Source organism: Pseudomonas sp. GW458-11-26-14-LB4 (genome assembly GCF_059423925.1).
In genome coordinates this window covers 1-56328 of the sequence record NZ_JBWKYU010000014.1, presented here as the reverse complement: position 1 = coordinate 56328, position 56328 = coordinate 1, and the positions used below count along the sequence as shown (strand labels likewise).

Here is a 56328-nt window from a genome sequence, read left to right as displayed (position 1 = left end):
ATCCTCATTCGCCCTCGCGGTGAGGCCGAAACCCGCGTAGTGCAGGGCGCGGCGTTGATCAATTCCAGCGGCATCGAATACGACTGGCGCCGGGTCGCGCGACCTTTGCCGCAGCAGTTGCTGGCGCGCGGTCTGGTTCGTCCAGGGCCGCTGGCACTGGGGATCGCGGCAGAGGTGGACGGTGCGGTGCTGGATGTCGAGGGCCGGGTCTCGAACCGCCTGTTTGCCATGGGCCCGCCGTTGCGTGGCATGTGGTGGGAAAGCACCGCCGTCACCGATGTGGCGTTGCAGGCCAAGGCACTGGCCGCGCGACTGGTTCGCTGATGCCCAAATGCAAGAAACCCCGCTTCGGCGGGGTTTCCTGTTTCTGGCAGCTCAAACCGATCACTCAGTAGCGCTGATATTTGGAACCGAATTCCGGGCGATTTTCCGCGACGTACAGTTTGGTCTGTTCGGCGTTCTGTTGCAGTTTGAGGCCTTGGTGTTCGGCGTCGTTGCTGACGGTGTCGACGTTCAGGGTGCCGGACTGGCCGACGGTCGCCGCCGCGACAACCGGGGTGCTGGCGTGTGGGGCGGCGATGGCGGAGGTGGCGCCAATCAGAGAAACAATGAAGCCGAGTGCGATGATGTCTTTCATGATGTTGCTCCAGAGAGTGGGGAGAAGATGGGGCCCACTGTAGTGCTGGAGGGGTTTGATGTGAAAACACCCTTGCGCATAGTTGTTATCGAAGGTGTTGATGCGCGATCAGCGCGGTAGGGTATTGCTCAGCCAGCGCTGGCGCAGTTGCTCCAGACGACCGTCGGCCCGCAATGTATCCAGCGCCTGCTGCCAGCGTGCGACCTGTTCCGGATCGGTCTGCGGCGAAAAGGCAATGTAGGTGTTCTGTTTCATCAACGGGATCTGGTACTGCAAGCGTCCCGGCTCCATGCCTTGTTCGCGGGCGAGGGCGGCTTTGGACCAGGTATCGGAGACCACGAAATCGGTACGCCCCAGGCTGAACAGTCGCATCATCTGCTCCGGGGTTTCCACGCCGTAGAGGTTGTTCAGGTCTTGCCCTTGCAGATAGCTGTAGACCAGCCATTTGCGCGGTACGGTGATCCGGCCCAGGTGATCGGCTTCACGCAGGCTGTGCACGGGAGGCTGGAGATTGTCGCGGGCGTATAGCGCGGTTTCGACTTCGATCAGCGGCCCGACCCATTGATAGCGATCGTCGCGCGCATCGGTACGCAGCACGGTGAATACGCCGGTGTCGGGCGTGTCGCTGGCCATGCGCAGGGCGCGCAGCAGCGGGACTTGTTGCAGATGGATGCGGTCGCCGGTCTGGGTCGCCAGAGCCTGCACCACGTCCACACCGAATCCTGCGAGCTGATTGCCTTGCATGAAATGCAGGGGCGGGTGGTTGTCGGTGAGCAGTTGCAGATCCGCCGCGGTGGCCGTCAGGGCCAGCATGGACAGCAGACAGGCGGCAAATCGTTTCATGGATCGTCCCTGAACAAATCAATCGCGCAGCTTAGTACGAGCCATGGCGGCTGTCGTGGGGAAACAGCGGGCTTTTGTGTCAGAGAACAAGGCTTATCGGTAGTGAACGCTGCGGGGGCAGAGCGCCCCCGGCAGGAATCGACAACGGCGGTACAAACGATCAGTAACGCTGGTACTTGGAGCCGAACTCGGGACGGTTCTCGGCGACCAGTACGCTGCGGGCCGAACGTTCGCGCAGTTCCTGTAAGCGATCGGCACCCCCTTCGGCGACGCGTTCGCGCAGCTCTTGCAAGCGGTCCGCACCGCCCTCGGCGACGCGCTCACGCAGTTCCTGCAAACGATCCGCGCCGCCAGCCACGCGTTCGCGCAGTTCCTGCAAGCGATCCGCGCCGCCTTCAGCCACGCGTTCGCGCAGTTCCTGCAAGCGATCCGCGCCACCTTCGGCTACGCGATCCTTCTGCAGGTTTTCCGAGCCGTATTCGGCAACCAGCGGCTGGGAGCTGGCGGAGGCCAGGTCGGCCAGGGCCAAACCGCTGAACAGGCTGATTGCGAGTACCAGGGATTTCGAGGACTTGAACATGGTGCTTCTCCTTGCGTTTGAGATGAGTGAACCAGTGCTTTCTGGTGGGTTCATTCAAACGCGAGGGTGTATCGCTGATATGTGGTGTTGCGGCCCGAAAACGCGGGTTACGTATCTGCGCGGCGAATTTATACAGAGCGATACAAATCCGTCAGGATTCGGCGAGCATCTCCACGGCGAAGGAGAAAACATAACCCTCGTTGCGCACGGTCTTGATGTAGGTCGGCTCGCGGGAGTCGTCCAGCAGACGCTGGCGCAGGCGGCTGACCAGCAAATCGATGGAGCGGTCGAACAGGTCCGCGTCGCGACCCTGGGTCAAATTCAGCAACTGGTCGCGGCTGAGCACCCGTTGCGGATGATCGAGAAACACCCGGAGCAGGCGATATTCGGCGCCGCTTAGGGCGACCATGGTGTCGTCTTCATCGAGCAGGTGGCGGGCGGTGGTGTCCAGGCGCCAGCGGCCGAACGCGAGCAGGCGTCCGGTTTCGGTGATCAGCAGATTGGGCGGCAGCATTCGCGTGCGGCGCAGCACGGCGTTGATCCGCGCCAGCAGTTCGCGCGCGGCGAAGGGTTTGGTGAGGTAATCGTCGGCGCCCATTTCCAGGCCGAGAATGCGGTCGGTCTGGTCGTCGCGGGCGGTGAGCATCAGGATCGGGATCGCCTTGTGCTTGCCGGCGCGCAGTTCGCGGCACAGCACCAGCCCGTCATCGCCGGGGAGCATGATGTCGAGCACGATCAGGTCGACCGTGTTGGCTTCCAGAAAGCTGCGCATCTGCCGGCCATCGGCGACCACGGTGCTGCGCAGGCCGTTCTTGGTCAGGTAATTGCCGACCAGCTCGCGGATCTCGCGGTCATCGTCGACGATCAGGATGTGGTTGATGTGATCCATGGTTCGCTCTTTTTATAAGGAGTGCCCGAAGCGTTGCGCTTCGGGCACTGGTCGCTTCTAGTCAGGACACCACGCGATAGCACGGCACATACGCCGCGCCGCCCGGCAGTTTCATCCGGTGCTGGGCGACGAAGGCTTTGAGCAGCAGATCGAGGGGCTGCATGATCGCGGCGTCGCCACGGATCTGATACGGCCCGTGTTCCTCAATCAGGCGGATGCCCTTGTCCTTGACGTTGCCGGCGACGATCCCGGAGAACGCGCGGCGCAGGTTGGCCGCCAGTTCATGGGGCGGCTGATCGCGGTGCAGCTTGAGGTTGGCCATGTTTTCGTGGGTCGGATCGAACGGGCGCTGGAAGCCTTCGTCGATCTTCAGCAGCCAGTTGAAGTGGAACGCGTCGGCGCGTTCGCGGCGGAACTGCTTCACGGCCTTGAGGCCCGCGGTCATCTGCCGCGCCACTTCGGCCGGGTTGTCGATGATGATTTCGTAGTGCTTCTTCGCCGCTTCGCCGAGGGTGGCGGTGACGAAGGCGTCCAGTTGTTCCAGGTACGGCGCGGCGTGTTTCGGCCCGGTCAAAATCACCGGGAACGGCAGGCCGGCGTTGTCCGGGTGCATCAGGATGCCCAGCAGGTACAGGAACTCTTCGGCGGTGCCGGCGCCGCCCGGGAAGATGATGATGCCGTGGCCGACGCGGACGAAGGCTTCCAGGCGTTTTTCGATGTCCGGCAGGATCACCAGCTCGTTGACGATCGGGTTCGGCGCTTCGGCGGCGATGATGCCCGGCTCGGTCAGGCCCAGATAGCGGCCGCCATGAATGCGCTGTTTGGCGTGGGCGATGGTCGCGCCTTTCATCGGGCCTTTCATCACGCCCGGGCCGCAGCCGGTGCAGATATCGAGGCTGCGCAGGCCCAGTTCGTGGCCGACTTTCTTGGTGTATTTGTATTCTTCGGTGTTGATCGAGTGGCCGCCCCAGCACACGACGATTTTCGGCTCGACGCCCGGACGCAGGGTGCGCGCGTTGCGCAGCAGGTGGAAGACGTAGTCGCTGATGCCCTGGGAGGTGCTGAGGTCGATGCTCAAGGCGTCGAGTTCGTTCTCGGTGTAGACGATGTCGCGCAGGGCGCTGAACAGCATTTCCCGGGTGCTGGCGATCATTTCGCCGTCGACGAAGGCGTCGGCCGGGGCGTTCAACAGTTCGAGGCGCACACCGCGATCCTGCTGGTGGATGCGGATTTCGAAGTCCTTGTAGGCTTCAAGAATGGTTTTTGCGTTGTCGACATGGGCGCCAGTATTGAGGATGGCCAGGGCGCACTGGCGAAAGAGGGTGTAGGTGCTGCCGGTTCCGGCCTGGCTCAGTTGCTGAACTTCACGTTGGGAAAGGGTTTCGAGGCTGCCTTTTGGGCTGACCGAGGCATTGATTACGTGTCGTTGGGTCATGCAGTGATCCTTAAAACGATGTCATTGCCGGCATGGCCAATGGCATCCGAATAGTGTGTATCCATGAATGAAGATGGCACGATCTGCGTGGTATCGCCATGTCCCCGCTGGACTTTGAAAAGATGAAAAGGCGCTCCAGCATAGCTAAATCCGCCTCAGAGGCGATAATGCGCCGGCCTCTTTTTATTTCAAGCCATGGAAGCCTGTCGCGATGTTCGAGATTCAACCGATCGATGCCATCACTTATCGCCAGCAGACCCGGCGCAGCACGCTGATCATCGCGGTGCTGTTTCTGGTGCTGGCGATGGCGTTTTCGACGGCGGCGGTGGCGCTGTTCGGCGAGCCGGGCGGGGATAACCTGCGGTTCAATGTCGGCGGGGTGTTTGGCGCATTTCTGCTGACAGCGGCGTTGCTGCGCGGGCGTTTCTGGAACCAGACCTGGATGGCCCCGGCGGTGTACGGCTGGCGGCTCAAGCGCAGCCTGATGAGCGTCACCAATGTGATGCATCAGGTGGCGGCGGCTGTGGAGAAGGGTGATCCGGTGGCGATGAAGGTGCTGCGTTTCTATCACCTGGGACTGACCCAGATGCATGAACTGGACGGTAACTCCAGCGATCACGCGCAATTGCACCGGGAAGTCGAAACACACAAGACGCGGATGGAGGCGCTCGGTCTGGATACCGATCAGACGCGCCTCGATCCGGCCTGGCTGGAAACCTTGAAAGCGCGTTAAAACGGAATGCGCGCGGCGCGCCGCAGTTTCCAGCGGCGAATCAGGCGCCCGTATACCAGCAGGTTGACCACCAGCACCACGCTGCCCAGCACCAACTGAATCTGCGGGGTCAGCCCCGCCGGGTAGATGATCGGCCAGATGTAATGTTCGATGAATCCGCCGGCGTATTCGGTCTGCCCGGCGGCGTGGCGCATCAGGTTTTCCCAATAGGTCAGCGGACAGGTCAGGTGCAACACCTCGACCGCCACGCCCCAGGCCGCCGCCGGTAAATGCAGCCACATCAGCCGCGGCCACTTGAGCACCAGCAGCCCGCCGAACAGCACGAACAGAATGAACAGCAAATGAAACAGCACCAGCCCGTCGGCGGCTATTCGATACAGCATGTCGTCTCCCTGACGCGTGTGTGAATGGTTGCCATGTTACGCCGGTAAATGACTGACGGAAGGAAGGATTTGCGCCAACTGCGCAAGATTGTTCAAGCCACCCACGGGCATTTGCTGGCAGAGTCCGGGGTCTTGTCTCACGGTTGAAGCGTGTTATGTCTGACTCATTAATGCCGCGCAGTGCCTTTCTTCGCGGAGCCGCGGCGATCATGCCGTTATCGCTGGCGACGGCGCCGTGGGGGCTGTTGGCCGGCTCCATGGCGATCGAAGCCAACCTCACACCGCTGCAAGGGCAGGGCCTGTCGAGCATCGTGTTCGCCGGCGCTGCGCAATTGGTGGCGATCGGCATGCTCAAGGGCGGCGCGGGGATTTTCTCGATTCTGCTGACCACGCTGCTGCTGACTTCGCAGCATCTGCTTTATGGAATGAGCATGCGCCACGTGATTTCGCCGTTGCCGGGGCGCTGGCGTATCGGTCTGGGCTTTTTGCTCACTGATGAACTGTTCGCTCTGACCAGTCAGCATGATCGTCAGCAGTTCAACCGCTGGTACGCCTTGGGCGTGGGTCTGACGTTTTACATCGCCTGGAACCTCTTCACCCTGGCCGGCATCGTGCTCGGCAGCAGCATTCCGGGGCTTGAGCATTTGGGGCTGGACTTCTCGATTGCCGCGACCTTCATTGCCCTGATCACCCCGGTGGTGCGCAATGTGCCGACGGTGGTCTGCGTGGCGGTGTCGCTGTTCTGCTCGGTGCTGTTCAGCTACTGGCAATGGGGTTCGGCGCTCGTGCTGTCGGGCCTGGCCGGCATGACCGCCGGGTTTATCTGCAACAAGCTGTATCGGGAGCGCACATGATGGTCTGGGCAGTGATTTTCGGCATGGGGATTCTGGTGTTCCTCAACCGTTACGTGTTTCTCGAACCGCGCCTGCCGGTGCGTTTGAGCAGTAACGCGCGGCAGTTTCTCGGGTTTGCCGTGCCGGGCATGTTGACCGCGATTTGCGGACCGATTGTGTTCATGCCGGACAAACAACTGAATCTGCAGTGGGATAACCCTTATCTGCTGAGTTCATTAGTGGCAATCGGCCTGGTGATCTACACGCGTAATACATTGCTTAGCATGCTATTGAGCATGGCGTTCTTCTTTCTATTGCGCTGGTGGCTTTAAGTTCTACGCTTAATGGATGAATTCCATTAGCGAGGTGAACATGGCAACCGAGCAGAAACGTCCCGAAAAAGATGACGAGCCGAGCGAAGAAGAGATCGAGCGGGAGAAACACAAGGAGCAGACCTGGAAGCATGACGACAGCCGCGAGTTGTCCGACCGTGATCAGGAACGCCCGCTGAAACCCTGAACGCCACAACGAAAAAGCCCCGCGATTGCGGGGCTTTTTCGTTTCATCAAAGATCGTCCAGCTGCGTGAAATCGGGGTGGGAGGCCCGATAACCCAAGGTCTTGTCGATCCAGGCATTCAGCTCGTTGACCATCACCGGCGGGTGGCAGGGATAGTTTTCGAGGGTGGCGCGCAGGATGCGGTCGATATCGGGTACGTCACGCAGGTTTCGAGTCTTTATGTAGTGGCCGATAAAACAGTCGAGTTGAAAGCGTTCTGTCGTGGACAGATGAATACACTCCAGGCCTGTGACCTGTTTGATTGCAAAATCGTCGCGCAACTTAGTTCTCTGCAAGGCTTGTTAAGTTTGTGGGGGTATTCCTGGTTTTGCTGACTCTTTGGTCAACTGGTATGCCAAAAGGAAATGCGGCGCGCATGCTATCCGTAGTGTTTGTAAATGTATGTATGACGGTTGAAATGTCAGACAGGCGGTTAGTTCAATCAAACGACTGTTTATGTTGAATGTTTCGCGTTTGAAACACCGGGTGTAACGCGCAGGATTCAATTCGTGAATTCCTGCTCTTGATAACGCACCGCATCGGCATTTATTTACGTCACCGCTTCAATCAATTCAGACCCCTGATTGCGGGAGTTGCCCACCGCTTTGCCGACTTTGTGCCATTGGAACGCTTCGCTGGGTTCGGCTTCAAACAGCAGCATCTGCTCGGCGCGCTCGGTGGGCGTGGCGGGATCGAGCCATTCCTGTACCCGATCGGCGTGCAGCACAATCGGGCGACGGTCATGCACATCGAGCAAGCCACCTTCGCTGTCGGCGGTGATGATGACGAAGCCGTCGTCTTCCCGTGGAGGTTCGCCGGGTATCGGAAACTGGCCGATGGCGGCGCAGAAAACCGGTTGATGGTCGGCGCGACGAATCAGCCACGGCTGTCGGCTCTTGTCGGGTGCATCGACCCACTCGAACCAGTTGTCGACCGGCACGATCAGTCGATGGCGCCAGATCGCTCGAAAGAACGGCCCGTGGGCGACTTTTTCCACCCGCGCGTTGATTGGCGCAGCGCGATCCTTGGCCCAGTGCGGGCGCCAGCCCCAGCGCAGATTGTCGGCGTATAGCCGTTGTCGGTGCTGATGGAGGATCGCTAGTGACGTGGTGGGCGCAGCGTTGTAATGCGCCAGCGGTGCGTCGCCGACGTGATTGATCAGCGCATCGGGAATGCTCAGCACCGCGACGAAATCGTGGATGCCACGGTATTGCGACAGTCTTCCGCACATCGGCCGATCCTCCGGCGAACCAGCTGCCTGAAGGCTTCAGTTTAGTTGCACGGTTCAATCCTTGCTGCCCTGGCCGGTGAAGGCGTCGCGCCAGACCAGCCAGCGGCGTTCCAATATGGCCAGCAGGCCATCGCTGAGTTTGCCGAGCAGTGCCAGGACGATGATCGCGGCCAGCACGATGTCCGGTCGCGAAGTCTCGCGACCGTCACTGAGCAGGTAACCCAGCCCTTTGGTCGCCGCGATCAGTTCGGCCGCCACCAGAAACATCCACGACAGGCTCATGCCGCTGCGCAATCCGGTAAACAGACCGGGCAGGGCAGCTGGCAACAGAATCCGTCGCACCAGTTGCAGCGGACTGAAACCGTAGATATGCCCGACCTCCACCAGTTTGCGGTCGATGTTGCGAATCGCCGCGACCACGTTGACGTAAACCGGGAAGAACGCGCCGATGGCGATCAGGACGATTTTCGAGGTCTCGTCGATCCCCAGCCACAGCAACAACAGCGGCACCCAGGCCAGGCTGGGAATCGAACGCAGCGCGGCGAAGGTCGGTTCCAGATAGGCCTCGGCTTCGCGGCTGAGGCCGACCCATGCGGCGAACACCAGCGCCAGACTCGCGCCGATGGCAAACCCCAGCAGCACGCGAATCAGGCTGGCGCCGATGTGTTTCCACAAGGCGCCTTCGGCCAGATCTGTAAGGGTCAGGGCAATCTCGCTCGGCGCCGGCATCTGGTAGGACGGCAGCCAGCCGATGCGTACGATAAATTCCAAGGCGATCACGATCAGCAATGGCAGGGCCAGGCCCTTAAGGCGCCGGCGCCAGAGCGGATTCAGCAGTGGGAGTTTTCGCCGTGGTGCCGACAAGGCGAGGCGGGCGGGCAAGTCGTTGCTCATGGACGGTTCTCCGCTCACGACAAATCCGCGACGGGCGCGGACTTGTCATGAGCCTGATCGGTTACTGGGCGGCGGCGACTTGCTGGAAACCGGTGTCGATCAACTGATCGATGACCTGGTCGACATTCACTCCACGGCGCACCAGTTCTTCGGAGACCAGAATCGGCGCGGCGGCTTTCGAGGCCAGCACGTCCCTGGCGGTCAGTTGCGGGCTGCTCAGGTCGGTGCGCGACAGTTGCAGTTTGGCCACGTCCAGCGGCAGGCCGGATTCGCTGGCGAGCAACTTTGCCAATTCGTCGGGGTTCTTCACCGACCATTCGCGGGCCTGCTCATAGGCCTTGATCACGGTGTCGATGGTTTGCGGGTGTTGCTTGGCGTATTGCTCGGTAACGCTGACCACGCCGTAGCTGTTGAAGTCGCGATTGCGGTACAGCAGGCGCGAACCGGCCTGCACCTGGCTGGCGGCCATGTGCGGATCGAGGCCGGCCCAGGCGTCGACATCGCCTTTCTCCAGCGCGGTGCGGCCGTCCGGGTGTTGCAGGTGCACCAGTTCCACATCGTCCTTTTTCAGCCCGGCCTGTTGCAGGGTGCGCAAGGTGAACAGGTACGGATCGGTGCCTTTGGTAGCGGCGATTTTCTTGCCCTTGAGGTCGGCGACGGACTGGATCGGCGAGTCCTTGCGCACCACCAGCGCGGTCCATTCGGCGCGGCTGTAGACGTAGACCGATTTGATCGGGCTGCCATTGGCACGGCTGAGTACCGCGGCGAGGCTGGCCGACGAGGCGAAATCCACGCCGCCGCTGTTGAGGTACTCCAGCGAGCGGTTGCTGCCCTGGCTCAGCACCCAGCTGACTTTGCTCTGGGGCAAGGCTTTTTCCAGGTAGCCCAGATGTTTGAGCGCCAGGCTGACCGGCGAGTAATAGGCGTAATCCAGATGCACTTCGGCCGGCGGCGCTTCGGCAGCGTGGGCGAAAGGGTGCAGGCTCAGGGCGACTGCGCAGGCCGCGAGCAGCGTTTTGACGCGGGAAAACGGTAAGAGGGATTTCATGGGCACGCTCCGGCAAGGCAACAGATTCTTATGTCCAAAAAGATATTTTTATCGAATGCTTCCTGCATGAATGGAATATTGCAGGCTCTGTGCCATGTGCGCGTTGTCCCGTATTTACGGGGTTTGACGCCGGTTTTTCAGGTCGGAAGTGTTGCAGGGAAAACACTGTGCCGAGCCACTGTTGCTCGGCCAACAGTGCGGCGGGAAGGTGCTGAGCTTATGCGAAAATCGAATTTAAAATCTGATTTGTAAGAGCGTTATGGTCTATAAAAATCCCTTTGCAGGACTCGCCATGAAGCTCTCACGTTTCCTACGCGCCGCGTTGACCAGCGCACTGTTTGCCACGCCATTGACCTACGCTGCGGAACCCTTGGTCCTGCACGTCGGCGACCAGAATTACTACAACATCCGCGCGTCCATAGAGGCGTCCGGCGTGTTGAAGGACGCGCCTTACACGGTCGACTGGAAACACTTCCAGGCTGCCGCGCCATTGGCCGAGGCGTTGCAGACCGGATCCCTGGATCTGGGTTTCCTGGGGGATTCGGGGTTTCTGTTTCTGGCTGCCAAACAGGCGCCGGTGAAACTGATCGGGGTGTCGCGACAGAACCCGGACACCATCGCCCTGTTGGTGCCCAAGGATTCTCCGGTGAAAACCATCGAGGACCTGAAGGGCAAAAAAGTCGCCTACTGGCCGGGTGCCTGGAGTCAGCAATTGACCTTGCGGGCACTGGAGCAGGGCGGTTTGCCGGAGAACTACGTCGACTTCGTCAAGCTGATGCCGATCGATGCAGCGGCGGCGCTACCGCAAGGCAGCATCGATGCGTTCCCGGTCTGGGAACCCTACATTTCCCAGCAGATCGTGTTCTCCGGTGCGCGGCCGATTCTCACCGCGAAAAACCTGATGCCGGGTTTGAGCGCCATCGCCGCGTCTGCGCCGTCCATCGACAGCAAGCGCGAAGCGATCGCCGATTTCCTCGGGCGCCTGAAGCAGGCCCGGGCCTGGGTCGACAGCCACACCGACGAATACGCCGACCTGTGGGCGAAGAAAGCCAACCTCGATCAGCAGGTTTCGCGGCACTGGTTGCGCCAGGCGCACATGACGGTCGGCCCGGTGGATCAGCAGGCCGCCGCCGATCTGCAAAGCACCGCCGACTTCCTGTTCAAGGTCAAGGCGCTGCCGGCTCCGCTGGCCACGGCGGGGATCATCGACAGCTCGTTTCAACAGGCACTGGCACGCTGAGCGAGCGCCGGAACCAAACCCTGTGTATCTTTATCCAACCTCGGCCCATCTCAATGGGTCGCAGGGAGGCAGCAGCGGCGAAGGAGTTTTGCCAATCGACAACATGACCGCAACGGTCGGGCTCAAGGCAAAACATGACACAGTGGTTCAAGCTTTTCTGCGCGATGGCGGTGGCCGTCGGGCTGGCCGGGTGCATCGCCGCTCCCATTGAAATGACCGCGCAGACAGAAGCCCGGCTCAAAGAGCAGGCGCCTGTGCGCTTTCTGTTGACCTTCGATGACGGGCCCAGCGCTTCCAGTTTTTTCAATCCCACCGACACCGTGCTCGACAGCCTCAAGGACAACCCGCTGCAACCGGGGATCAAAGCGGTGTTTTTCGTCCAGACCCGCGCGCCGCGAGCGGGCAACAGTGAGATCGGCCGGCAGGTGATGCGCCGCGAGCACGCTGAAGGGCACATTCTGGGCTTTCACACTGCAACCCATTGGCACACCAATCATCGATTGCTCGACCCGGATGAGCTCGAAACCACGTTGACCAACGGCTCGGCGGACATCGCGGCGATCACCGGCGCGCCGCCAACATTGCTGCGTCCGCCGTTCTGGAACTACGACAAACGCACCTTCGCCGCCTATCAGCAGCACCACATGCAGGTTTTGCTGACTGACCTGAGCGCCAACGACGGCAAGATCTGGGGCTTCAACGCCAGCCCCCGGCGGCGGGCGAACATGCTGCGTCAGCTGTCGGAAGTCCGCGAACGGATTGCCCTCGGTGAATTGCCAACGGTGGACGGGGTGATTCCGGTGGTGGTGACCTTCCACGATCTCAACCGCTACACCGCCCGCCATACCCGCGAGTACTTGCAGATTCTGCTCGAAAGCGCCGCCGCCACCGGCGTGCGACTGGCGGACAAACCGTTCTATGAGGATCGCGCAGCACTGGAAAAAGCCGCGCTGGCGCGCACGGTGGGTGAGTCGTCGAAGCCGGTGAATCTGCCGGGGATCTGGAACTGGATTTGGGACCATGACGCGCATTGAGAGTGGCGACTTGAAGATGTGAAGCGGTTGGCAAATTTTGCGGGTGTCGGTGAGAGCAAGGCGACAAAAGCTCATCTATGCTGATCGGGTCGCCCGAGCCTGCGCCTGTGAGGCGTGCCCCCATGATTGCCATTACCGACATTTGCCGCATCGTCGAATCCGGCTTTTCGCCGCTGTATTGCGATTGCACCGAAACGGCGCAGGGCCTCTTGCAGATCAAGGTTTACGAACCCGACAGCGGGCGTGTCAACCTGTTGCTCAACGGGGTGTCCCCGGAGCATCTGGTCACCATTCGTGACATCTCCAATTTCATCGGTGAATTGCGCACTGAGATGAGCGCCGGACGCCGGGCCTTCGCCGGCTGAGGGTCAAAGACGTCGCTGAAAGGCGCGGACGATGCTCAGCGTGGCGTCGCTGACGTTCAGATTCTGCACCGCATCGAGCGGATGCCAGAGACAGTCGACGATTTCATTCAGCGGGCGAACCTGATCGATGTTCAGCACCGATGCCTCGTAGACGTGGTGGCGGGTGCTGCCGTTCTGCAATTCCATCAGATAAAGCATGTCATTGCTGTCCAGCCCGGTTTCCTCCTTGAGTTCTCGGACGGCGGCTTGCGCGCGGGTTTCTCCCGGTTCGACGGTGCCCCCCGGAAGCGTCCAGCGGCACCTGGGTTTGCGCACCAGGAGAATGTGTCGATCCTGTTCGCAGATGACGGTTGCTCGTACTTTCATGTGTTACCCGATTGCCGGTTGTCATAAATCTGTCATGAATTAGCAATATTTGGGCCGCTACCGGTTTAGAGCTTCTGAGTGCCTGGAAGCGGCAAAAGTGCCGGAGACTTGACGCGGCCACGGTGCGACGTCCGGTCGGCACGACTGCGTGTTGCGGGTGTAAGGTGCAAAAGTTCGTTAGAAGACAGGAGGTGCCTATGAGCATGGCGATGCTGAACAAAATGCACATGAATGGCTACGACGTACTCAGCGTGAACAACGGCCCGTGGCGGGTCTGCACGCAGGGTGACCGGCTCGCTTCGTTTGCCAGTCGCGAAGAAGCGCTGGCCTACGCCGCTGCGCTGCCGGGGTACAAAAGCCGTGTACGCGGTCGCAAGACAGGCTGAAGGCCTGTGGAGAAAAAGCCCCGGATGTCCGGGGCTTTTTGTTGTGGACCGGGTGGGTTTCAGTGGACTTTGGTTCGGCTGATGGCGCGGGCTTTCACTTCCCGGGCATACAGTTGCAGGCGTTCTTCATCGCTTTGCAGCACTTCGCAGGATCGCAGTACCGCCTGGGCGTCCGCCTCGTTGCCCGACTGACGCAGTTGCTCGGCGATGCGCTTGAGGTCCACCGCCGACCATCTCAGGTCCGATGCCACGCTTTGCAGGTCACGCTGAAGTTCGTGTTCGTATTCATTGAGCCGCATGATCACCTCCGGAACATTCTCGGTAAAACAGAGTAGCCGCATTTTTCCGGTGTGGGGCAAGGTCTTCTGTCGGTGAGCTGAATGGCCCGGTTTTCGGGGAGTACCGGCAGAGCGCTACGATGGATGTCCGAACAGTTACAGGGTACATTTGCGTTTTTTCAGATGAAGGAATCACTATGCGGATGTTGATCGGAGGGATGCTGATGGCGGCATTGGCCGGTTGTTCGTTGCCTGCGTCACTGGTGCCGGGCGAGCCGAATGTCAGCAAGACCAGCGACAAGACTCCCAAGGACTACGCCGCATGTGTATTGCCGCTATGGCAGCAGGACGTTGCCAAGACGTCCCAGACAGCGATTTCCAATGGCTACCGGATCACCGCGCCGAGCATCGTCACCGCCGACGAGATTCTCGATGTGGTCAAGTACAAGGACGGCAGCCGCGTTTCCCTGTACCAGGGGCCGCCGTGGGCGAAGTCCGGGTCGTTGCGCAAAGCGGTGCGCGACTGCCTGTAATGGCGAAATAAAAAAAGCAGAAACCGGAGATCGGTTTCTGCTTTTTTTTGCCTGCTGATCGGGCTCAGTCCGAGATGTCGGTGAGCGGAATGCCGGCGCCGCCAGTCTTTTTTTCCCGACGATCCTGCATCCAGTCTTCCACTTGGCTATTGAAGCCCGCCGGCGCCTTGCGCCCGACCTTTCTGGCGATGTCGAGGATGGTCTGTTGGGCGAGGGCTTCTTCCATACGCTTTTGCGCGGTCATCATCGCGGCGTGAATCGAGCAGGTGCCGTCCAGTGCCCAGTCCGGCGGGGAGCCGTCGAACAGCGCGCAGCGTCCGCGAATGTCCCGGCATTCGAAAATGTTCTTGGGACCATCGATGGCATTGACGATATCGAGCAGGGTGATTTCATCCGCCGGACGCGCCAGGGTGAAGCCGCCGCGCACACCGCCGGTGGATTCCACCAGTTTGCCTTTGGCCAGTTTGGTGAAGATCTTCGCCAGGTAATCCAGCGGCACCCCTTGCAGCTCTGCCAGGTCACGCACGCTGGCTTCACGACTGTCACCGCCGCTGCCCACCAGAAAGGCCAGGCAGTGAATGCCGTACTCGACCCCCGCACTGTAAAGGGACATAACTATCTCCGACTGTATTTGTCGCCGATGTTATCAGGGTTGTTCGTGGCAAACAATTCGGGAACGCTTTGGTTTTTTGGCTATGAGGATCCCGTTTTTCTTGGTTTTCAGCTAAATCAACGAGTTAAATAGGGTGGTTCAGTTCAATCTGAGCCATCGAAGTTTTCGATGCTAATCATCAAAAAATCTGACTTGTTGGATTTAAAGGCGACCAATACAGTCGCCGTTATCCGGTAAGCAGCCTTCCGCGTTCTTGAAAAATACAGCCGAGTCCGCTCCCGATGATGTGAATCCTTCAACCTCATTCAGTGACTTGGCTTCGTGCCTGGAGAGAACAATGAAACAGCACATTCTGGTAATCGGCGCAGGTTTCGGTGGCATGTGGACGGCGTTGAGCGCCACGCGTCTGGTCGACATTCACAATCGGGACAACATCGACGTGACCGTGTTGGCGCCGCAAGCCGAGCTGCGCGTTCGTCCGCGTTTCTACGAGCCGAATGCCCACACGCTGGCGGCGCCGCTGGGCGATCTGTTCGACGCGGTCGGCGTCAACTTCATCAAAGGCGCCGCGAACACCATCGACGTACAGGCGAAAACCGTGGGCTACACCGACGCAGCCGGTGCGCAGCAGGTGTTCAACTACGACAAACTGGTACTGGCCTCCGGCAGCGGCCTGGCCCTGCCGGACACCCCGGGCGTGGCGCAATACGCGTTTGACGTCGACCAGATCGAAGCTGCGATTCGCCTGGAAAATCACCTTGATTCGCTGATTGGCCTGCCTGAAAGCCAGGCGCGCAACACCGTGGTCGTCGCCGGCGGTGGTTTCACCGGCATCGAAACCGCCACTGAAATGCCGGCGCGTCTGCGGGCTGTGCTGGGCGCTGATGCCAAGGTTCAAGTGATCATCGTTGACCGTGGGCAGAAAGTCGGCGCTTCCATGGGCGAAGCCATCAGCGTGTCGATTGCCGAAGCGAGCAAAGAACTGGGCGTTGAATGGCGATTGGGTGTGTCGGTGCTGTCGGTCGATGAAAACGGCGTGACCCTGTCGGACGGCCAGCGCATCGAGGCAAAAACCGTCGTCTGGACCACCGGTGTGCGCGCGAGCTCCCTGACCGAACAGATTCCTGCCGAGCATGATCGTCAGGGCCGTCTGCACGTTGATGCCAACCTGAAAGTCATCGGCCAGGACGACATCTTCGCCACCGGCGACGTGGCTTATGCCGCCACCGACGATATCGGCAACTTCGCCCTGATGACCTGCCAGCACGCGATTTCCCTCGGTCGTCACGCCGGCAACAACGTCGCGGCGCAGATTCTGGGTGTCGACCCGACGCCGTACAGCCAGCCGAAATACGTGACCTGCCTCGACCTCGGCGCCTGGGGCGCGGTGTACACCGAAGGCTGGGATCGTCAGGTGAAACTGGTCAAGGAAGAGGGCAAGTCGCTCAAGACCCAGATCAACACCCAGTGGATTTACCCACCAGCTGCTGACCGTGCCATCGCGCTGGCGGCTGCGGATCCGATGATCCCCGTCGTCGCGTAAAACGGCGTGTCACAGAAAATCCCGCCCGGTTGACGCCGTGCGGGATTTTTTTTGTTCAGATTCCGCAGACCTCTCCGGTAAGTACCACCCGACCGAACTCGGCGTTGGTCTCCTGAGGTGTGATGGCGAGCAGTTGGTCGAGGCGAATTTCCTGTTGCGCGCCTTGTTGCTCGATCACCAGGAATTCTTCTTTGTCACTGCTGGTTCGCGTGGTCACGGCCCGGGCCACCAGCCGCTGACCGTCGATCAACTCGATGTCCAGCTGATAGCCGCGCAGGCAGGCGATTTCCAGGTAGTCGTGCAGATCACAGTTCAACGGCTGATAACGGGTCATGGCGTTACTCCTCGAAACCTTGCAGGGTGATGATGAAATAGCCGTCTTCGGCGATGGCCTTGGCGACCTGCGGATTGGCCGGCTCGCTGTGGCAGAACAGACACTGGCTCTGGGAAATGTCTTCGTCCTGCAAGCCGTTGTCCATCAGGAACTGCCGGGCGTAGGCCTTTGCCGCTTCGGTTTCGCGATCGGTCAACACGTCGAAATGAAGATAGCGGCCATCTTTGGTGCGCACGTGGGTATCGAATACTTTGACGAACATTATTGGCTCTCCTGCATTTTCCAGGTGCCGGGCAGCGAGAGGTTGCCCGAGGCGATGTCGTAGACGCTGCTGACACACAGCAGCGGGTTGTGCAGGTCGGCATTGACCTTCAGCGCTGCGGTGACGCCGTCATAGTTGAAGCTTTGCGGGAAACCGACGGCAGCCAGCGGCACGCGGATCTGCGCGGCGTTCTGTTTCACACTCAGGTCGTAGCCGGGGGAGTCGATGTAAATCGGCGCGCCGGGCCAGGTCGCGGGCAGTTTCGGTTTGGCGTCCTTGGGGATGTCGCGCACTTTCAGGCCACCGGGGCCGCAGCTTTCATCCTTGCTCAGAACCACCCAGTGCGAGTGCCAGAGGCCACCATCGTTGTCCTTCTTGCCATCCTTGTTTTCATCCAGCTGCGGGGTGTCATCGAAGTCCGGGTGCGAGGTCAGGGCGAGGGCGAGAATGCCGGAGTTCGCTTCAAAACCGACGGCGCCGCTGTCGAGGCTGGTGGGCCAGACGTAGCTGTAAACCTCGGCACCGGCGAAAGAACCTTTTGCGGTCGGTACGCGGCTGCCGGCATTGCCATCGACCAATTGTTCGAAGACCAGTGTGTTGCCGTCCTTGAAAACACGGGTGTGAACCAGGTCGAAAGCGGCCTCTGTTTTACCGGGTTCGCTGTGAATGCCTTCAGGTTCGTGGGCCCAGGCTTGTGTTGCCAGAAGCGTGCTGATGGTCAATGCCAATGCGCTTTTCATGGAATGCCTCGATGTGCGTTTAAGTTTCGAATCGACACCGCAATCCTAAGGTGGCACTGTTTTTTGTCAATAAGGTTTTTAAACGATACTATTATCGATCCCATTGAAACAGGCGATGACCGTGTTGTTTGACCTGCTGGAAAGATTGTCCAGCCTGACCCGGGTGTGGTTTCGCGAGCACCCGCTGCTGGCCGAACTGCAACCGATTCAACTCAGCGCGCTGCTGTATCTGGCGCGTTGCAACCGCTATTCGAATACGCCGCTGGCGGTTACCGATTATCTGGGCCTGACCAAGGGCACCGTGTCGCAGTCGCTCAAGGCGCTGGAGACCCATGGTTTTCTGACCAAGGTTCCGGACGCCCGAGACAAACGCAGCGTGCATCTGGAATTGACGACCACTGCACGCGAGCTGATCGACGCAGTGATGCCGCCGGATTTCCTGAGCAATGCCGCGCAACGCATGGGCGCGCGTGCCGGCGATCTGGAAGGCTTGTTGCTGGAGTTGCTGCGCAACATTCAACACAGCGAAAACGTACCCAGTTACGGGCTTTGCCGGACTTGTCGCTTCCACCAGACATCGACTGCCGGCGCCGTCTGCGGATTGACCGGCGAAGCGTTGGCCCCGCCGGAAATCGAACTGATCTGTCGCGAGCATCGGTTACCTGAAGAAATCCCTGTTTGATCTTCTTTGTGCCACGGCTGTGACTAATCCTCACGGCTCCCTGTTTTCTCTACGATGCGTAATGCCCCGTGACACTTGATCGCAAGCGTCTTTCCAGCGTGCACTAGGCTTTAAATGCCGGCCCATTACGGGCCGGCATTGCTGTTTCTGGAGGATTGTTTTTGATTCAAGGAGCGACCGATCATGGATGATCTGGTGAAAGAAGTGATTCCGCTGTTGCAGTACCTGATCCCGGGGTTTGTCTCGGCCTGGATTTTCTACACCCTGACGGCGTTCAAACGGCCGGATACGTTCGGGCAGATTGTGCAGGCGTTGATTTTCACGTTTGTGATTCACTGGATGGTGTTGGGGGTTGGAGCGGTTTGTGTGTGGGTGGGGGAGAAGGGGTTTTCTGTAGGGAAGTGGGATGCGAAGGCTGAAGCGTTGTGGGCATTTTTTGCATCGCTGGTACTCGGGTTGTTGGCCTGTTGCCTGTCAGCGAATGGCAAGTTACATGGTTGGTTGCGCAGCAGAAACGTCACGAAACAATCTTCCTACCCCAGTCAATGGTTCAGCGCATTTGCGAAATATGATCGCGTTATCACCCTGCATTTGGATGATGAAAGGCGCGTTCTAGGGTGGCCGGTGGACTGGCCACCCGAGTCAACCAGCGGGCAGTTTGTGATGCAGTATCCCTGCTGGATCAACGAGGATGGAACGGAGGTGCCTATTAGTGCGGAATTTTTGTTGATAGATTCCACAAGGGTTAAATGGGTTGAATTCAGCCCTGTATCAGAGGGTTCATCATGACCGCCAGAGCATCACAACCAATACCGCCACATATAAAGCGTCTTTTTGTAGGGCCGGACGGAAAGCGGCTGGAGAAACCATTGATCGAGGCATCAAAGGCACCTCCTCCGCCGAAGTACCCTCCATATCCTCATACCCATTCCTAGCCCCATCCATCCTTCACCGCCCGGCGAATGCCCTCCAGCAACATCGCAAACGCCGGGTTGTCGTTGTTCTCCCGCCAGATCAGATGCAGCTCGCTCTGAACCCCTTCGCCCAGATCGATCTCGCGAAACACCACACTCCTGAACACCACACTGGTCGCGCAACGCGGCACCAGCGCCAGGCCCATGCCCGCATTGACCAGCGCCAGAATCGTCAGCGAAGACCCCAGCCATTGCACGTAATCCGGAGCGACCCGGGCGGAGCGCAGCATGCCGGTGAGCAATTCGTTGAACGGCGGATAGGCCGCGTGGGAATACATCAGGAAGGGTTGCCCATCCAGATCCTTCACTGAAACGTCGTCTGCCTCCGCCAGTCGATGGCCGCTCGGCACCGCCAGCACAAACGGCTCGCGCACCAGACATTCGGTGGCGTAACCCGGCTCGAGCAATGGCGCGCGGACGATGCCCAGGTCGATGCGACGGGCACGCAGGGCTTCGTGTTGCTGATAGGTGTTCATTTCAGTCAGGTCGATCTTCACCTGCGGCTGCTTGAGGCGCGCCTCGGCGATGACCTTGGGCAGAAACTCGTACACCGCGCTGCCGACAAAACTGATGTTCACCGAACCGATATCGCCCTCGGCAAAGCGCCGGGCGGTGACGGCAGCCTGTTGCGCGCGTTCGAGCAGATTCTGCGCTTCGATGAAAAACGCCCGGCCGGCAGCGGTGAGCGCCACGCTGCGAGTGCTGCGGGTAAACAGTTCGACACCCAGGTGATGCTCCAGCAACTGGATCTGCCGGCTCAATGGCGGCTGGGTCATGTTCAACCGCTCGGCAGCGCGACGAAAGTTGAGTTCGGTGGCGACAGTGGTAAAGCAGCGCAGTTGGGTGAGTTCGAACATTGATCTAATCCAGGTATCAATCGAATGCCAAGTTAGATTAGACGGGATCAATTGCCCCGTCCATGATCGCTCTACGCCTCAAAGGCCACCGCTATCCCTACAAAAACAAAGATCGGGAGTCGCCCCTTGAATACCCTCCAGAGTCCGCCGGACATCACGGTACTCGCCCGCGCCGCTGCCAAGGTCAAGCGCCATGTGCTGCCGTTGTTCGTGGTGATGTTCATCGTCAATTACATCGACCGGGTCAACATCGGTTTCGTGCGCAGTCATCTGGAAACCGATCTGGGTATTGGCGCCGCTGCTTATGGCCTTGGCGCCGGTTTGTTTTTCATCGGTTACGCCTTGTTTGAAGTGCCGTCCAACATGCTTCTGCAACGCTACGGCGCCCGCGCCTGGCTGACGCGGATCATGTTCACCTGGGGCGCAGCGGCGATGGCCATGGCGTTCGTCAAAGGCGAAACCAGTTTCTACGTGCTGCGCTTCATCCTGGGCGCTGCCGAGGCTGGGTTCTTCCCTGGAATCATCTATTACTTCACCCAATGGCTGCCGGCCTCGGAGCGCGGCAAGACCATGGCGGTGTTTCTCAGCGGTTCGGCGATTGCTTCGGTGATATCCGGCCCGGTGTCCGGCGCGCTGTTGCATATCAGCGGTCTGGGCCTGCACGGCTGGCAATGGATGTTCCTGATCGAAGGCGCCGCGTCGGTGGTGCTCTGCGGGTTTGTCTGGTTCTGGCTGCAATCCCATCCGCGCCAGGCCAAGTGGCTGAGCGAAGAGGAGCGCGAGGCGCTGGTGGCCGCGATCGCCGAGGAGCAGCGTGCCCGCGAAGCAACCCACGTCGCCAAACCTTCGATGTTCAAACTGTTGGCTGACCGGCAGATCGCGCTGTTCTGCTTCATCTACTTCTCTATCGCCCTGACGATCTACGGTGCCACCTTCTGGCTGCCGAGCATGATCAAGAAAATGGGCAACCTCGGCGATTTCCAGGTCGGACTTCTCAACTCGGTGCCGTGGATCATTTCCATCGTCGCGATGTACGGCTTTGCGGCGCTGGCCGGCAAGTGGAAATTCCAGCAGGCGTGGGTCGCGCTGACTCTGGTGATCGCCGCGTTCGGCATGTTCATGTCCACCACCGGAGGGCCGATTTTCGCCTTCGTCGCGATCTGTTTTGCGGCCATCGGTTTCAAGGCGGCTTCGGCGCTGTTCTGGCCGATTCCGCAAAGCTATCTGGATGCGCGCATCGCGGCGGCGGTGATCGCGCTGATCAACTCCATCGGCAATCTGGGTGGCTTCGTTGCGCCGACCGCGTTCGGTTTTCTGGAGCAGACCACCGGCTCCATCGAGGGCGGCCTGTATGGTCTGGCCGCAACTTCGCTGGTGGCAGCAGTGGTGATTTTCTTCGCCCGCATGGCGCCCGGCACCAAAGGCAAAACCCCGGCAAAGCCTGAACCCGAGACCGCCGTTGCGCCGACGGCCAATCCGGTGGCGAGCCACTGATTCCGACTCAACAGGAGCGTCATTTTGAAAATTACTCGTGTCACCGTCACTCCGATCGCTTTCCGTGATCCGCCGCTGCTCAACGCCAGTGGCATCCACGAACCGTTTGCCCTGCGCTCGATCATCGAGATCGAAAGCGACAACGGCTATATCGGTCTCGGCGAAAGCTACGGCGATGCCCCGGCACTGGCGATCCAGCAACAGTTGCAATCGCAGTTGATCGGCCTCGATCCGTTCAACCTCAATCAGTTGCGTCGGATCGTTCAGGCCACGGTCGCTGCCCACAAACCGGCCAGTCTGGCGGGTGCCGAACTGGCGCCCGGTTCCCACGCCAGCAAGGCCGTCAGTAACGCGTATTCGGCATTCGAAGTGGCGTTTCTCGACTTGCAGGCGCGCTATTTGAATGTGCCGTTGGTGGACCTGTTGGGCGGGGCGGTGCGTGATGAAGTGCCGTTCAGCGCCTACCTGTTTTTCAAGTATGCGCAGCACGTTGATTCACCGTACAAACCGGACAACTGGGGCGAGGCGCTGAATGAACAGCAGATCGTCGCCCAGGCCGCGCGAATGATCGAGGCTTATGGCTTCAAGAGCATCAAACTCAAGGCCGGCACGTTGCCGCCGGAACACGAAGTGGCGTGCATCAAGGCGCTGAAAAAGGCCTTTCCCGGTTATCCGCTGCGCATCGATCCCAACGGCAACTGGTCGCTGGAAACCTCCATCCGCATGGCCGAGTTGCTGGGTGATGACCTGCAGTATTACGAAGACCCGACCCCGGGCCTCGAAGGGATGGCCGAACTGCACAAACGCACCGGGCTGCCGCTGGCGACCAACATGGTGGTCACCGATTTCGACGAATTCCGCCGTAGCGTCGCGTTGAACAGCGTGCAGATTGTCCTCGCCGATCACCATTACTGGGGCGGCCTGCGCGACACCCAGACCCTGGCGAAAATGTGCGACACCTTCGGCCTCGGCGTGTCGATGCATTCCAACTCACACCTGGGCATCAGCCTGATGGCGATGGCTCACGTGGCGGCCGCCGTGCCGAATCTGGACTACGCCTGCGACACCCATTACCCGTGGCAGGAGCCGGATGAAGAAGTGATCAAGGGCGGCAAACTGCCGATCGTCGACGGCTGCGTGAAGATCACTCGTGCACCGGGCCTGGGGCTGGAACTGGATCACGATCAACTGGGCAAGCTGCATGACCAGTATCTGACCTGCGGCATTCGTCAGCGCGATGATGTGCGGCAGATGCAGCGCTACAAACCTGACTGGAAAGCGCTGAAGCCGCGATTCTGATCGAGCAAAACCAGAGGGCGCCAAACGGCGCCCTCAGTTGTTTCAGAGCGTGCGTATCAGCCAGTCGCGAAACGCCTTCAGCGACGCCAGCGACTCATTACGCGCCGGGTACACCAGGTAATAGCTGCGCCGGCTGCTGATCGGTTCACCCAGTTGCAGCAGCTCGCCGTTGTGCAACTCATCCTCCACCAGAATCCTCGGCACCAGCCCGATGCCGATATTGGCGCGCACCGCCTGGATCAGGTGCGAGGTCATCTCGAAACTCGGGCCGATGCGCATGCTGCGATGGGGCAGGGCGTGATGGCTGAACCACTCGGACCAGGCCTGAGCGTTGCTGCTGACGTTGAGCAGCAGTTGCCCGGCGATATCCTTGTCGGCAGTGAGACGTTCGGCATCGGACAACTGCGTGCTGGCGATCACCACCAATTCTTCAGTGTGCAGGCGGTGGGCGGTCAGCCCCGGCCAGTCACCGCCGCCGACGCAAATCGCCGCGTCGATTTCGCTGGTGTCGAAGTCGATCGTTTCGATGCGTGAATGCAGGTGCACTGTCATGCCCGGGTGCGCGGTGTAGAAATCCTTCAAGCGCGGCAGCAGCCATTTGGAGCCGAAGGTCGGCAGGGTCGCCAGGCGCAAACTGTGGATGCCCGAGCCAAACGCCATGGCCTTCAACGTCGCGCTGCGAATCTGGCCGAGGGCTTCGGACAGTTCGCGTTGGTACATGCGCCCGACGTCGGTAAGGATCACCCGCCGGCCTTCGCGACTGAACAGGCGCATGCCGAGCATCTTTTCCAGTATCTGCACCTGACGGCTGACCGCACTCTGAGTCAGCGACAGTTCGTGAGCGGCGCGGGTGTAGCTTTCATGGCGTGCGGCGGCTTCAAATGCCAGCAGCAACGACATCGAGGGAGTGAGGGTTCGCGGATTCATTCGTTTTAGTCATGGATTGCGGGTCGATTTTACGGTTGTCCCGGCGTCACTCTGCAATGAACATAAGGCCTATGAGATGGCGGGAGCGTGACGCAATCATTCATTGCGCACAACTGTTCACCGCCACACGGCCCGTTTTTGACCGAGATTGCCCTTCCGATGATTGCCCAGCTGTCGCCTTCCACCGCGCTGAACACCGATTACCAACAGTTTCTCAAAGCCCTTGAAACCGGCGGTTTTCGCGGCGAAATCAGTGCCGACTACGCCAGCCGCGTTGTGCTGGCTACCGACAACTCGATCTATCAGCGCTTGCCGCAAGCGGCGGTGTTCCCGCGCGACGCCGACGACGTGGCGCTACTGGCGCGCCTGATCGCCGAGCCGGCTTACCAGAAAGTGGTAATCACCCCTCGCGGCGGCGGCACCGGCACCAACGGCCAGTCGTTGACCGACGGCATCGTCGTTGACTTGTCGCGACACATGAACCGCATCCTCGAAATCAACGTTGAACAGCGTTGGGTACGGGTGCAGGCCGGTGTGGTGAAGGATCAACTCAACGCCGCCCTGAAATCCGCCGGGCTGTTTTTCGCCCCGGAACTGTCGACCTCGAACCGTGCCACCGTCGGCGGCATGATCAACACCGACGCCAGCGGCCAGGGCAGCTGCACTTACGGCAAGACCCGCGACCACGTGCTGGAGTTGAACATGGTCCTGCGCGGTGGCGAGCGCTTGCACGGCCGCCCGCTGGAAGAAAGCGAACTGGCAGCGGAATGCGCCCGCGAGGGCCGGGCCGGCGAGGTGTATCGCTGCGCGCGGCAGATCATCGATGAGCAGCGCGAGCTGATCCGGGAAACCTTCCCCGACCTCAACCGCTGCCTGACCGGCTACGATCTGGCGCACCTGCGCGAAGCCGACAACCGTTTCAACCTCAACAGCGTGCTGTGCGGTGCTGAAGGTTCGCTGGGGTTTGTGGTCGAGGCCAAGCTCAACGTGTTGCCGATCCCCAAGCACACGATGCTGGTGAACATTCGCTACGCCGGCTTCATGGATGCCTTGCGCGATGCCCGCGCGTTGATGGCGCTCAAGCCATTGTCGATCGAAACCGTCGACTCCAAAGTGCTGTTGCTGGCGATGCAGGACATCGTCTGGCACGGCGTCGCCGAATACTTCCCGGAAAGCGCCGAGCGGCCGACGCTGGGGATCAACCTGGTGGAGTTCTGCGGCGACGATCCCGAGGAGTTGCAACGCCGGGTCGAAGCCTTCGTCCAGCACTTGGGCAACGACGCCACGGTCGAGCGTCTGGGCCACACGCTGGCCGTCGGGCATGCGGCGGTGAATCGCGTCTACGGCATGCGCAAACGCGCGGTGGGGTTGCTCGGCAACGTCGCCGGTGAAGCGCGGCCACAGCCGTTTGTCGAAGACACCGCCGTGCCGCCACAGCACCTGGCCGAGTACATCGCCGAGTTGCGCGACCTGCTCGACAGCCACCAATTGCAGTACGGCATGTTTGGTCACGTCGATGCCGGCGTGCTGCACGTACGGCCGATTCTCGACATGAAGGATCCGCAACAAGCTGCACTGGTGCGCCCGGTGTCGGACGGCGTCGCCGCGTTGACCCAGCGTTACGGCGGCCTGCTGTGGGGTGAGCACGGCAAGGGCCTGCGTTCGGAATATGCGCCGGCGTTCTTCGGTGAGTTGTACCCGGCGTTGCAAGCCTTGAAGGCGGCGTTCGATCCGTTCAACCAGTTCAACCCCGGCAAGATCGCCACGCCGAACATTCCCGGCGCTGTATTGTTGAAGATTGACGAAGTGACCCTGCGCGGCGAACTCGATCGGCAGATCGACGAAAAAGTCTGGCAGGACTACGGCGCGGCGATGCACTGCAACGGCAACGGCGCCTGCTACAACTTCGATCCCGACGACGCCATGTGCCCGTCGTGGAAAGCCACCCGCCAGCGCGCGCAATCGCCCAAGGGCCGCGCTTCGCTGATTCGCGAATGGCTGCGTTTGCAGGGCGAGGCGGGTGTTGATGTGTTGGCCGATGCCAGCCGCCGTCCGCCGTTTTTCAGCACATTGCTGCAGCGCTGGCGCAACAGTCGTGCGCAGGAACAGGACTTCTCCCACGAGGTGTACGACGCCATGGCCGGCTGCCTGGCGTGCAAGTCCTGCGCGGGGCAGTGCCCGGTGAAAGTGAACGTGCCGGACTTCCGCTCGCGGTTTCTCGAGCTGTACCACACCCGTTATCTGCGGCCGGCGCGGGATTATCTGATCGCCTCGCTGGAGTACACGATTCCGTACATGGCGCGGATTCCGTTGCTCTACAACGGCGTGATGGGCGCCTCGTTCAGCCGGCGCTTGATCGAGCGCCTTGGCGGCATGGTCGATGTGCCGTTGCTCAGCCGTTTCGATTTTTATGCGGCGATGCGTCGCTGGCAGGTTCAGCCGGCGTCGGTCGAGGTACTTTCGGCGCTGACCCAGGAGCAACGTGAACGCAGCGTGGTGCTGGTGCAGGACGCGTTCACGCGGTATTTCGAGGCGCCGCTGCTGGCGGATCTGATCGAGCTGATTTCGCGTCTCGGTTATCAGGTTTATCTGGCGCCGTTCAGTGCCAACGGCAAGCCGCTGCACGTGCAGGGTTTCCTGTCGGCGTTCAATCGCGCGGCGTTGCGCAATGCCGGGCAGTTGCGCGCGCTGGCCGAGATCGGGGTGCCGTTGGTGGGGCTCGATCCGGCGATGACTCTGGTCTATCGCCAGGAATATCTGAAAGTCCCTGGGATGGAGCAATGCCCGGAGGTGGCGCTGGTGCAGGAGTGGTTGCTCAAGGTCATGCCGGAGCAGGCCGATCAGCGCCGCGAGGACACCTTCCGCCTGCTGGCGCATTGCACCGAGAAAACCAACGCCCCGGCCGCCACCCGGCAATGGGAGCAGGTGTTCGAACGTGTCGGCCTGAAGCTGGCGACCCAGGCCACCGGGTGCTGTGGGATGTCCGGTACTTACGGACACGAAGCGCGCAATCGCGAGACCTCGGCGGTGATTTACGAGCAGTCCTGGGCGAAGCAGATCGAGGCGCCGGCGGAGAAGGGCGAGGCGCTGGCCACCGGGTATTCCTGCCGTAGTCAGGTCAAGCGCCAAGCCGATCGACAGTTACGCCATCCGTTGCAGGTCGTGCTGGAAACCCTGCGTACCGCGTGATCGCTGCTTGAGAACCACTGGCGATTGGATCGGTTTTTCATGTTATAAGGTAACGCAAATTATGCGGCCGCTTTCGGGCGGCTGCATCGATCAACCTTTCGATTGCGATACTTCCATGACGATTGCGGTTCCCCGTTCTGCCCCCTCGGCCACTGGCCGGTTGCTGTCCATTGATGCGCTGCGTGGCCTGGTGATTCTGTTCATGTTGCTGGACCACGTGCGCGAAACCTTTCTGCTGCATCGACAGGTCAGCGACCCGATGGACATCGCCAGCACGGAACCGGCGCTGTTCTTCAGCCGCACCCTGGCACATCTGTGCGCGCCGGTGTTCGTGCTGCTGACCGGGTTGTCGGCGTGGCTGTTCGGCGAGAAGTACGACGGCAAGGCTGACGTCAGTGCCTTCCTGTTCAAGCGCGGTTTGTTTCTGGTGGCGCTCGAATTCACCCTGGTGAATTTCGCCTGGACGTTCCAGCTGCCGCCGACCGTGATCTACCTGCAAGTGATATGGGCGATCGGCCTGAGCATGATCGCGCTGTCGCTGCTGGTCTGGCTGCCACGCTGGCTGCTGCTGACGTTGAGCGTTGCGATCATCGCCGGGCACAACCTGCTCGACGGACTGCACTTCCCGACCGAGTCGGCACTGCACGTGCCATGGGCAATCCTGCATGACCGCGGTTGGATCGAGGCCGGCGAGACTTTGCGTCTGCGCACCTCGTACCCGTTGTTGCCGTGGATCGGCGTGATCGGGCTGGGTTACGCGCTGGGGCCGTGGTTCGCTCGCGCAGCCGATGCCGGCGTGCGCCAGCGCCGTTTGTTGATCGGTGGTGTCGCCGGGCTGCTGGGCTTTGTGGCACTGCGGCTGGTCAACGGTTACGGCGAGAAACCCTGGGCTTTCGGTGACAGCGGTGTGCAAACCCTGATGAGCTTTTTCAATATCACCAAATACCCGCCGTCGCTGTTGTTCAGCACGTTGACGTTGAGTGTCGGGCTACTGCTGTTGCTGGTGTTCGAACGCGCGCAGGATCGACGCTGGATTCGCTGGCTGACGGTGTTCGGCTCGGCGCCGATGTTTTTCTACCTGCTGCACCTGTATGCGCTGAAGGTGCTGTACCTGATTGGCGTGGCGCTGTTCGGGCTCAATCAGGGCACCTATTTCGGTTTCTCGTCGGTGACGGCGGTGTGGCTGGCGGCGATGGTGCTGGCGGTCGCTTTGTTCCCGGCCGTGCGCTGGTTTTCGGCACTGAAGGCCCGACGCCGTGACATCGCCTGGTTGAAGTATCTGTAGAACGGCTCAGCTCGTTTTGCCCTCGCGGGCATTGCGGGCGAAGTCGATAAACGCCTTGAGCGGCGCCGGTATATGGCGTCGGCTCGGGTAGTACAGGTGCAGGCCGGGATAGTACGGACACCAGTCCGCCAGCACCTGCACCAGCCGTCCGCTCGCCAAGTGCTCGCGAGCCATGTCCTCGAACACATAGGCCAGTCCCAAGCCCTTCAACGCCGGGCCGATCATCAGGCTGACATCGCCCAGGGTCAGGGGGCCGTTGACCTCGATTTCCTGTTCAATGCCACCGCGTTCGAATTCCCAACGGTACATCGAACCGCTCGGGAACCGATGTCGGATGCAGGGAAGGGCATGCAAATCTTCAGGTTTCTGTGGCGCGGGATGTCGTTCGAAAAAACCGGGCGAGCCGACCACCACTGAACGCAGATTCGGTCCGATGGGCATCGACACCATGTCAGCTTCCAGCCGGTTGCCGAAGCGTACACCTGCATCGAATCCTGAGGCGACGATATCCAGCAGCGCATCGCTCTCGACTACTTCCAGACGAATATCCGGGTAAATCTTCAGAAACTCGCTGGCTATAGGCAGCAGCACCAGCTCGCACGCCTGGCGCCCGGAGGTAATGCGCAGATTGCCCGAGGGCTTGTCGCGAAAGTGATTGAGGTCTTCAAGCGCATCTTCGATATCGCGAAACGCCGGTTTCAGCCGCGCATACAACCGTTCGCCCGCCTCGGTCAGAGCCACGCTGCGGGTGGTGCGATTGAACAGGCGCACGCCGAGGCGATTTTCCAGCGCTCGCAATGAATGGCTCAGCGCCGACGGCGTCAGGCCCAGATCCACCGCTGCACGGCTGAAGTTCAAGTGCTGGGCAATGCAGAGAAAGATCGACAGATCCGTCGTGGACGGGTTTTTCATTTGTGAGTGCCTTTCACAAAGTCATGCAAATTTGTTGGGATTATCACATCAGTAGCACGGCTTTAAAGTCGACTCAACTCATCAAGAAGGCCCGGCAATCTCGCCAGGGTCACCGACAGGAGGAGTTGATATGCGTACCTGGCTGATTACCGGAGCTTCCCGTGGTTTTGGCACCCTTATCGCTGAACAGGCCCTGCGTGCCGGTGACGCGGTGATTGCCACCGCCCGCAACCCGCAAGACATCACCGACCGCCTCGGCGATCACCCGAACCTGCTGGCCGTAAGGCTGGACGTCACCCGCGAAGAGGAAGCCCACCAAGCGGTGGCAGCAGGCATCAAGCGCTTCGGCCGCATCGACGTGCTGATCAACAATGCCGGCTTCGGCGTGTTGGGCGCCGTCGAAGAAACCAGCGCCAGCGAAACCGAGCGCCTGTTCGCCACCAACGTGTTCGGCCTGCTCAACGTCACCCGCGCCGTCCTGCCACACATGCGCGCCCAGCGCAGTGGACGGGTCATCAACATCTCGTCGATTGGCGGTTATCAGGCCTACGTGGGCTGGGGTGTCTACGGCTCGACCAAGTTCGCAGTGGAAGGCATCAGCGAAGCGCTGCATCAGGAACTGGCGCCGCTGGGCATTCATGCCACGGTGGTCGAACCGGGCTTCTTCCGCACCGACTTCCTCGACGAACAATCGCTGATCAAGACCGCGCTGGTGCTGCCGGACTACGACGAAACCGTCGGCAAGATGCGCACCTTTGCCGAAGCGGCCAACCATGCACAACCGGGTGATCCGCTGAAGTTTGCCGAAGCGATGCTGGCGCTGGTCAACGCGCCGAACCCGCCGCAGCGGCTGGCGCTGGGCAGCGACACGATCGCGCGGATCGAAGCGAAGAACCGTTTGGTGGCGCAGGAGTTGGCCGAGTGGAATGAGCTGGCGCTGTCCACGGATTTCAAGGACTGACCTAGCCCCTCGTTGAAGCTATCGCAGGCTGCGCTCTATTGATCGCAGCCTGATTTTCTTTTCATTGGATGAAATCATGACAAACGTCTCCCAACACCAAGGCACGCGCGACAAGCTGCTGATCCTCGCGGCCATTTGCCTGTCGGCGCTGGTCCTTCCGTTAAGTTTTACCGGTGGCGCGGTGGCGACGCCGGCCATCGGCCGTGACCTGGGCGGCAGCCCTGTGGCGCTGACCTGGATCACCAATGCGTTCATGTTGTCGTTCGGCAGTCTGCTGATGGCGGCGGGGGCGTTGGCCGATGTCTATGGACGCAAGCGCCTGTTCACCGCCGGCATGCTGTTGTTCACCGCAGCGTCGATTGCCCAGAGCCTGGCGCCTTCGGTGTTCTGGCTGGATGTGTTGCGGGCGATTCAGGGCGTGGCCGGTGCGGCGGCGCTGGCCAGTGGTTCGGCGGCGTTGGCGCAGGAATTCGAAGGCCATGCGCGCACCCGTGCGTACAGCATGCTCGGCACCACGTTTGGTATCGGTCTCGCGTTCGGCCCGTTGGTGGCCGGAGCGTTGATCGAGGCGTTCAACTGGCGCGCGATCTTTGTGTTCACCGCGCTGATTGGTGTGATCGCGATGGTCTTCGGCCTGCCGCGCATGCGTGAAACCCGCGACCCCGACGCCAGCGGTCTCGACTGGGCGGGTACCGTGACGTTCAGCTCGATGCTGGCGCTGTTCACGTTCGGAGTGATCCAGGCGCCCGAAAGCGGTTGGGGCAGTCCGTTAGTGGTCGGTCTGTTGGGTGCTTCGGCGTTGTTGCTGGCGCTGTTCGTCTTCATCGAAATGCGCGTCAAACGTCCAATGCTCGATCTGACGCTGTTCCGCTTTCCGCGCTTCGTCGGCGTGCAGATGCTGCCGATCGGCACCTGCTTTTGCTACATCGTGCTGGTGGTCATGCTGCCGCTGCGCTTTATCGGTGTTGAAGGCTTGAGTGAAATCGATGCCGGCCTGCTGTTGCTGGCGCTGTCGGCGCCGATGCTGGTGGTGCCGATGCTGGCGGCGTCTATGACCCGGTTTGTCTCGGCCGGCATCCTGTCGGGCGTGGGCTTCCTGATTGCCGCCGTGGGGCTGCACTGGCTGAGCCTTTACAACATCGGCGAGCCGAAATTCGCGCTGGTGGTGCCGATGGTATTGATCGGAATTGGCGCGGGTCTGCCGTGGGGCTTGATGGATGGACTGTCGGTCAGCGTGGTGCCGAAAGAGCGCGCCGGCATGGCGGCCGGGATCTTCAACACGGTGCGGGTGGCGGGTGAGGGGATTGCGCTGGCCAGTGTCGCGGCGATTCTTGCTTCGCTGCTACACACGAATCTACAAGCAGTGGCCGGCGGTGCAGACGCAGCGCTGATTGCCGAGACCGCGCACCGGGTGACCACAGGTGATATGGCCCATGCGATCAACGCAGTTCCGGGGTTGGCTAACGAACGGCTGGTGCAGGGTTACGCCTCGGCGTTCCAGTATCTGCTGCACATCCTGACGATCATCACCCTGGTGTCGGCGGCTGTGGTGCTGGGGCTATTAAGCAAAGATCGGACGGTGCCGGAACCCCAACAGGCTGCGGCATAAATGAAAAAGCCCGGAAGCGCAAAACGCTTCCGGGCTTTTTTCATTGGATCAGCGGCGATCCAGCCACACCGTCTGCGCATTGCAGAACTCGCGCACGCCGAAGTGCGACAGCTCACGGCCGAAACCGCTTTTCTTCACGCCGCCGAAGGTCACGCGCGGGTCGCTGGCGGAGTAACCGTTGATGAACACGCCGCCGGTTTCCAGTTCGCTGGTCAGTTGCTGGGCCAGGGCGACGTTGGCGGTGTAGATCGTGGCAGTCAGGCCGAACTCGCTGTCATTGGCCAGCGCTACAGCGTGGGCGCAGTCGCGAGCGGTAATGATCGAGGCTACCGGGCCGAACAGTTCCTGTTTGAACGAAGTCATGCGGTCGGTGACGTCGGCCAGTACGGTCGGCTCGTAGTAGTTGCCCGAACCCTCTACTTTGCCGCCGCCGAGCAGCAGGGTGGCGCCTTCTTCCAGGGTGTCGCGCACTTGTTGATCCAGTTCGTCGCGCAGATCGAAGCGGGCCATCGGGCCGATGTAGTTGTCGGCGGACAACGGATCACCCATCTTCAGCTGGCGGGTGGCTTCGACGAATTTGCGGGTGAATTCTTCAACCACACCTTCTTCGATGATCAGGCGTTTGGCGGCGGCGCAGACCTGGCCGGAGTTCTGATAACGACCGATGACTGCGGCTTGCACGGCTTCGTCGATATCGGCGTCGTTGAGCACGATGAACGGGTCGGAACCGCCCAGCTCCAGCACGCATTTCTTCAGCGCGGCACCGGCCTGTGCGCCGATGGCCATGCCGGCACGGACGCTGCCGGTCAGGGTTACAGCGGCAATGCGCGGGTCAGCAATGGCGGTGGACACGCCTTCCGGGGTGACGTTGATCACTTCGAACACGCCATCGGCAAAACCGGCGCGGGTGAAGGCGTCGCGCAGCAGATAGGCGCTGCCCATCACGTTCGGCGCATGCTTGAGCACGTAGGTGTTGCCAGCGATCAGTGCCGGGACGGCACCGCGCAGCACTTGCCAGATCGGGAAGTTCCACGGCATCACGGCGAGGATCGGGCCGAGCGGACGGTATTCGATGCGCGCCTTGCTGCCTTCGACCAGCGTCGCTTCGGCGTTGAGCATGGCCGGGCCGTGTTCGGCGTACCACTCGCAGAGCTTGGCGCATTTCTCGATTTCGCCACGGGCCTGGGCGATCGGCTTGCCCATTTCCTGGGTGATCATGGTCGCCATGGCTTCGCTGCTGTCACGCAGCGCACCGGCCAGCGCGGTCAGCGCGCGGGAGCGATCCTGCAGCGGTTTGCGTTTCCACTTGTTGAAGCCGAAGGCGGCGCGGGTCAGCGCAGCGTCGAGGGCTTCGGCGGATTCGAAGGCGTAGTGACCGATCTGCTCGCCGGTGGCGGGGTTGATCGAGATGGCGTGGGTCTGGCTGGAAATCGGGCTCATGGCATCGTCCTGCGAGGTCAGTGGATGCGCTCAGAGTAGGGTGGCGTTTGGTTTCTGGAAACTGAATAATAAAGAGTGTTTCTTTCACGATTGGAGAATGACTGTGGATCTGGTGCAACTGGAAATCTTCAAGGCCGTTGCCGAGCACGGCAGCATCAGCGCGGCGGCGGCGCAGATCCATCGCGTGCCGTCGAACCTGACGACCCGCATCAAGCAGTTGGAGGAAGACCTGGGTGTCGACCTGTTCATCCGCGAGAAAAGCCGCTTGCGCCTGTCGCCTGCCGGCTGGAGTTTTCTCGAGTACGCACGTCGGATTCTCGATCTGGTGCAGGAAGCGCGCGCCACGGTGGCCGGCGAGGAACCGCAAGGGGCGTTTCCGCTGGGCTCGCTGGAAAGTACGGCAGCGGTGCGGATTCCCGGTTTGCTGGCGACCTACAACCAGCAACATCCCAAGGTTGATCTGGACCTGTCGACCGGGCCGTCCGGGACGATGATCGACGGTGTGCTCTCCGGACGCCTGGCGGCTGCGTTCGTCGACGGCCCGGTTCTGCATCCGGCGCTGGAGGGCATCCCGGCGTTCGAAGAAGAAATGGTCATCATCTCGCCGCTCCATCACGGGCCGATCCAGCGCGCGGCGGACGTGAACGGCGAGAACATCTATGCGTTTCGCTCGAACTGCTCCTATCGCCATCACTTCGAAAAATGGTTCAGCACTGACGCTGCGGTACCGGGCAAGATTTTCGAAATGGAGTCCTATCACGGCATGCTCGCCTGCGTCAGTGCTGGCGCCGGCCTGGCCCTGATGCCGCGCAGCATGCTGCAAAGCATGCCCGGCTGCGCGACGGTCAGCGTATGGCCGCTGGCGTCGGATTTTCGCTATCTGACGACGTGGCTGGTATGGCGGCGGGGTACGGTTTCGCGCAGTCTGAGCATGTTTGTGCGCTTGCTGGAAGAGCGCGGTGTGGTGCGCGCAGAAGAGAATTGACACGTTGTGTCATGGTTGTATCTTAGGCGTCCTGTTTCGCAATATAAAAAACTATACAGCGCAAGCGATTAGCCAGAAGGAATCAGCGATGACCACAGCCCTGAGCGGAAAAGAAGCGGTAGGTGAGCGTTTTGTGCTGGATACCATGCGCCACGCCCAGCAGTTGACCTGGAAGGCCGTGGACGAGATTGCCAAGGTGATCAAACCGGGGATGCGCGAGTCGGAAGCCCATGCACGGGGCAAGAGAATTCTCGTTGAACTGGGCATGGACCGGATCTGGCATCCGCTGTTGATCCGCTTCGGCGCCAACACGCTGAAGACCTTCAAGGCGCGTTCCGACGGCGATCCGATTCTGGGTGAGAACGACATTTTCTTCATCGACATGGGCGTGGTCTGGGAAGGCCATGAAGGCGATGCCGGGGCGACGTTCGTCACCGGTTCCGATCCGCAAATGATCGCTTGTGCGGCGGCCTCCAAAGAACTCTTCGACAAGGTCGAAGCCTTCTGGCGTCAGGGCGTGACCGGTGTCGGGCTGTACCGTTACGCCACCGATCAGGCCGAGGCGATGGGCTGGAAACTGAACCTGGACATCAAGGGCCACCGGGTCAGCGATTTCCCTCACGCGATCTATCGCGGCGGCAATCTTGGTGACTTCGACCAGGCTCCGAATGCCGGTGTGTGGATTCTGGAAATCCAGATCGAACACCCTGAGCTTCCGTACGGTGCTTTCTATGAAGACCTGCTCATTTGATTGAAAAGCTTGCCCGGTTCGGTGATTCGCCGAACCGGGCATTTTTTATTGTCCGTCTATGCTGCGGGGCAGGTCGAGCGGATTACCGTCGCGCAACACCTCCGGCAGCAATGCATCGGGAAAGCCCTGATACGCCACCGGCCGCAAAAAGCGTTCGATCGAGGTCATGCCGACCGAGGTGAAGCGACTGTCCGAGGTGGCCGGGAACGGCCCGCCGTGTACGGTGGCGAAAGTCACTTCCTGCGGATGGGCGAAGGCGTTGACCACGATGCGTCCGGTGCGGCGCTCGAGGATCGGCAGCAGACGCCGGGCCAGATCCAGATCGCGGTCTTCAAGGTGAATGGCTGCGCTCAGTTGACCCTTGAACGAACGGGCGACCGCCAGCAACTCTTCATCATCCCTGACCGTTACCAACAGCGCCGCCGGACCGAACACTTCATGGGCCAGCGCCGGTTCGCTGAGCAGGCGTTGACCGTCAACTTCCAGCAGCGCCGAGCGCCCTTCAAACTGGCCATCCGCCGGAGCGCCGACCGCTACCAGATTCGCTCCCACGCTTTCCATCGCCACCAGGCCTTTGACGTATGAACCGTGAATCCCCGGCGTCAGCATCGTACGCGCTGGCGCTTCGCTGACCCGTTTGATCATCGCATTGCGCAGCGCTTGCAGACCTTCGCCTTCAATCGCGATCAGAATCGACGGACACAGACAGGCCTGCCCGACATTCACCAGCATCCGCTCGATAAAGCCATCGCCGATTTCGCCGCCACGTGCGGACAGCGCTGCGGGCAAAATGAACGTCGGGTTGACGCTGGTCATTTCGGTAAACACCGGAATCGGATCAGGCCGCAACTGCGCGCGACGATAAAGCGCCATGCCGCCCACCTCTGAACCGGTGAACGTCACCGCTTTAATCAAAGGATGATCGACCAGCGCCTCACCGATGGCATTGCCGCCACCGCGCACCATCGAAAAAACACCCTCGTGCAAGCCATGCTTCTGCACCGCTTTACGGATGGCGCGAGCCTGGATTTCCGAGGCTCCAGGATGCGCGTTATGCGCCTTGAGAATCACCGTCGCACCGGCTGCAAGTGCCGACGCGGTGTCGCCGCCGGCCACCGAATAGGAGATCGGAAAATTGCTCGCACCGAAGATCGCCACCGGGCCGATGGCAACTTTCTGCAGGCGATGATCCATCCGTGGTCGCGGCTGTCGATCAGGTTGAGCCGGGTCGATCGCCAGTTGCAGAAAGCGCCCCTTGCGCACCACCTCGGCGAACTGACGGAACTGGGTCGCAGCTTTGGCGGCTTCGCCTTCCAGTTGTGCCTGAGGCAGCCCGGTTTCCAGCGCGGCCCGGGCAGCCATTTCTTCGCGCACGGCGTCGAGGTTGTCGGCGATGCTTTCCAGAAACGCCGCACGTTCGGTCAGCGAGGTGTGGCTATAGCTATCGAATGCCGCGTCGGCGAGGGTTGCAGCCTGATCGACTTGCGCCGCGCCGCCGAAGGCAAAATCCGGCTCGATCAGCGTGTTGGTCGCTGGATTCAGCGCCTTCATCGTGCCCTCGGTGGCGGCGACGTCAGTGGCGCCGATCAGCATGTGGCCGGTCAGAGTCATTTTGCGTCACCTTGCGACTGAAGGTTGGCGATCAGTTCGTTTGTAGTGGTGATGACATGGGCGAACGTCGGGCCGTTGAGTTCATGGGCGGCGTGCATCATTTCCTCTTTGAACGCGGCGGTGGCATCGCGCACCAGCGTGACGTGATAGCCGAGTTCGGACGCATAGCGGGCGGTGGCTTCGATGCAGGTATTGGCCAGCAAGCCGACGATGATCACGTGGGTGATGCCTTGCTGTTTCAGGCGAAAATCCAGGTCGGTGTTGGCGAAACCGCTGGAGCCCCAGTGTTCCTGGACCACGATGTCGCCGTCCTTCGGCGCGAAATCCGGGTGCCATTCGCCACCCCATTCGCCGCGCGCGAAGTGGTGCATGTGCATGATCTTTTGTTGGGTCGGGGTTGGATGATCCCAGTTCTCGTAGTCGCCTTTTACCCAGCGGTGATGCGGTACGATGACGACCGGAATCGGCAGGGCCCGCACGGCGCGATCGAGTTTGCGCAGGTTGTCGAGCAGGCCGTTCTGCTCGGCCATCGGTTTGAGCAGCGGAAAGATCTTGCCGCCGTCCGAGAGAAAATCGTTGTACGGATCGACCAGCAGGTAGGCGGTTCTGTCGAGCGGATAGAGAGGTTTCGACATGACGATGTACTCCGGCAATGAGAGTGATCGATGCTCAGGGCTTGTTCCCGCATCGTGTTGATATGATAATCATAGTAACTATGAAAGAGGCAAGCCCTGATGGCTGTAAACGATAGTCTTCCCGACACGCTGTGCCCGATTTCCCGGGCCGAGGCGATCGTCGGCGACCGCTGGACGGTGCTGGTTTTGCGCGAATTGTTCATGGGCAGCCATCGCTACGACGAGATCCTGGCCCAGACGGGCGGTACGCCGCAGATGGTCGCCGCGCGTCTGAAAAGCCTGGAGGCGGACGGGCTGGTCGAGCGCCGCTTGTACAACGAGCGGCCGAAACGCTACGAGTACCACCTCACCGCGAAGGGCGAGGCGTTTTACCCGGTGGTGAATGCGTTACGTGCCTGGGGCGAGACCTGGTGCAAGTCGCCGGAGGAAGGGCTGGCGGTGAACATGACCCACAAGAACTGCAACCACAGCGCCGGCCTCGGGCCGCTGTGCGATCACTGCGGTGAAGTGCTGCGCCGTGAGGATCTGATCAGCCAGCCGCAAGAGGCGTACGCCGCCGAACGGCAGGCGCGGCGTGAGGCGTTCAAGGCGAAATAGATGGCTCCATCCAAAACAAAAAAGGCCCTCATTTGCGAGGGCCTTCGTGTGTCAGCGCAGAACGAATGGCTTACAGACTGCCCGCCAGTTTTCCGGAAGTCAGCCGCCGACGATAAGCACTGTCACGAGTCGCCAGCCAGAAATACAGCGGCGAGGTCACCAGCAAGCCAACCACCCACGACAGGTCCGCACCGTTGATGTGCGCCGACACCGGCCCGACGTACAGCGGCGTGTTCATGAATGGAATCTGCACCGCGATACCGATCGCATACGCCAGCAAGGCCTGCGGGTTGTAGCGGCCGTAGATGCCGCCATCGACCTGGAAGATCGAGCCGATGTCGTACTGGCCTTTGTGAATGGCGTAGAAGTCGATCAGGTTGATCGCGGTCCACGGCACCAACACCACCAGCAGCACCAGCACCATGTCGACAAAGTGGCCGATGAAGTCTGCCGACGCGCCGACCGCAGCGAAGCAGCAGGCCAGCAGCACGATGATCGAAATCACTGCGCGGCTCTTGGCGGTCGGAATCCAGCGGTAGGCGAAGGTCTGCACAAGGGTGATCAACGACAGCACCGCGCCGTAGAGGTTGAGGGCGTTGTGGCTGATGACGCTGAGCAGGAACAGCACCAGCATCAACGGGCCGATGGTGCCGGTGGCGAGTTTCACCGCGTCCATGGTGTCCATGCCCACCGGTGTTGCCAGCACGGCAACGGCGCCGAACACGAACGACAGGCTCGAGCCCAGCGCCGATCCCAGATAGGTCGTCCAGAAGGTCGCCGCCACCGGCACATTCGCCGGCAGGTAACGCGAGTAGTCCGACACGTAAGGCGCAAACGCGATCTGCCACAGCGCCGCCAGCGACACCGTCGCAAGCCAGCCCGAAAGGTTGAAGCTGCCGCGCGTGAGGAAATCATCGGTCTGGATGTGGGTGAGGATGTAGCCGAAGCCGACCACGATGCCGATCCCCAAGACCCAGGTGCCGATGCGGTTGAGCACGTGGATGAAGCGGTAACCGATGATCCCGATGATCCCCGAACCCAGCGCACCGATGACGATGCCGACCGGCACTGGAACGCTGTCGACCACGCCATGCAGGGACTTGCCGGCCAGCACGATGTTGGAGGCGAAGAAGCCGATGTACATGACGCCGGCAATCAGCACCACCAGCAATGCGCCGAGGGAGCCGAACTGCGCGCGGCTCTGGATCATCTGCGGAATGCCCATCTGCGGGCCTTGCGCCGAGTGCAGCGCCATCAGCACACCGCCGACCAGATGGCCGACCAGAATGGCGACGATGCCCCATACCAGATTCAGGTGAAACAGCTGCACGCCGAGGGCGCCGGTGACGATGGGCAACGGCGCAATGTTGCCGCCGAACCAGAGGGTGAACAGATCCCTGACCTTTCCGTGGCGATCTTCGGGCGGCACGTAGCCGATCGTGTGTTTCTCAATGAGCGGTGCGGACGTTGTTGCAGAGGTGGCCATGACGAACTCCAAGGCAAGGACGAGTACGTGGACGTACTTCAGTGAGCGCCGGCACGGACGGCGCATTTCTTGTTGGGGTTGATCATGGGCAAGGAAAGGGGAGAGATAAATTAGTAGTTTTGTTGCTTCAGGCGTTAAAAAAACGAGGCTCTCCGGTCAGCTGAAAACGCTCTGTCTCGGGTGTTTCAGCGATATGAACGACAACGCAGCTGACCTCCATTGGAGCAGCTGTCTGTCGGTGTTATTGCGGCTCGGCTGCGGATTTGAATCCGGCAGCCAGACCGGTCTTTCAAAGGCGAATAGACGCCAACATTCGATGCAACATTTCATCGCAAGCCGTGAGCTGATCGACGCTGACGAACTCGTCCGGCTTGTGCCCCTGATCCATGCTGCCGGGGCCGCACACCACTGTGGGAATCCCCACCGCATCGAACAATCCGCCTTCAGTGCCAAACGCCACGGTGCCGAAATCGTCCGAGCCACAGAACTTGGCGATCAATTGCGCAGCCTGGCTTCGGGCATCCGTCGCCAGACCCGGATACGCCGACAATTCGCTGAAACGGATATCGCTCTGCTCGCTGACGGCTCGCATTCGCGGCAGCATTTGCTGTTCGGCATAGGTCTTGAGTTGCTGGGCGACAAACGCCGGATCCTGCGAGGGCAGGGCGCGGATTTCGAAGTCGAAACGACAGTCGGCGGGGACGATGTTCAACGCCTTGCCACCGTTGATCACGCCGGTTTGCACCGTGGAGTACGGCGGGTCGAAACGCGGATCGAGGTGCTCGTCCTTGAGTTGCCGGCCGATGCGTCCCAGCTCGCCGATCAGCTCGGCGGCGCATTCGATGGCGTTGACCCCAAGTGGCGCGTAAGCCGAGTGACAGGCATGACCCTGGACATCGCAACGCATTGCCAATTTGCCCTTGTGCCCGAGCACCGGTTTGAGTTCGGTCGGCTCGCCGATGATGCACAGCAGCGGTTTGACCGGACGCTGCTCCAGCACCTTGAGCAACGAGCGCACGCCGAGGCAGCCGACTTCTTCGTCATAGGACAAAGCAATGTGCACCGGCAGTCGCAACGGTGCTTCGAGCAACGACGGCACCAGCGCCAGCACGCAGGCGATGTAGCCCTTCATGTCCGCCGTGCCGCGACCGTAAAGCTTGCCGTCACGCTCGCTGAGTTCGAACGGCGGCAGCGTCCACGGCTGGCCATCGACGGGCACCACATCGGTGTGCCCCGACAACACGATGCCCGGCTGATCGGCCGGGCCAATCGTGGCGAACAGATTGGCCTTGCTGCGCTCATCGTTGTAGATCAGCTCGCATGGCACGTCGAAACTTTCGAGGTAGCTGCGCACGAAGTCGATCAATTGCAGGTTGGACTCGCGGCTGGTGGTGTCGAACCCCACCAGCGTCTTGAGCAACGCGACGCTGTCGCTCATCGGTCGTCTCCGGCAACCCCGTAGCCCGGCGCCTTGGCCGGATCGAGGGCGCGGTCGATGTAGTCCTGCAACTGCGGGCGATAGGCGTCCCACAGTTTTTGCAGTTGGCCGATCGGGTCTTCATCGGCCCAGTCCACCCGCAGGTTGACGATGGGCCAGGTCAGTTCACCCACCACGACCACGGCTGCCGAATGCACCGGACCTGCTTCACCACCCAAGGCCTGGGCGGCGTGCAGGGCTTTGATCAGGCGATCGGCCAATTGACCTTCGCCTTCTTCGAACGCGCTGACCATGGCTTCGATCACCGAGCGCCCGGCGAGCATGTTGCCCGCCGCCACGCATTGCTCTCCCGACACGGCGTTGTGCACGCCCAAGGTTTGCGCGCCGCTGAAATGCGCGGTCTGGCCGAGGTGGTTAATGGCCGTGATCTGCCGGTACTGACTGTAGCCGTTGCGGGTCAGCACCTTGTCCAGCGCCGCCTCGGGCGCCAGACCTTGCTCCATCAGGGCGAGCACTTCCGGGCCGAGCGACGGCAGAGTGATGTTCTGGCTCGACACCGCACCAACCCCCGGCAACAGCCACGGGCAGCGGGCGCCGACGGCGATGCTGGAGGAGCTGATGGCGATGCCGAACTGACCGGTTTCGGGGCAGCGGGCGGCGATGGAAAATGTCATGTGTGGCCTCCTTTCGCTAAGGTCGAATTACTCGGGAATCACCGCAACCACATCAATTTCCATCAGCCACTGCGGCTGACCCAAAGCCGACACCACCAGCCCGGTGGAGATCGGGAACACGCCCTTCAGCCATTTGCCGACTTCCTGGTACACCGGCTCGCGGTAGCGCGGGTCGATCAGGTAAGTGGTGGTCTTGACGATGTGGCTCAGGTCGCTGCCGGCCTCTTCGAGCAGTTGCTTGACGTTGCGCATCGCCTGTTCGGTCTGCGCGCGCGGGTCGCCGAGGCCGACCAGTTCGCCATCGAAATTGGTCCCGACCTGACCACGGACATACACGGTGTTGCCGGCGCGCACGGCCTGGCACAGGTCGTTGTCCAGGGTCTGGTTCGGGTAGGTGTCCTTGGTGTTGAACATGCGGATGCGGGTGTGGGTTGGCTGACTCATGTGAGGCTCCTGACGAATTCGGACCCGGCGCGACGGGCGCCGGGATTGAAGAGGGAAATCAAGCGTCGACGGTGTCGACAGCGTTGTTGTGCAGCGCGGCTTCGCGTTGTTCGGCATCGCGATAGGCCAGGTATTTGCGCTGGGTGGCGATGTGGTCGGCCACGTGTTTGGCGTCGTGCCACACGCCCCAGATGAACGACGAACCGCGTCGCGACTGCCACGGCAAGCCGAGGAAATACACGCCCGATTCGCTGGACACACCGCGCTGGTGTTGCGGCTTGCCGTTGTCGTCGAAAGCCGCGACTTTCAGCCACGAATAGTCCACCGCAAACCCGGTGGCCCAGATGATCGAGGTGATACCGGCGGCGGCCAGATCGAGATCGGCCAGCGGGTTTTTCACGCATTCAGGATCCGGATAAGTCTCGCGGGCTTCCGGTTCCAGCGGCAGATCGAGGCCGTTGCGTTCGATGTAGGCGTCGGCGGCATCCAGCAGCGCGAGGTAGTTCTCGTCGCCACGCTTGAGGTTGTCGCGCAGGTCCTGTTTGAAGGTCACCACGCCGTCGCTGAACGATTCGGTGACGCCGACCAGGGTCATGCCTCGATGGGCCAGACCACGGAAGTCGATGGTGCGGCCACCGTGGGCACCGCTGACGGCGATGGTCACGTGCTCGCGTCCGGGTTTCATCGCAGCCTGATCCCACTCGCCGAGTACGCCCAGCCACCAGCAGAAATCACGGTTGCGGTAAGCGCGAGGAGGGCGGTCATGGGCGCCAACCGAGAGGTAAACCTGCTTGCCCGAGCGCTGCAATTCGTCGGCGATCTGCACGCCCGATGAACCGGCACCGACCACCAGCACGGCACCGGCCGGTAGTTGCTGCGGGTTGCGATAATCAGCCGAGTGAATCTGCAGCAGGCGCTCATCTTTCGGCGCAATCGCCGGGATCACCGGACGCTGGAACGGGCCGGTGGCGGCGACGACGCGGGCCGCTTCGATCACGCCCTCGGAGGTCTCGACGGTGAAGCCCGGACGCCCGACATTGCGCACCACGCTTTTCACATCGACGCCGGTGCGGATCGGCGCGTTGAATTTCTTTGCATACGCTTCGAAGTAATCGGCGACACGCTCCTTGTGGGCGAAACCGTCCGGATCGACATCATCGAATTCCATCCCCGGAAACCGGTCGTGCCACGCCGGACCGTTGGCCACCAGCGAGTCCCAGCGGCCGGTGCGCCAGCGTTCGGCAACGCGGTTGCGCTCCAGCACCAGGTGCGGCACGCCGAGTTTGCTCAGGTGTTCACTCATGGCCACACCCGCTTGACCGGCGCCGACAACAAGCGTGTCTGTTTTTATTATTTCAGTGGTCATCTCTGATCCCTTCTCACGAGGCCGTTGGATTCAGGTCGCTGTCGACCCTGTTCTCTGTGCTTGGGATCAGACTAGGGAGGGGGTGGTTATCGGTAAAATATTATTAAGCTGGCATGTGAAGATAAAAACGTGATGCAGAGGCCTGAAAGCTCTGTAAATACGGGACCTCGCCATTGCGCCGGAGTTCTGGACACAGAAAAAAAGGGCCATCGACAGGTGTGTCGACGGCCCTTTTCAGATGGCGCTCGATTTACATCGAACTCAACGATTGAGGAACGCCAGCAGGTCTTCGTTCAGTGCCTGCGCATGGGTCACGGCAAAACCGTGCGGCGCACCGGCATAAACCTTGAGCTCGGCACCCTTGATTTGTTCGGCGGCGCGTTTGCCGGTGGTTTCGAATGGCACGATGACGTCGCCGTCACCATGGATTACCAGAGTCGGTACATCGATTTTCGCCATGTCAGGGCGGAAATCGGTTTCCGAGAACGCGGTGACGCAGTCCACGGTGCCTTTCAAGGAAGCCAGCAGGGCGATGTTCAGGGTTTGTGTCAGCACGCCGTCCGAGACTTTCTGACCTTTATCGAGGCCATAGAACGGAGTGTTGAAATCAGCGATGAACTGCGCGCGATCCTTCAAAAGCCCCGCCTTGATCCCGTCGAATACCGACGTGTCCACGCCCTCTGCGAAGTCCGGTTTCTTGCCGAACAGCGGTGTCACCGCGCCTAGCAACACCAGTCCGGCAACGCGCTCGCTGCCGTGGCGTGCGATGTAGCGGCTGACATCGCCGCCGCCCATGGAGAAGCCGACCAGGGTCACGTCACGCAGATCCAGGTGCTCGATCAGTTGCGCGATGTCATCGGCGAAGGTGTCGTAGTCGTAGCCGGTCCACGGCTGGTCGGAACGGCCGAAACCACGACGGTCAAAGGCGATGGTGCGATAGCCGCGGCTGCTCAGGTATTCCATCTGGTATTCCCACATGTCGGCATCCAGCGGCCAGCCGTGACTGAACAGCACGGGCTTGCCGCTGCCCCAGTCCTTGAAATAGATCTCGGTGCCGTCTTGGGTCGTGAACGTGCTCATGAAAACTCCTTGGGTGAGGGCCTGCGTGGATGCCGTGATGGCAGCGTTCACTATCGCGACAAAGGGCATTGGCCACTTGTACGCAGGTGCTAAGTTTCGAGCCGCACGCGTTAACGGTTTGGCGGCATGAGTTGTAAGATGCAACCGCATCGAACCTGCCGTTTTGCCGGAGACACCCGAAATGAAGCGCAAAAGCCTTGCGGGCAATGCCTGCCCGATCGCCCGGACACTCGACCTGATCGGCGACTGGTGGTCGTTGCTGATCATCCGCGATGCGCTGGATGGCATTTGTCGTTTCGGCGACTTCGAGAAGAGCCTGGAGATCGCCAAGAACATGTTGAGTGTCCGGCTCAAAGGGCTGGTGGAGCGCGACATCCTTCGCATGGTGCCGGCGTCCGATGGCAGCGCTTACAAGGAATACGTGCTGACCGAAAAGGGCCGGGCGCTGCAAACCGTGATAGTTGCGTTGTCGCAGTGGGGTGGGGAGTTCATGTTCGAGCCTGGCGAGCCCGGGTCTGTGATGGTAGATGCGCAAAAGCGTCAGCCGATCAGGAAGCTTCAGTTGCTGTCTGCCGATGGTCGGGTGCTGGCGCCGGAAGATGTGGCGACGAAACTGGCGGTTGAGCATTGAGATGATGTGATTCACCGATTCCGGAAGACTTTTACTGATGCCGCTGGTCGGCAATACATATTTAGTAATGACAAAAATTGACGTCAGAATAGTGGCTCATTACTATCGCGCCACTATTCTGATATCAGTTTCCGTCTCGAGGGATCGAACATGTCCTCACCCGCCCTCGTGGCGAGGTTGTGCCTGGCTTTGCTATGCCTTTCTCCACTCCAAACCGCACTTGCAGCACCCACCCCCGGTGAAACCGACCTGATCCGCGAACGCCAGAATCGTCTGCTCGAAGAGCAGCAGCGGCGGCTCGAAGAGCTCAAGGATCTGCCCGGTAAAGAGGCCAAGCCGGCGCAGCCGGAAGCCCCCGCCGACACGCGTTGCTTTCAGATCAACGACATCGAGCTCAAAGGCGCCGACAGCCTGTCGGAGAACGACAAGAGCCGTTTGCTCAAGCCCTACATCGGCCAGTGTCTCGGTGTGCCTCAGCTGAATGAAGTGCTGAAGGTCATCACCGATCACTACATCGAGAAGGGTTGGGTGACCAGCCGTGCTTATCTGCCACAGCAGGATCTGTCCGGTGGACACCTGAAAGTGCTGGTGGTCGAAGGCAAACTCGAGGGCTTGAAAGGCGCCGATAACAGCAAGCTCTCGGAGCGTGAGTTGTCGATGGCGTTTCCCGGCAAGGCCGGCGAGTTGGTGAATCTGCGCGAGATCGAGCAAATGGTCGATCAGCTCAATCGCCTCCCTTCCAACCAGGCCAAGATGGAGCTGTCGCCAGGCAAGAACGTCGGCGGCAGTGAGGTGCTGGTCACCAACACCCCGCAGAAACCATGGCGCGCCGGGCTGTCGCGAAGCAACGACGGCCAGCGCAGCACCGGTGAGCAGCAGTGGGGCACGACATTCGACTGGGACAGCCCGCTGGGTCTGGCTGATCAGTTGAGTCTGCGCGGCGGTCACGATGCGATGACCGATCACCAGCACACCTCCAACAACGCCATGCTCAACTACAACCTGCCGTGGGGCTGGTGGAACTTCAGCTACACCTACAGCCAGAGTGAGTACCGCTCGCAAATCGCGGCCAACGGCTACAACTTCAAGCAGACTGGCGACAGCGAAAACCATCAGCTGCGCGCCGAGCGGGTGATCCACCGCGACTCGGTCAGCAAGACCTCCCTCAACGCCGGCCTGTCGTATCTGCGCACCAACAACTTCATCGAAGACAGCAAGCTCAAGCTGAGCAGCAACCGCATCAGCGAAGCGCAGTTCGGCTTCAACCACGGGCGGCGTATCGGCAGCGCCTTCGTCAACTTCGACGCCGGCATGCAGGAAGGCATCGGTGCATTCGACGCTCAGGGCAGCCACGACCCGGGCCCCGGCGAGCCGGATGCGCGTTACCGCAAATACACCGCAACCCTGAGCTATCTGCAGCCATTCAAAGTGTGGGGCGAGTCCTTCACCTTCAGCAGCCTGATGACCGGCCAGCGCAGTGAAGACGTGTTGTTCAGCCCGCAACGCACCAGCCTCGGCGGGTCGTCTTCGATCCGTGGCTACAAGGATCAATCGCTGTCTGGTGACAGCGGTGGCTACTGGCGCAATGACCTGCGCTGGTCGCGCCCGATCAACGCCGAATGGCTGCGCCCGGTGTTCGCGGAATACGGCACCAGCCTCGGTTACGATCAGGGCGTGATCCGTGGTGACCGCTACAACGGTGACCAGCATGGGCGCATGTCGAGCAACTCGCTGGAACTGTTTGCCCGGGGCGAACACGTTGCGGCCAGCGTGACCTTTGCCCACTCCCTGGAACGCCCTGACGTGCTGACCGAGCGCGAAGCGCCGATCTATTTCCGCGTGGATTTCTTCCTCTAGTTTTTGCCCTTTCCGAGATTCTGATATGGACTTCCGCCAACTGGCCTTTCTGGCCAGTCAGACTTCTGCTGCCGTAAAAACCGTGAACACTTCTGGGGCATGCCCAAACGCGGACTGGCGTTCCTGCTGGCCAACGTCATGTTCTGGCAGCCGATGTGGGCGCAGGCAGACGGAATCGTGGTCAGTGCGCCCGGCACCACGCTCGACCGGGCAGGCAATGGCGTGCCGATCATCAACATCGCCACGCCCAACGGTGCGGGTCTTTCGCACAACCAGTTCCACGATTACAACGTGGATGCTCAAGGCGTCATCCTCAACAACGCTACGAGCCGCACGCAGCTGACGCAGATCGGCGGAATCATTCTCGGCAACCCGAACCTGCGCGGTGCGGCGGCGCAAACCATCCTTAACGAAGTCAACGGTGGCAGTCCGAGTCAACTGCGCGGTTACACCGAAGTGGCGGGGCAGTCGGCGCGGGTGATCGTGGCCAACCCGTATGGCATCAGTTGCAACGGCTGCGGCTTCATCAATACGCCGCGTGTGACATTGACCACCGGCAAACCTGTGCTCGATGGCGCGGGTCGACTGGACCGTTTTCAAGTCGATCAGGGCAGCGTCTCCATCGATGGCAAAGGTCTGGATGCCAGCGCTGTCGACAGCTTTGAAATCCTCACCCGCAGTGCGCAGATCAACGCGCAGATCCACGCCAAACGCCTGAACATCACCACCGGTCGCAACGATGTAAACGCCGAAACGCTCAACGCCACCGCGCGTGCCGATGACGGCAGCGCCAGACCGCAACTGGCGATCGACTCTTCGGCGCTGGGCGGGATGTACGCCGGGGCGATCAAACTGGTGGGCACCGAGGCCGGTGTCGGCGTGAAACTGGCAGGCGAACTGGCGGCCAGCGCCGGGGATATCCAGATCGACGCCAATGGCCAACTGACGTTGGCGAAGGCCACGGCCAGCAATGCGGTCGACATCAAGGCCAACAGTCTTGAGGCGCAGCAGGCCGTTTACGCGGGCACGCAATTGACCGTGCAAACCGCTAAGGATCTGGTCAACCAGCAAAGCCTTGCCGCCAGGGACAGCGTTCGCCTGACCAACGGCGGCACATTGACCAACGCCGGCGTGATTGAAGCCGGAGTGAATGCGGATAACAGCCGTAACAGCAATGGCGATGTTTCCATCAACAGCGGCTCGGTGAGCAACCGTGGCAGCGTATTGGCCAGTCGCTCGCTGAGCGCGAGTGCCGCAGGTGTGCTCGATAACCAGAACGGTATCGTCCAGGCCAAAGACGTCGCGCTAAGCGCCACTCGCCTGGTCAATCAAGGCGCTGACGCTCGGATTTACGGCGAGACCAGCCTGGCCTTCAGCGTCCCGGCTATCGTCAACCTCAGTGGCTTGATCCGCTTCGCCGACGGCCAGGCGGCAACGCTCTCCGTCGACAGTCTGGACAACCGCAAAGGTCGTATCGAAATCGCCGGCGGCAGTCTGAAACTCAATGCGCGGGCGCTGCAAAACGATGACGGCAAAATCATCGCCGGACGTCTGGATATCGATACCCGGCTACTCGACAACGCTGGCGGCCTGATTGCTGCCAGCCAGGGCGAAACCAAGGTCGTCGCCCACGAACGTCTGAACAATGGCAAAGGCAAGATCCAGGCAAAGACCGACCTCGTTGTGTCGGGCGCCGAGTTGCTCAATCAGGGCGGCACATTGGCCGCCGATTCGATTCGGATCACCGGCACCCGACTGGATAACAGCAGCAAGGGTGTCATCAGTGCCGAAAACGGCAATCTTGATCTGGCACTGGATCAGGACTTCGATAACCACGCTGGCAAGGTTCAAGCCTCGGATCGATTGAGCGTCGCTGCCCAGAGCATAGACAACCGTAATGCCAGCCTGACCGGCAAAACCCTTGAGGTCACCAGTCGCGGCAAACTCGACAACTCCCAAGGCACGATTTCATCGGATGACAGCGTGCTGGCCAGCGAAGACCTGGACAACACACAGGGCCTGATTCAGGGCAACACGACACTGAACCTGACCGCACGCGATCTGGACAACACCAACGGCCAACTGCTCGGCGGTGTTGTCGATGCGACGCTGGACAATCTCACCAGCAATGACAAAGGCGCGATCAGTGCCGAGACCGGCAAGCTCACGCTGGTCGTCAACAAGCACCTGAACAATGCCTTGGGTCGACTGCAAGCCAGCCAGGGGGACGTGGATGTTCACGCCGGCAGTATCGACAACCGTAAAGGTGTGGTGGCCGCGCAACAGCTGCTGTTGGTCGCTCGCAACGGTCACATCGATAACCGTGGCGGGCGGGTGATCGGCGATCGCCTCAACCTGCAAGCGGCCAGCCTCGATAATGGCGAGGGTGGTCTGCTGGCGGCGGGTGTTGATGGCGCTCGCCTGATTCTCAAGCAAACCGTCGCCGGTCAGTCGCAACTGCTCAATCAAAAGGGCCGGATCCAGAGCGATGCCGACCTGTACATCGAAAGCGATACGGTCGACAACAGTGCCGGTGTGTTGCTGGGCAAAACCATCGAAGTCAACGCCACGCAGCTGAACAACAGCGACAAGGGCGGCATCGTCGGCACGGGCGGCGACATTGCGCTGAAAATCGCCGGGGTCTTCAAAAACGTCACGGGCGTGGTCGACGCCGCCGAGCAACACCTGCTGCTCGAACAACTGGTCGAACTCGACAATCGCGGCGGCACATTGCGCGGGCAGCGCCTGGACATCACCAGTACGTCCATCGACAACCGTGATGCGGGCCAGATTGTTGCAGGTAGCGATGGTCTGAAAATCGTCGGCAGCACCGTGCTGAATCAGCAGGGTGCGATCCTCGCCAATGGCAGCCACGCAGAACTCGCGCTAGGCACCGGCAACCTGCAAAACCAGGGTGGCACGCTACAGGCTGACACGCTCGACATCACCAATGCCGACCTCGACAACAGCGCAGTCAACGGCAAGGCCGGCTTGATCTCCAGCCTGCTGGGCGATTTGCAGTTGACCGTGACACGCCTGATCAACCATGGCGGCAAGCTCTTCGGCAAAGGTCAGGTCACTTTCGATGGCACCCGTCTGGATAACGCGGGTGGTGAGATCAGCGGCAATCGGCTGGGTCTCGAAGCGGTCGGCCAGATTCTCAATCAGGGCGGACTGATCGAGTCGGCGGCGGATCTGCAACTGAGCGGCGTCCAGCTGGACAACAGCGCTGGCGGGCAGATTCGTGCCCTGGGCGGCACCTCCAGCAAGATCAAACTGAACGGCAACCTGAATAACCAGAACGGCGTCATCGAGATTGGCAGTCAGGATCTGGAACTCGCCGGCACCCAGCTCAACAACCTCAGCGGCAGCGTGCGTCACGCCGCGCAAGGGTTGTTTGACCTGGATCTGAATAACCTGACCGGCACGCAGGGCAGCCTCACCGGTCTGGGCAAAGGCGTCTGGGATGTCGCGGCGGTTAATGGTGTGGGCACCTGGCAACTCAATGGTGGGCTGACTTACACCAGTTCGCAGGATTTGAACCTTAATGTCGGGGATCGCATCGCCAGTGCTTCGGCGCTGAACCTGAATGTCGCCAATCTGAATAACGCCGGGCAACTGCTCAGCGATGGCGATCTGACGCTGACCCTTGGCGGCAACCTGATCAACAGCGGTCGAGTGTCGGCTCAGCAGAAACTCACCATCAACGCCAGCGACGTGATTCAACAGGACGGGCGGCTGGTCAGCGGTGGCGATACCGTGATGACCTTGCGTGGCACGCTGGACAACCTCGGTCGGCTGATCGCCAACCAGAACCTTACGGTGACGGCTGCCCGGATCGACAACAAAGGCACCCTGGGCGCCCAGGGCAATCTCGAATTCAACGCCGCCAACGGCATCTCCAACGGAGCCGATACGCTGCTGTTCAGCGGCGGCACGATGAAGTTGCATGGCAACAGCCTGAACAACTATTACGGCGATATCTACAGCCGGGGCAATCTCACGGTCGACGCCGTGGGTGGTGGTCGTGCTGCGTTGTTCAGCAACTTGTCGGGGACGGTCGAGGGCGAGGGGGATATCGACATCAATGCGATGTCGGTGGAAAACGCCAAGTCGGTTTTCGAAATGTCGCAGGGCGGCAGTTCCGGCTCCATCAGATGGATTTGCGGGCAGCATTGCGGTGGCCACGATGGCTGGAAAAAAGGCACGATCATTATTGATCGGACCTATAACGATGTGGTTCTCAAAGACTCGACCGCATCACGCTTCGTCGCGGGCAAAAACCTGACGATTCATGCCGGCAATGTCGAAAACCGCTACAGCATGATGGCTGCGAACGGCAGCCTAACGGTAACCGCCGACCGCTTGTTAAACCTCGGCGCGGAATCGCGCTCCGGCACTTCGACAGAATCGATTGGCACGCCTGGCAGGATCGACAATAGTCTGTGGGATCGGATGGAGTTCATCGAAGTCCCGGCGTTCAACGCGCAGACGCAGCAGGGGAATTTCGATGAGGCACGCTTCAACGAGTTGGTCGCCGTTACCAATGACAGTCGCTTCGCTCACCCTGAGAACGTACAAATAAAGTGGTCTCCCAATGGCAACACCTTGTATCCGGCCACCCTGCAGGCGGGAGGAACGGTAAGCCTCAACGTCACTGACTCCATCCAGAACGGCAAGCTCTACAACAATACTTACGATCAGCTCACCGGAAATCTGGACAGCGAAAAAGCCACCGGTGTGGGTGTCGTCGACATCAATCTGGGCAAGCGCAGCAGCGCCGCCAGCGTTCAGGTCGCCAAGGACGTCACTCGCATCGAAAAGGTGGATGCGGACGGCGTGAAGCAGATCAGCTTCGTCCCGGTTGATTTCCGTGGAGTACCGTTTGCTGCAGTAGATCCAACCGCGTCTTCGACATTCAGGCTTCCGAAAGGCCCTTACGGCATGTTCGTGCAGAGCCCGAATCCGCAGAGCCGCTACCTGATCGAAACCAATCCGGAGCTGACTCAGACCGCGCCATTCATGAGCTCGGACTACCTGCTGGGCAAACTTAATTTCAACGCCGATGAGGCCGCTCGCCGCCTCGGAGACGGTCGCTACGAATCGCGCTTGATCAGCGATGCAGTGTTGGCTCAGACCGGCCAGCGTTTTCTGGCCGGTGGCTTGAACAACGATTACGAGCAATTCCGTTACCTGATGGACAACGCGCTCGCCAGCAAAAACGAGCTGAATCTGACGGTGGGTGTCACCCTGACGTCGGAGCAGGTGGCGGCGCTGACGCATGACATCGTCTGGATGGAAGAGCGCGTCGTCGATGGTCAAAAAGTACTGGTGCCAGTGCTGTACCTGGCTCAGGCCGAGTCGCGCAACGTGCGCGGCGGCAGCCTGATTCAGGGGCGTGATCTGGAAATGATCGCCGGCAACGACCTGGTCAACGTCGGCACTCTGCGGGCCACCAACAACCTCACGGCAGACGTCAAAGGCAGCCTTTATAACGGTGGTCTGGTCGAGGCTAACGAACGCCTGAGCCTGATGGCCACCGACAGCATCCGCAATGCGCTGGCCGGTGATATTCGCGGTAATCAGGTCAGCCTGAGCACCCTCAAGGGTGACATCGTCAACGACCGGACCGCCGTGACTTACAGCCCGGGGCAGGGGTTGCGCACGTCACTTGACGACGGCGGCAACATCAGCGCCCGCGATACGTTGAGCATCAAGTCCGGCCGTGACTTGACCAACTCCGGCACGATCAACAGCGGCGCCGATGCAGACCTGAGCGCGACCCGCGACATCAACTTACTGGCGGTTCAGAACGTCAACGAGATCCACACAATCGAGAACGGCGGACATCGCTCGACCGTCACCACAACCGTGGAAAACCTCGCGTCCAGCGTGAAAAGTGGCGGCAACCTGAAGCTTGACGCCGGTCGCGACATCAACGTCCTCGCCAGTACGGCACAAGCCAAAGGCGATCTGCTTGCCGACGCGAAACAAGACTTGAACATGGCTTCGGCGAGCGACGAACACAATGTCGAAACCAACAGCAAAAGTGGCAAGAAACGCGTCCACGAAGAAGACAATCACACCGTCCAGAAGGCCGCTGAGTTCATCGCCGGTGGCGACGTCAAAACCAACTCCGGCCGCGATACCACATTGGTGGCGAGCAAGATCAGCGCGGGCAATGAAGCCTATGTGTATGCGGGTAATGACCTGAGTCTGCTGGCAGCGCAGAACAAGGATTACACCCTGTACGACATGAAGGAGAAGGGTGGTTTCGGCGCCAAGAAAATGCAGCGCGACGAAGTTACCCAGATCACTCATGTGGGGAGCGAGATCAAGACCGGGGGCAATCTCACGCTGGTCAGCGAGGGGGATCAGCGCTATCAAGTGGCGAAGCTTGAAAGCGGCAAGGACATCACGCTGGACAGTGGTGGGGCGATTGTTTTTGAAGGGGTGAAGGATTCTCACGACGAGAGCCATACCAAAAGCGATGGAGATGCTTTTTGGACTTCGTCAAAAGGCCGGGGCAATAACGATGAAACGCTGCGTCAGAGTCATCTGATCGCATCTGGAAAACTTACGATCAAAGCTGTAGACGGGCTGAAGATCGATATCAAACATGTCGATCAGCAAAGCGTGCACCAAGCCATTGACGCAATGGTCGAGGCCGATCCTCAACTTGCCTGGCTCAAGCAGGCAGAAGCGAGAGGAGACATCGACTGGAGGCAAGTCAAGGAAATCCATGAGTCGTTCAAATATCAAAACTCGGGGCTTGGGCCAGCTTCGCAACTGATGATTGCAATCGTGATGGCAGCGGTCATCGGTCCAATGTCGAGCATGATTCTGCAATCCGTTGCGGTTACCGCAGCGACAAAGGCCGCCGTCAGCACCATCGACAACCGAGGCAATCTGGGCAAGATTGCAAAGGACGTAACCTCCAAGGAAGCGCTTAAAAGCTATGTCGTGGCGGCAGCAACCGCAGGCGTTACCCAAAGCCTCAACTACGACCCAGGCGCAATCGGACTGAATCCCGAAAGCTTGAAGATTGTCGCGATCAAGGTGAGTTCGGATGCCTTGATCAAAACCGCCGTTTACGGCGGCAGCCTGAAAGACAATTTTGCGAGTTCTGCAGTGGGCACCGCTGCGGCCATCGGTGGCGCCTATGGGGCCGGGAAAATCGGTGATCTTCCCCTGAAAGACGGGAATGTTGGGAAAATCCTCCTGCACGCTGGATTGGGCGGGTTGCTGGCTGAGGCCACGGGCGGTAACTTCCGTACGGGTGCCATCGCGGGGGGCGCCAACGAAGTGTTGATCGGTCTTCTTGGAGAGAGGCTCCTTCCTAAAAATCTCGTAAAAGGAAGCGCCGAATACGCTCAGGCTCAGGCGAACCTGCTCGCACTCTCGCAGGTCGTGGGTGTGTTGGGAGCGGCAGCTTCCGATGGCGATCTGGGCGTCGCTGCGACGGTGGCGGCAAACGCAACGCAATACAACTTCCTTGGGAAGCACGACAAGGCGGAACGTGATAACGCACGTGAGGAGTTCAAGGAAACAGGAGCAATAGATCCTGCTAAGCGACTTGTACGACTGGAGGGTGCGGATCACCGAAGTGATGATCTGCTCGCCAAGTTCCGCCTGGACAGAAATTCTCTGACACCACAGGAGCGCACGGAGTTAGCAGCTTACCTCCAAGTGTACGCCGCCCAAGAGTTGGAAAACTCGACGGTGGCAGAGGTCAATGCCCGGGTCAGCAAGCTAATCAGCAATGGCCCCGAGAACCCGGAGCTGTACCGTTACGCCGGAACCACCGAAGCCAAAAATGCTTTTGCCGATGCTCAGCGTGCCATTGCAGGTGGATGGTTCGATCAATTGGTCTGGACTCGGACAAAAACTGAAAACGAACTGATCTTCAGGGACGCTCAAGGTTATTTACGCATCAATAACGAACAGCAGGGTTTGTCGAATCTTGGAAATCCGGCAATTTATGGACTGACCGGTCCATTGGGCTCCAGCATACGTATGGCGGCAGCGGCCAATGGTTTACTCCAAATAGGTGTAGGAACAAACCAGGCGTTCAACGGCGATCTTTGGAACGCAGCTGGAAATATTGTCATTGGGGCTTTGGGGGTTGCCAGTGCGGGACTTCCTGGTACCAAACTGCCTAACAACGCAACAACGGGGTTAATCTCCGAAACGGGTCAATACACACGACCTACCGAGGCAGTAGGCTTATTTGATCGAACAGTGTTACACGCTCCTGCAAATGATAAGTTTTATGAGCGGGCGACCCAAGAATTACTGGATGCTATCAATGCGATTCCTAGCAATACCCAAGCATCTAAAGTGGCAACTATGATAAGTGCCTATGATCCTGTATCAGGGAAGATTGCGGTAGGGAGCAGTAATGGCAATATTAGAGCTGATATGTTGGATGTGCGAACCGTTAACTATATAGAAACACAACTTGGTGTGAAGGTCGGTGAGATCACAAACCTCTGCCGCAATGCTGCTGGTGCCTGTGCTGAAGTCTCAGCGGTTGACAAATTAGTTAGGATGGGTGTCAATCCTGCTGAAGTGAAATTTACCAGTGCTCTGCGCCCCCGTATTGTTAGAGATGAGGGCGGGATTACGAAAAATGCTATAATTGATACCTGTGCGAACTGCAGTGTTACCTGGCCGGAGGGAAAGTGATGTCGCTGAATAAAGACTGGCAGCCTAGTTTTGGAGAAATAATAACTTGGTTCGCCATGGATAGAAATGGGTTGATAGCAGTTATGGTCAATAACTGTTTTGGTCGCCTGCCTTCTGCATTGTTGGAAGTTCCAGACTTGGAGGCAAAGCTGGATAGCATAAACGAGTTTATGTGGGAGGAGTCGTCAGACTTTTTTGATTATCCGAAAAATAAAGTAGGCCGTACTTTGTTGGATATGTACTCATTTCGCAGATATCGTAATGCCCGTTCGCGCATAGATGTGGAATTAATAGTTTCAGAGAGGTCGGGATTTGATAAAAAACTTTCAGAGTATTCAATTCCGTCAATTAAGGGGTTTTACATTTACCATGCAGTTGAAAGCTCTGCTCCTGGTGAGGACTATCCGGTCGGATACGAAGGAGAGACAGTTGTTGGGGATTATTTTCGGTTTTTAGTCCCAACTGTACATGGGGGAATCGAAGATTTTCCCGAGGATTTGAGGTCATTAGTTTTAGTCTCGGATAAGCTGGATTTTACCTCGGATCAGATTGTCGCGAGCGATTCGATTGACTTGTTTTTTTAAAAGAAGAAAGAAGAAGGGGGGGCGGATTTATTTATTTTAATAAATCTGAGAATCATCTGGCCGGCCTCCCCACCTCACGGAGGTGGCGCAAAATTCAAGGTGCGAACTTAGTCTT

Annotated in this window: 54 protein-coding genes (1 of these 54 only partly in view); 26 read left to right on the top strand and 28 right to left on the bottom strand. The window is 60.2% G+C overall.

Going from position 1 to position 56328, the window contains the following annotated elements:
* Positions 1–324, top strand: partial view of an FAD/NAD(P)-binding protein gene (locus tag AC07XZ_RS18990; RefSeq protein ID WP_102687077.1) — the 3' portion only. The gene continues 1092 nt to the left of window position 1, outside the view; 324 of the gene's 1416 nt are visible here — the last part of the coding sequence; its start codon lies beyond the left edge, outside the window; its stop codon occupies positions 322–324.
* A 64-nt stretch (positions 325–388) separates the two neighbouring features.
* Here the strand turns inward: AC07XZ_RS18990 and AC07XZ_RS18985 are convergent, their stop codons facing one another.
* The 5 genes from AC07XZ_RS18985 to ppnN all read right to left on the bottom strand — a co-directional run bounded on the left by AC07XZ_RS18985 (position 389) and on the right by ppnN (position 4384).
* On the bottom strand, positions 389–637 hold the full coding sequence (locus tag AC07XZ_RS18985) for a hypothetical protein (RefSeq protein ID WP_039767006.1): 249 nt from the start codon (positions 635–637) through the stop codon (positions 389–391).
* A 108-nt stretch (positions 638–745) separates the two neighbouring features.
* Positions 746–1480, bottom strand: coding sequence for a substrate-binding periplasmic protein (locus AC07XZ_RS18980; RefSeq protein WP_085746179.1), 735 nt, complete (start codon positions 1478–1480; stop codon positions 746–748).
* A 160-nt stretch (positions 1481–1640) separates the two neighbouring features.
* Positions 1641–2060 (bottom strand): hypothetical protein, encoded by a 420-nt coding sequence (locus tag AC07XZ_RS18975; RefSeq protein ID WP_102687078.1) that lies wholly within the window; start codon positions 2058–2060, stop codon positions 1641–1643.
* 151 nt (positions 2061–2211) lie between these two features.
* Positions 2212–2949: a response regulator gene (locus tag AC07XZ_RS18970; protein ID WP_039766999.1), complete on the bottom strand. Its 738-nt coding sequence runs from the start codon at positions 2947–2949 to the stop codon at positions 2212–2214.
* A 61-nt stretch (positions 2950–3010) separates the two neighbouring features.
* Complete coding sequence (gene ppnN, locus AC07XZ_RS18965; RefSeq protein ID WP_039766997.1) at positions 3011–4384, bottom strand: nucleotide 5'-monophosphate nucleosidase PpnN; 1374 nt, start codon at positions 4382–4384, stop codon at positions 3011–3013.
* 211 nt (positions 4385–4595) lie between these two features.
* On the opposite strand from ppnN, the gene AC07XZ_RS18960 reads away from it, so the two are divergent.
* Positions 4596–5117 (top strand): DUF3087 domain-containing protein, encoded by a 522-nt coding sequence (locus tag AC07XZ_RS18960; RefSeq protein ID WP_102687079.1) that lies wholly within the window; start codon positions 4596–4598, stop codon positions 5115–5117.
* Here the strand turns inward: AC07XZ_RS18960 and AC07XZ_RS18955 are convergent.
* The gene (locus AC07XZ_RS18955) at positions 5114–5500 is read right to left on the bottom strand and encodes a DUF2784 domain-containing protein (protein WP_007950517.1); all 387 of its coding nucleotides are present in this window, start codon (positions 5498–5500) and stop codon (positions 5114–5116) included. The two genes, AC07XZ_RS18960 and AC07XZ_RS18955, sit on opposite strands and share 4 nt — an antisense overlap.
* Positions 5501–5655: 155 nt before the next feature.
* On the opposite strand from AC07XZ_RS18955, the gene AC07XZ_RS18950 reads away from it, so the two are divergent.
* Genes AC07XZ_RS18950 through AC07XZ_RS18940 form a run of 3 tightly spaced genes read left to right on the top strand, consistent with a single transcriptional unit; the run spans position 5656 to position 6852 of the window.
* Entirely contained in the window at positions 5656–6354 is a 699-nt protein-coding gene (locus tag AC07XZ_RS18950) for an AzlC family ABC transporter permease (protein ID WP_045121617.1), read from the top strand.
* Entirely contained in the window at positions 6354–6665 is a 312-nt protein-coding gene (locus tag AC07XZ_RS18945; RefSeq protein WP_164872179.1) for an AzlD domain-containing protein, read from the top strand. Before AC07XZ_RS18950 ends, AC07XZ_RS18945 begins: the two co-directional genes overlap by 1 nt.
* A gap of 40 nt (positions 6666–6705) precedes the next feature.
* Positions 6706–6852, top strand: coding sequence for a hypothetical protein (locus AC07XZ_RS18940; RefSeq protein ID WP_165369550.1), 147 nt, complete (start codon positions 6706–6708; stop codon positions 6850–6852).
* A 46-nt stretch (positions 6853–6898) separates the two neighbouring features.
* Here the strand turns inward: AC07XZ_RS18940 and AC07XZ_RS18935 are convergent, their stop codons facing one another.
* The 4 genes from AC07XZ_RS18935 to AC07XZ_RS18920 form a co-directional block, all read right to left on the bottom strand.
* The gene (locus AC07XZ_RS18935) at positions 6899–7171 is read right to left on the bottom strand and encodes a hypothetical protein (RefSeq protein WP_085605099.1); all 273 of its coding nucleotides are present in this window, start codon (positions 7169–7171) and stop codon (positions 6899–6901) included.
* A gap of 269 nt (positions 7172–7440) precedes the next feature.
* Positions 7441–8121, bottom strand: coding sequence for an SOS response-associated peptidase (locus tag AC07XZ_RS18930; protein ID WP_102687080.1), 681 nt, complete (start codon positions 8119–8121; stop codon positions 7441–7443).
* Positions 8122–8175: 54 nt separating this feature from the next.
* Complete coding sequence (locus tag AC07XZ_RS18925) at positions 8176–9015, bottom strand: ABC transporter permease (protein WP_011334671.1); 840 nt, start codon at positions 9013–9015, stop codon at positions 8176–8178.
* 61 nt (positions 9016–9076) lie between these two features.
* Positions 9077–10063, bottom strand: a complete 987-nt coding sequence (locus AC07XZ_RS18920; RefSeq protein WP_102687081.1) for an aliphatic sulfonate ABC transporter substrate-binding protein — start codon at positions 10061–10063, stop codon at positions 9077–9079.
* 292 nt (positions 10064–10355) lie between these two features.
* Between AC07XZ_RS18920 and AC07XZ_RS18915 the strand changes: the two genes are divergently transcribed.
* The 3 genes from AC07XZ_RS18915 to AC07XZ_RS18905 all read left to right on the top strand — a co-directional run bounded on the left by AC07XZ_RS18915 (position 10356) and on the right by AC07XZ_RS18905 (position 12702).
* Complete coding sequence (locus AC07XZ_RS18915) at positions 10356–11303, top strand: ABC transporter substrate-binding protein (RefSeq protein WP_011334669.1); 948 nt, start codon at positions 10356–10358, stop codon at positions 11301–11303.
* A gap of 134 nt (positions 11304–11437) precedes the next feature.
* Positions 11438–12337 carry a polysaccharide deacetylase family protein gene (locus AC07XZ_RS18910; RefSeq protein ID WP_102687082.1) on the top strand — a complete coding sequence of 300 codons (900 nt, stop codon included), beginning with the start codon at positions 11438–11440 and terminating at the stop codon, positions 12335–12337.
* 122 nt (positions 12338–12459) lie between these two features.
* Positions 12460–12702: a DUF1652 domain-containing protein gene (locus AC07XZ_RS18905; protein ID WP_007950507.1), complete on the top strand. Its 243-nt coding sequence runs from the start codon at positions 12460–12462 to the stop codon at positions 12700–12702.
* A gap of 3 nt (positions 12703–12705) precedes the next feature.
* Here the strand turns inward: AC07XZ_RS18905 and AC07XZ_RS18900 are convergent, their stop codons facing one another.
* Positions 12706–13068 carry an NUDIX hydrolase gene (locus AC07XZ_RS18900; protein WP_102687083.1) on the bottom strand — a complete coding sequence of 121 codons (363 nt, stop codon included), beginning with the start codon at positions 13066–13068 and terminating at the stop codon, positions 12706–12708.
* Positions 13069–13265: 197 nt separating this feature from the next.
* Here AC07XZ_RS18900 and AC07XZ_RS18895 point away from each other — a divergent pair, with 197 nt between their 5' ends.
* A complete protein-coding gene (locus AC07XZ_RS18895) occupies positions 13266–13454 on the top strand; it encodes a hypothetical protein (protein WP_039766970.1) in 189 nt (62 codons plus the stop codon).
* 59 nt (positions 13455–13513) lie between these two features.
* On the opposite strand, the gene AC07XZ_RS18890 is transcribed toward AC07XZ_RS18895, so the two are convergent.
* Positions 13514–13753, bottom strand: coding sequence for a hypothetical protein (locus AC07XZ_RS18890; protein ID WP_007950501.1), 240 nt, complete (start codon positions 13751–13753; stop codon positions 13514–13516).
* 176 nt (positions 13754–13929) lie between these two features.
* Between AC07XZ_RS18890 and AC07XZ_RS18885 the strand changes: the two genes are divergently transcribed.
* On the top strand, positions 13930–14265 hold the full coding sequence (locus AC07XZ_RS18885; protein ID WP_041475321.1) for a hypothetical protein: 336 nt from the start codon (positions 13930–13932) through the stop codon (positions 14263–14265).
* Positions 14266–14329: 64 nt separating this feature from the next.
* Here the strand turns inward: AC07XZ_RS18885 and AC07XZ_RS18880 are convergent, their stop codons facing one another.
* On the bottom strand, positions 14330–14878 hold the full coding sequence (locus tag AC07XZ_RS18880; RefSeq protein ID WP_007950499.1) for an RrF2 family transcriptional regulator: 549 nt from the start codon (positions 14876–14878) through the stop codon (positions 14330–14332).
* A gap of 337 nt (positions 14879–15215) precedes the next feature.
* Here AC07XZ_RS18880 and AC07XZ_RS18875 point away from each other — a divergent pair, with 337 nt between their 5' ends.
* Positions 15216–16421: an NAD(P)/FAD-dependent oxidoreductase gene (locus AC07XZ_RS18875; RefSeq protein WP_085746190.1), complete on the top strand. Its 1206-nt coding sequence runs from the start codon at positions 15216–15218 to the stop codon at positions 16419–16421.
* A gap of 55 nt (positions 16422–16476) precedes the next feature.
* On the opposite strand, the gene AC07XZ_RS18870 is transcribed toward AC07XZ_RS18875, so the two are convergent.
* From AC07XZ_RS18870 to AC07XZ_RS18860, 3 genes are read right to left on the bottom strand one after another with little or no spacing between them, the layout of a single operon-like run.
* A complete protein-coding gene (locus AC07XZ_RS18870) occupies positions 16477–16755 on the bottom strand; it encodes a Rho-binding antiterminator (protein WP_085746191.1) in 279 nt (92 codons plus the stop codon).
* Positions 16756–16759: 4 nt separating this feature from the next.
* Positions 16760–17017 (bottom strand): DUF2024 family protein, encoded by a 258-nt coding sequence (locus tag AC07XZ_RS18865; protein WP_085746192.1) that lies wholly within the window; start codon positions 17015–17017, stop codon positions 16760–16762.
* Positions 17017–17757 (bottom strand): hypothetical protein, encoded by a 741-nt coding sequence (locus AC07XZ_RS18860; protein ID WP_085746193.1) that lies wholly within the window; start codon positions 17755–17757, stop codon positions 17017–17019. Before AC07XZ_RS18860 ends, AC07XZ_RS18865 begins: the two co-directional genes overlap by 1 nt.
* 115 nt (positions 17758–17872) lie before the next feature.
* On the opposite strand from AC07XZ_RS18860, the gene AC07XZ_RS18855 reads away from it, so the two are divergent.
* The gene (locus AC07XZ_RS18855) at positions 17873–18439 is read left to right on the top strand and encodes a MarR family winged helix-turn-helix transcriptional regulator (protein ID WP_102687084.1); all 567 of its coding nucleotides are present in this window, start codon (positions 17873–17875) and stop codon (positions 18437–18439) included.
* Between the two features lie 183 nt (positions 18440–18622).
* Positions 18623–19228, top strand: coding sequence for a DUF6338 family protein (locus tag AC07XZ_RS18850; RefSeq protein WP_085746195.1), 606 nt, complete (start codon positions 18623–18625; stop codon positions 19226–19228).
* A gap of 142 nt (positions 19229–19370) precedes the next feature.
* Here the strand turns inward: AC07XZ_RS18850 and AC07XZ_RS18845 are convergent, their stop codons facing one another.
* Positions 19371–20270, bottom strand: coding sequence for a LysR family transcriptional regulator (locus tag AC07XZ_RS18845; protein WP_085746196.1), 900 nt, complete (start codon positions 20268–20270; stop codon positions 19371–19373).
* Positions 20271–20396: 126 nt separating this feature from the next.
* Here AC07XZ_RS18845 and AC07XZ_RS18840 point away from each other — a divergent pair, with 126 nt between their 5' ends.
* Together AC07XZ_RS18840 and AC07XZ_RS18835 are read left to right on the top strand one after the other, a co-directional pair.
* Positions 20397–21764, top strand: a complete 1368-nt coding sequence (locus AC07XZ_RS18840) for an MFS transporter (protein ID WP_085746197.1) — start codon at positions 20397–20399, stop codon at positions 21762–21764.
* Between the two features lie 24 nt (positions 21765–21788).
* Positions 21789–23063 carry a glucarate dehydratase family protein gene (locus tag AC07XZ_RS18835; RefSeq protein ID WP_102687085.1) on the top strand — a complete coding sequence of 425 codons (1275 nt, stop codon included), beginning with the start codon at positions 21789–21791 and terminating at the stop codon, positions 23061–23063.
* A gap of 42 nt (positions 23064–23105) precedes the next feature.
* On the opposite strand, the gene AC07XZ_RS18830 is transcribed toward AC07XZ_RS18835, so the two are convergent.
* Positions 23106–23990, bottom strand: coding sequence for a LysR substrate-binding domain-containing protein (locus tag AC07XZ_RS18830; protein WP_173892765.1), 885 nt, complete (start codon positions 23988–23990; stop codon positions 23106–23108).
* Positions 23991–24149: 159 nt separating this feature from the next.
* Here AC07XZ_RS18830 and ydiJ point away from each other — a divergent pair, with 159 nt between their 5' ends.
* Positions 24150–27179, top strand: a complete 3030-nt coding sequence (ydiJ, locus tag AC07XZ_RS18825) for a D-2-hydroxyglutarate dehydrogenase YdiJ (protein ID WP_102687086.1) — start codon at positions 24150–24152, stop codon at positions 27177–27179.
* Positions 27180–27294: 115 nt separating this feature from the next.
* The gene (locus tag AC07XZ_RS18820) at positions 27295–28464 is read left to right on the top strand and encodes an acetyltransferase domain-containing protein (protein WP_102687104.1); all 1170 of its coding nucleotides are present in this window, start codon (positions 27295–27297) and stop codon (positions 28462–28464) included.
* Between the two features lie 6 nt (positions 28465–28470).
* Here AC07XZ_RS18820 and AC07XZ_RS18815 read toward each other — a convergent pair whose 3' ends face one another.
* On the bottom strand, positions 28471–29376 hold the full coding sequence (locus AC07XZ_RS18815; protein ID WP_102687087.1) for a LysR family transcriptional regulator: 906 nt from the start codon (positions 29374–29376) through the stop codon (positions 28471–28473).
* 130 nt (positions 29377–29506) lie between these two features.
* Between AC07XZ_RS18815 and AC07XZ_RS18810 the strand changes: the two genes are divergently transcribed.
* Together AC07XZ_RS18810 and AC07XZ_RS18805 are read left to right on the top strand one after the other, a co-directional pair.
* Positions 29507–30337, top strand: coding sequence for an oxidoreductase (locus tag AC07XZ_RS18810; RefSeq protein WP_102687088.1), 831 nt, complete (start codon positions 29507–29509; stop codon positions 30335–30337).
* Between the two features lie 76 nt (positions 30338–30413).
* The gene (locus AC07XZ_RS18805; protein ID WP_102687089.1) at positions 30414–31946 is read left to right on the top strand and encodes an MFS transporter; all 1533 of its coding nucleotides are present in this window, start codon (positions 30414–30416) and stop codon (positions 31944–31946) included.
* Positions 31947–31994: 48 nt separating this feature from the next.
* Here the strand turns inward: AC07XZ_RS18805 and AC07XZ_RS18800 are convergent, their stop codons facing one another.
* On the bottom strand, positions 31995–33386 hold the full coding sequence (locus tag AC07XZ_RS18800; protein ID WP_102687090.1) for an aldehyde dehydrogenase family protein: 1392 nt from the start codon (positions 33384–33386) through the stop codon (positions 31995–31997).
* A gap of 103 nt (positions 33387–33489) precedes the next feature.
* Here AC07XZ_RS18800 and ptrR point away from each other — a divergent pair, with 103 nt between their 5' ends.
* Positions 33490–34371 carry a putrescine utilization regulator PtrR gene (ptrR, locus tag AC07XZ_RS18795; RefSeq protein ID WP_007950470.1) on the top strand — a complete coding sequence of 294 codons (882 nt, stop codon included), beginning with the start codon at positions 33490–33492 and terminating at the stop codon, positions 34369–34371.
* 88 nt (positions 34372–34459) lie between these two features.
* Positions 34460–35122, top strand: a complete 663-nt coding sequence (locus AC07XZ_RS18790) for a M24 family metallopeptidase (protein ID WP_102687091.1) — start codon at positions 34460–34462, stop codon at positions 35120–35122.
* A 45-nt stretch (positions 35123–35167) separates the two neighbouring features.
* Here AC07XZ_RS18790 and AC07XZ_RS18785 read toward each other — a convergent pair whose 3' ends face one another.
* Together AC07XZ_RS18785 and AC07XZ_RS18780 are read right to left on the bottom strand one after the other, a co-directional pair.
* Positions 35168–36733 carry an aldehyde dehydrogenase (NADP(+)) gene (locus AC07XZ_RS18785; protein WP_102687092.1) on the bottom strand — a complete coding sequence of 522 codons (1566 nt, stop codon included), beginning with the start codon at positions 36731–36733 and terminating at the stop codon, positions 35168–35170.
* Positions 36730–37368, bottom strand: coding sequence for a cysteine hydrolase family protein (locus AC07XZ_RS18780; protein ID WP_102687093.1), 639 nt, complete (start codon positions 37366–37368; stop codon positions 36730–36732). The genes AC07XZ_RS18785 and AC07XZ_RS18780 overlap by 4 nt, the downstream gene beginning before the upstream one ends.
* Before the next feature lie 99 nt (positions 37369–37467).
* Between AC07XZ_RS18780 and AC07XZ_RS18775 the strand changes: the two genes are divergently transcribed.
* Entirely contained in the window at positions 37468–37965 is a 498-nt protein-coding gene (locus tag AC07XZ_RS18775) for a winged helix-turn-helix transcriptional regulator (protein ID WP_102687094.1), read from the top strand.
* 70 nt (positions 37966–38035) lie between these two features.
* Here AC07XZ_RS18775 and AC07XZ_RS18770 read toward each other — a convergent pair whose 3' ends face one another.
* From AC07XZ_RS18770 to AC07XZ_RS18745, 6 genes are all read right to left on the bottom strand, one after another.
* On the bottom strand, positions 38036–39451 hold the full coding sequence (locus AC07XZ_RS18770; RefSeq protein WP_102687095.1) for a purine-cytosine permease family protein: 1416 nt from the start codon (positions 39449–39451) through the stop codon (positions 38036–38038).
* 289 nt (positions 39452–39740) lie between these two features.
* On the bottom strand, positions 39741–40889 hold the full coding sequence (argE, locus tag AC07XZ_RS18765; RefSeq protein ID WP_102687096.1) for an acetylornithine deacetylase: 1149 nt from the start codon (positions 40887–40889) through the stop codon (positions 39741–39743).
* The gene (locus tag AC07XZ_RS18760) at positions 40886–41563 is read right to left on the bottom strand and encodes a DUF1028 domain-containing protein (protein ID WP_039766940.1); all 678 of its coding nucleotides are present in this window, start codon (positions 41561–41563) and stop codon (positions 40886–40888) included. Before AC07XZ_RS18760 ends, argE begins: the two co-directional genes overlap by 4 nt.
* Positions 41564–41590: 27 nt before the next feature.
* Positions 41591–42007 carry a RidA family protein gene (locus tag AC07XZ_RS18755; protein ID WP_007950460.1) on the bottom strand — a complete coding sequence of 139 codons (417 nt, stop codon included), beginning with the start codon at positions 42005–42007 and terminating at the stop codon, positions 41591–41593.
* A 58-nt stretch (positions 42008–42065) separates the two neighbouring features.
* Complete coding sequence (locus AC07XZ_RS18750; RefSeq protein ID WP_085746211.1) at positions 42066–43373, bottom strand: flavin-containing monooxygenase; 1308 nt, start codon at positions 43371–43373, stop codon at positions 42066–42068.
* A 261-nt stretch (positions 43374–43634) separates the two neighbouring features.
* The gene (locus AC07XZ_RS18745) at positions 43635–44453 is read right to left on the bottom strand and encodes an alpha/beta fold hydrolase (RefSeq protein WP_102687097.1); all 819 of its coding nucleotides are present in this window, start codon (positions 44451–44453) and stop codon (positions 43635–43637) included.
* 181 nt (positions 44454–44634) lie between these two features.
* Here AC07XZ_RS18745 and AC07XZ_RS18740 point away from each other — a divergent pair, with 181 nt between their 5' ends.
* From AC07XZ_RS18740 to AC07XZ_RS18725, 4 genes are all read left to right on the top strand, one after another.
* Entirely contained in the window at positions 44635–45084 is a 450-nt protein-coding gene (locus AC07XZ_RS18740) for a winged helix-turn-helix transcriptional regulator (protein WP_102687098.1), read from the top strand.
* 150 nt (positions 45085–45234) lie between these two features.
* Positions 45235–46941, top strand: coding sequence for a ShlB/FhaC/HecB family hemolysin secretion/activation protein (locus tag AC07XZ_RS18735; protein WP_102687099.1), 1707 nt, complete (start codon positions 45235–45237; stop codon positions 46939–46941).
* 99 nt (positions 46942–47040) lie between these two features.
* Positions 47041–55629 carry a two-partner secretion domain-containing protein gene (locus AC07XZ_RS18730; protein WP_347359960.1) on the top strand — a complete coding sequence of 2863 codons (8589 nt, stop codon included), beginning with the start codon at positions 47041–47043 and terminating at the stop codon, positions 55627–55629.
* Positions 55629–56213 (top strand): hypothetical protein, encoded by a 585-nt coding sequence (locus AC07XZ_RS18725; RefSeq protein ID WP_102687100.1) that lies wholly within the window; start codon positions 55629–55631, stop codon positions 56211–56213. The genes AC07XZ_RS18730 and AC07XZ_RS18725 overlap by 1 nt, the downstream gene beginning before the upstream one ends.
* Positions 56214–56328: the final 115 nt, after the last annotated feature.

Coding starts and splice junctions, on each gene's coding strand:
- AC07XZ_RS18975 (WP_102687078.1), bottom strand. CDS start 2,060: ATGTTCAAGTCCTCGAAATCCCTGGTACTCGCAATCAGCCTGTTCAGC.
- AC07XZ_RS18760 (WP_039766940.1), bottom strand. CDS start 41,563: ATGACATTTTCCATCGCCGCCCGCTGCCCCGAAACCGGTCAGTTCGGC.
- AC07XZ_RS18910 (WP_102687082.1), top strand. CDS start 11,438: ATGACACAGTGGTTCAAGCTTTTCTGCGCGATGGCGGTGGCCGTCGGG.
- AC07XZ_RS18905 (WP_007950507.1), top strand. CDS start 12,460: ATGATTGCCATTACCGACATTTGCCGCATCGTCGAATCCGGCTTTTCG.
- AC07XZ_RS18885 (WP_041475321.1), top strand. CDS start 13,930: ATGCGGATGTTGATCGGAGGGATGCTGATGGCGGCATTGGCCGGTTGT.
- AC07XZ_RS18865 (WP_085746192.1), bottom strand. CDS start 17,017: ATGTTCGTCAAAGTATTCGATACCCACGTGCGCACCAAAGATGGCCGC.
- AC07XZ_RS18745 (WP_102687097.1), bottom strand. CDS start 44,453: ATGAGCACGTTCACGACCCAAGACGGCACCGAGATCTATTTCAAGGAC.
- AC07XZ_RS18950 (WP_045121617.1), top strand. CDS start 5,656: ATGTCTGACTCATTAATGCCGCGCAGTGCCTTTCTTCGCGGAGCCGCG.
- AC07XZ_RS18820 (WP_102687104.1), top strand. CDS start 27,295: ATGACGATTGCGGTTCCCCGTTCTGCCCCCTCGGCCACTGGCCGGTTG.
- AC07XZ_RS18895 (WP_039766970.1), top strand. CDS start 13,266: ATGAGCATGGCGATGCTGAACAAAATGCACATGAATGGCTACGACGTA.
- AC07XZ_RS18775 (WP_102687094.1), top strand. CDS start 37,468: ATGGCTGTAAACGATAGTCTTCCCGACACGCTGTGCCCGATTTCCCGG.
- AC07XZ_RS18785 (WP_102687092.1), bottom strand. CDS start 36,733: ATGACTCTGACCGGCCACATGCTGATCGGCGCCACTGACGTCGCCGCC.
- AC07XZ_RS18770 (WP_102687095.1), bottom strand. CDS start 39,451: ATGGCCACCTCTGCAACAACGTCCGCACCGCTCATTGAGAAACACACG.
- AC07XZ_RS18740 (WP_102687098.1), top strand. CDS start 44,635: ATGAAGCGCAAAAGCCTTGCGGGCAATGCCTGCCCGATCGCCCGGACA.
- AC07XZ_RS18940 (WP_165369550.1), top strand. CDS start 6,706: ATGGCAACCGAGCAGAAACGTCCCGAAAAAGATGACGAGCCGAGCGAA.
- AC07XZ_RS18790 (WP_102687091.1), top strand. CDS start 34,460: ATGACCACAGCCCTGAGCGGAAAAGAAGCGGTAGGTGAGCGTTTTGTG.
- AC07XZ_RS18920 (WP_102687081.1), bottom strand. CDS start 10,063: ATGAAATCCCTCTTACCGTTTTCCCGCGTCAAAACGCTGCTCGCGGCC.
- AC07XZ_RS18855 (WP_102687084.1), top strand. CDS start 17,873: ATGACCGTGTTGTTTGACCTGCTGGAAAGATTGTCCAGCCTGACCCGG.
- AC07XZ_RS18805 (WP_102687089.1), top strand. CDS start 30,414: ATGACAAACGTCTCCCAACACCAAGGCACGCGCGACAAGCTGCTGATC.
- ppnN (WP_039766997.1), bottom strand. CDS start 4,384: ATGACCCAACGACACGTAATCAATGCCTCGGTCAGCCCAAAAGGCAGC.
- AC07XZ_RS18730 (WP_347359960.1), top strand. CDS start 47,041: ATGCCCAAACGCGGACTGGCGTTCCTGCTGGCCAACGTCATGTTCTGG.
- AC07XZ_RS18875 (WP_085746190.1), top strand. CDS start 15,216: ATGAAACAGCACATTCTGGTAATCGGCGCAGGTTTCGGTGGCATGTGG.
- AC07XZ_RS18900 (WP_102687083.1), bottom strand. CDS start 13,068: ATGAAAGTACGAGCAACCGTCATCTGCGAACAGGATCGACACATTCTC.
- argE (WP_102687096.1), bottom strand. CDS start 40,889: ATGAGCGACAGCGTCGCGTTGCTCAAGACGCTGGTGGGGTTCGACACC.
- AC07XZ_RS18845 (WP_085746196.1), bottom strand. CDS start 20,270: ATGTTCGAACTCACCCAACTGCGCTGCTTTACCACTGTCGCCACCGAA.
- AC07XZ_RS18815 (WP_102687087.1), bottom strand. CDS start 29,376: ATGAAAAACCCGTCCACGACGGATCTGTCGATCTTTCTCTGCATTGCC.
- AC07XZ_RS18735 (WP_102687099.1), top strand. CDS start 45,235: ATGTCCTCACCCGCCCTCGTGGCGAGGTTGTGCCTGGCTTTGCTATGC.
- AC07XZ_RS18930 (WP_102687080.1), bottom strand. CDS start 8,121: ATGTGCGGAAGACTGTCGCAATACCGTGGCATCCACGATTTCGTCGCG.
- AC07XZ_RS18925 (WP_011334671.1), bottom strand. CDS start 9,015: ATGAGCAACGACTTGCCCGCCCGCCTCGCCTTGTCGGCACCACGGCGA.
- AC07XZ_RS18830 (WP_173892765.1), bottom strand. CDS start 23,990: ATGAATCCGCGAACCCTCACTCCCTCGATGTCGTTGCTGCTGGCATTT.
- AC07XZ_RS18945 (WP_164872179.1), top strand. CDS start 6,354: ATGGTCTGGGCAGTGATTTTCGGCATGGGGATTCTGGTGTTCCTCAAC.
- AC07XZ_RS18725 (WP_102687100.1), top strand. CDS start 55,629: ATGTCGCTGAATAAAGACTGGCAGCCTAGTTTTGGAGAAATAATAACT.
- AC07XZ_RS18800 (WP_102687090.1), bottom strand. CDS start 33,386: ATGAGCCCGATTTCCAGCCAGACCCACGCCATCTCGATCAACCCCGCC.
- AC07XZ_RS18880 (WP_007950499.1), bottom strand. CDS start 14,878: ATGTCCCTTTACAGTGCGGGGGTCGAGTACGGCATTCACTGCCTGGCC.
- AC07XZ_RS18850 (WP_085746195.1), top strand. CDS start 18,623: ATGGATGATCTGGTGAAAGAAGTGATTCCGCTGTTGCAGTACCTGATC.
- AC07XZ_RS18960 (WP_102687079.1), top strand. CDS start 4,596: ATGTTCGAGATTCAACCGATCGATGCCATCACTTATCGCCAGCAGACC.
- AC07XZ_RS18985 (WP_039767006.1), bottom strand. CDS start 637: ATGAAAGACATCATCGCACTCGGCTTCATTGTTTCTCTGATTGGCGCC.
- AC07XZ_RS18755 (WP_007950460.1), bottom strand. CDS start 42,007: ATGAGTCAGCCAACCCACACCCGCATCCGCATGTTCAACACCAAGGAC.
- AC07XZ_RS18780 (WP_102687093.1), bottom strand. CDS start 37,368: ATGTCGAAACCTCTCTATCCGCTCGACAGAACCGCCTACCTGCTGGTC.
- AC07XZ_RS18915 (WP_011334669.1), top strand. CDS start 10,356: ATGAAGCTCTCACGTTTCCTACGCGCCGCGTTGACCAGCGCACTGTTT.
- AC07XZ_RS18970 (WP_039766999.1), bottom strand. CDS start 2,949: ATGGATCACATCAACCACATCCTGATCGTCGACGATGACCGCGAGATC.
- AC07XZ_RS18870 (WP_085746191.1), bottom strand. CDS start 16,755: ATGACCCGTTATCAGCCGTTGAACTGTGATCTGCACGACTACCTGGAA.
- AC07XZ_RS18980 (WP_085746179.1), bottom strand. CDS start 1,480: ATGAAACGATTTGCCGCCTGTCTGCTGTCCATGCTGGCCCTGACGGCC.
- AC07XZ_RS18890 (WP_007950501.1), bottom strand. CDS start 13,753: ATGCGGCTCAATGAATACGAACACGAACTTCAGCGTGACCTGCAAAGC.
- ydiJ (WP_102687086.1), top strand. CDS start 24,150: ATGATTGCCCAGCTGTCGCCTTCCACCGCGCTGAACACCGATTACCAA.
- AC07XZ_RS18955 (WP_007950517.1), bottom strand. CDS start 5,500: ATGCTGTATCGAATAGCCGCCGACGGGCTGGTGCTGTTTCATTTGCTG.
- AC07XZ_RS18810 (WP_102687088.1), top strand. CDS start 29,507: ATGCGTACCTGGCTGATTACCGGAGCTTCCCGTGGTTTTGGCACCCTT.
- AC07XZ_RS18750 (WP_085746211.1), bottom strand. CDS start 43,373: ATGACCACTGAAATAATAAAAACAGACACGCTTGTTGTCGGCGCCGGT.
- AC07XZ_RS18860 (WP_085746193.1), bottom strand. CDS start 17,757: ATGAAAAGCGCATTGGCATTGACCATCAGCACGCTTCTGGCAACACAA.